The following is a 56770-nucleotide window of genomic DNA, read 5'->3' as shown; positions in this document are numbered from 1 at the left end:
GCTTGCCGTGAGTGAGTTGCGGTTCGTCCGCATGGGGTTCGGCGCGGATGCCGTCCAGTACCAGGAGGCGTGGGACGAGCAGCGCCGGGTGCACGCGGCGCGGTTCGCCGACGAGATCCCCGACACCGTTCTGCTGCTGGAGCACCCGCCCGTCTACACGGCGGGCCGGCGCACCGCGGACAGCGAACGACCGCTGGACGGCACCCCGGTCGTCGACGTGGACCGCGGCGGCAAGATCACCTGGCACGGCCCCGGCCAACTCGTCGGCTACCCGATCCAGAAGCTCCCGCGCCCGGTCGACGTGGTCGCGCACGTGCGGCGCCTGGAGGAGGCGCTGATCCGCACCTGCGCGGAGTTCGGTCTTCGGACCACCCGGATCGAGGGCCGCAGCGGGGTGTGGATCCTCGGCGACCCGGTAGAGCGGCGCCCGGCGATCGGCGGGCTCTCCCTGGACTTCGACCCGCGCCTGGACGACGAGGAGTTCGACCCGCGCCTCAACGGCCCGGAGTACGCCCCGTCCAACGCAGGCCAGCGCCGCGAGGACCGCAAGCTGGCCCAGATCGGGATCCGCGTGGCCAAGGGCGTCACGATGCACGGCTTCTCCTTCAACGTGAACCCCGACACCACCTCGTTCGACCGGATCATCCCGTGCGGCATCCGGGACGCGGGCGTCACCTCGCTCGCCACGGAACTGGGCCGTGACCTCACGGTCGAGGAGGTACTGCCGACGGTCGAACGGCAGCTGAGGGACATCCTGCAGAACGCGGAACTCAGGCCCCGGGAGATCGAACGGAAACCGGCGGCATAGGACTAGGCAGCCCTGGCCGAAGCGGGGGCTCGGGGGCGGCAGCCCCCGGCAGAGCCCAGCACCACCGCCGGGCGTTCAAATCAACGGGCGTACCCTGAAAGTCGCCGAAGAATCAATCGCTAGGGAGCCGGTCGTGTCCGCAGTCGCACCAGACGGACGCAAGATGCTGCGCCTGGAGGTCCGCAACAGCCAGACCCCCATCGAGCGCAAGCCCGAGTGGATCAAGACCCGGGCGAAAATGGGCCCCGAGTACACAAAGATGCAGCACCTGGTCAAGAGCGAGGGCCTGCACACGGTCTGCCAGGAAGCCGGCTGCCCGAACATCTACGAGTGCTGGGAGGACCGCGAGGCGACGTTCCTCATCGGCGGCGACCAGTGCACCCGGCGCTGCGACTTCTGCCAGATCGACACCGGCAAGCCCGAGGCGCTCGACCGTGACGAGCCGCGCCGGGTGGGCGAGTCCGTGGCCACCATGGACCTGAACTACGCCACCGTCACCGGCGTCGCCCGCGACGACCTGGCGGACGGCGGGGCCTGGCTGTACGCCGAGACCGTGCGCCAGATCCACCGGCAGACGGCGGACCGCGAGGGCGGCCGTACGAAGGTCGAACTGCTGGCCCCCGACTTCAACGCCGTCCCGGAGCAGTTGGCGGAGGTCTTCGCCGCCCGCCCCGAGGTCTTCGCGCACAACGTCGAGACCGTGCCCCGGATCTTCAAGCGGATCCGCCCCGGCTTCCGCTACGAGCGCTCCCTGAAGGTCATCACCGAGGCCCGCGACCACGGCCTGGTCACCAAGTCCAACCTGATCCTCGGCATGGGCGAGACCCGCGCGGAGATCGGCGAGGCGCTCCGGCAGCTGCACGAGGCGGGCTGTGAGCTGGTCACCATCACGCAGTACCTGCGTCCGTCCGTGCGCCACCACCCCGTCGAGCGCTGGGTCAAGCCGCATGAGTTCGTCGAACTGAAGGAGGAAGCCGAGCAGATCGGCTTCTCGGGCGTGATGTCGGGGCCGCTGGTACGGTCCTCCTACCGCGCCGGGCGGCTGTACCGGATGGCCGTCGAGAAGCGCGGTGCGTTCGTCGCCGCCCAGGCCGTCTGACATACCGTCACTTCCCTTGCGCGGGAAGGGGACCCGTACTCCTATGAGTTCACGCACACCCCGTTACCCGCCAGTAGAGTCCGGGTGAGCCGCGGCCCCGACCGTCCTCGCAGATGAGAGGCGCGCGTCAGGGCCGCGTCACCGTTTCAGGCCCCCGCATCAAGGCTTCATTGGTGTTTGACCGGTCGGTCACGCCCTGGTAACACCAAACAGTGACCCTGGACTCACGCCACGCGCACCCGTTCCCGGAGCCGTATCGAGGGGGGACCTCCATGCAGGCCACGCCCGTTCGCGCCACCGCTATCCCGAGCTTCACCGACGCACTCCGTGCCGTCGAGTCCCTGCTGATGAGCGGCGGTCAGCGCACCGCCCGCCGCAACGCCTGGACCTCCGTCCTGGAGGACCGCCGCCGCGCCCAGGACCGGGTCGAGGCGCAACGCGTCCTGGAACAGGCCGCCACCCGCTCCTGACGCCCGCCCCGTCCGGGCGCCGCCGTCGCGGCACCGCCGTCGAAGGCGCCTGCGGGGCCACGTAGACTTCCTGACATGGCGAGGAAGGAAACCGCAGCGGACGCTGCGAACCCCGGGCGGCTGAAACAGATCGCCCTGACGTACAAGATGACCCGCAAGGCCGACACAAAGATCGGTCTTGTACTCGCGGCTGTCGGCATCGTCACCTTCGGTGTCTTCCTCGCGATCGGCTTCCTGATCGGCCACCCGGTCTATCTCGGCATCCTGGGCCTGCTGCTCGCCTTCCTCGCGACGGCGATCGTCTTCGGCCGCCGAGCCGAGCGGGCCGCCTTCGGTCAGATGGAGGGCCAGCCGGGCGCCGCCGCGGCCGTCCTCGACAACATCGGCCGGGGCTGGACGACGACCCCCGCGGTGGCGATGAACCGCAGCCAGGACGTGGTGCACCGGGCCGTCGGCAAGGCCGGCATCGTGCTGGTGGCCGAGGGCAACCCGAACCGGGTGAAGAGCCTGCTGGCCGCCGAGAAGAAGAAGATGAACCGGATCGTGGCGGACGTGCCGGTGCACGACCTGATCGTCGGCACGGGCGAGGACCAGATCGCGCTGAAGAAGCTGCGTACGACCATGCTGAAGCTCCCGCGCGTCCTGACCGGTCCGCAGGTGACCGTCACCAACGACCGGCTGCGCGCCATGGGCGACCTGATGAGCAATATGCCACTGCCGAAGGGTCCGATGCCGAAGGGCATGCGGATGCCGAAGGGCGGCCCGAAGGCCCGCTGACCCCCTACCGCACCACGACCCACCGCACCACGACCCACCGCACCACGACCCCACCACGGCGAAGCCCCAGTACGGCAAAGGGGGCGCCCGGAATATCCTCCGGGCGCCCCCTTCGTCGTACGCACACTCCCTGTACGCAAGCTCTCTGGGCGGGCGCGGACGCTCCCTGCCTCGGCGGGCGCGGAGCGGTCTTGGCGGGCGGTCTCAGACGCGGACCTGCACCGTGCGGGCCAGCCGGTCGTGGAGGCCGCGGCCGTCGCGGTCCCAGATCAGCGCCGGGAGGGCGAGGAACAGCAGGACCGTGCGCAGCAGGACGCGCAGCGGGTTGACGCGGCCGGTGTCGAGCGCGACCACCCGGAGGCCGAAGAGCCGCTTGCCCGGCGTGAAGCCGACCGTGCCGACGGTGAGCAGGATCAGCGCGAAGAGGATGATCGGGGCCCAGACCTGGGCCGCACGGTTGTAGCTGTCCGTGATCAGACCGTATGCGATCAGCAGGCACAGCCCCCAGTCCACGGCCAGGGCGCCCAGCCGCCGTCCCGGGCGGGCGATCGAGCCCGGCCCCTGCTCCGGCAGACCGAGCTGTTCACCCCGGTATCCGAAATCGGCTCCGGCGTCCTCCATGGCCGCGCGCGGCCCGGAAAGCCACGATCCCACTGCTTGCCTGTTGTCCACCCGTCCACGGTACTGCGGCCGTGAACGACCAGAGGAGGGCGGGGTCGGCCGGGGCTACCGTGGACGCAGGGCCGGTTAACTTCTGCGAAACAAATGGGTCACGCCCGAGAAATCACCCGTGCCTAGGGTCGATCCAGCGTGTGCCGCACACCGGCCGCACGAACGAACTACCAACCCCGGCGACAGGACGGTCGGGATCAGGAGGAGCTGGATGTTCCAGAACGCCGACGAGGCCAAGAAGTTCATCGCGGACGAGGACGTCAAGTTCATCGACGTCCGCTTCTGCGACCTGCCGGGCGTGATGCAGCACTTCACGGTGCCGGCCGAGGCGTTCGACCCGGACGAGGAACTCGCCTTCGACGGGTCCTCGATCCGTGGCTTCCAGGCCATTCACGAGTCCGACATGGCGCTGCGCGCCGACCTGTCGACCGCCCGGACGGACCCGTTCCGCCGGGACAAGACCCTCAACATCAACTTCTTCATCCACGACCCGATCACCGGCGAGCAGTACTCCCGTGACCCGCGCAACGTGGCGAAGAAGGCCGAGGCGTACCTCGCCTCCACCGGGATCGCGGACACCGCGTACTTCGGTCCCGAGGCCGAGTTCTATGTCTTCGACTCCGTCCGCTTCGCGACCAGCGCGAACGAGTCCTTCTACCACATCGACTCCGAGGCCGGCGCCTGGAACACCGGCGCGCTGGAGGACAACCGGGGCTACAAGGTCCGCTACAAGGGCGGCTACTTCCCGGTCCCGCCGGTCGACCACTTCGCCGACCTGCGCGCCGAGATCTCCCTGGAGCTGGAGCGGGCCGGTCTGAAGGTCGAGCGCCAGCACCACGAGGTGGGCACCGCCGGCCAGGCCGAGATCAACTACAAGTTCAACACGCTGCTCGCCGCCGCCGACGACCTCCAGCTCTTCAAGTACATCGTGAAGAACGTCGCCTGGCGGGGCGGCAAGACCGCGACCTTCATGCCGAAGCCGATCTTCGGTGACAACGGCTCGGGCATGCACGTCCACCAGTCGCTGTGGAGCGACGGCGACCCGCTCTTCTACGACGAGCAGGGCTACGCCGGTCTGTCGGACACCGCCCGCTACTACATCGGCGGCATCCTCCGGCACGCCCCGTCGCTGCTGGCCTTCACCAACCCGACGGTGAACTCGTACCACCGTCTGGTGCCCGGCTTCGAGGCCCCGGTCAACCTCGTCTACTCGCAGCGCAACCGCTCCGCGGCCATGCGCATCCCGATCACAGGCTCCAACCCGAAGGCCAAGCGCGTCGAGTTCCGCGCCCCCGACTCCTCCGGCAACCCGTACCTCGCCTTCTCCGCGCTGCTCCTCGCGGGCCTGGACGGCATCAAGAACAAGATCGAGCCGGCCGAGCCGATCGACAAGGACCTGTACGAGCTGGCCCCCGAGGAGCACGCCGGCGTCCCGCAGGTCCCGACCTCGCTCCCGGCGGTCCTCGACTCCCTGGAGGCCGACCACGAGTTCCTGCTCGCGGGCGATGTCTTCACGCCCGACCTGATCGAGACCTGGATCGACTTCAAGCGGACGAACGAGATCGCCCCGCTCCAGCTGCGTCCGCACCCGCACGAGTTCGAGCTGTACTTCGACGTGTGATCGGCCCTCGCTGAGCCTGCGGCGCCCCCGTTCTGCTGTGCGGAGCGGGGGCGGCGCCGTTTTGCACGGCGGGGGTGGCGCCGTATGGTTTCGTGCACAGCTGTTCGACAGGGGTTTTCGACAGGGGATACGGGGAGACGCGGGGATGTCCGGACAGGACGACGGCGAGCGCGAGTTCGATCTGAAGTGGGCGCGCGACGCCGAGCACAAGGAGCCCTCCGCCCGGGCCAGGATGCTCGCCGCCCGGTGGAAGGAGAACCCGCCGGACCCGGCCCCGTTCCGCGCCGCCCCGGAGCCGGTCGTGCCGCGCCGGTCGTCCTGGGTGTCGACCGTGATCGTGCTCGGCTGTGTCGTCGCGGTGATCCTGCTGCTGGGCTGGGCGGAGACGCGGTCGGGCTACTAGCGCTCGCGGGACGGACGGGGCGGGGCGGGGGGAGGGAATCTTTGCCCGTCCCAGGGTCGGCGCCGACTCGCCAAGGGCCGTGCCAGGTGCACACTGGACAGCGGGACGAGTGCCTGACTGCGGGTGGGTGATGCAGATGCAGAGCCGCTTCCAGAGCGACCGACGGCTGACCGTGCGCATGATGGTCACGCTGTTCCTGCTCGGGCTGCTGTACGTGGCCTTCGTGGCCGTGTTGATCACGTTGTTGAAGTCCTGGGTACTGGTCGTGGTGCTCGCGGCGGGGCTGCTCCTGGCGCAGTACTGGTTCTCCGACCGCGTCGCGCTGTACGCCATGCACGGCCGGGTCGTCGAGCGTGAGGAATATCCGGACCTGCACGGGGTGATCGACCGCCTGTGCGCACAGGCGGACATGCCGAAGCCCGTGGTCGCCGTGTCGGACATCGACATGCCGAACGCGTTCGCGACCGGCCGCAACCCCGACCACGCGGTGATCTGTGTGACCACCGGCCTGCTGCGCCGGCTGGCGCCCGCGGAGCTGGAGGGCGTGCTCGCGCACGAGCTGTCGCATGTGGCGCACAAGGACGTCGCCGTGATCACGGTCGCGTCGTTCCTCGGTGTCCTCGCCGGTCTGATGGTGCGGTTCGCCTTCTACTCGCAGCTCTTCCGGGGCCGCAGGGACCAGAACACCCTCGCGGTCTTCGCCGCCGTCATGGGCGTCTCCGCGGCCGTGTACGCGATCAGCTTCCTGCTGATCCGGGCGCTGTCCCGGTATCGCGAGCTGGCCGCCGACCGGGCCGCCGCCCAGCTGACGGGGCGGCCCTCGGCACTGGCTTCCGCGCTGACCAAGGTCTCGGGTGACATCGCCCGGATCCCGACGAAGGACCTGCGTACGGCACAGGCGTTCAACGCCTTCTACTTCACCCCGGCGCTGGGTGCCGAGCCCGGCCTGTCCCGGCTCTTCTCCACCCACCCCAGCCTGGAACAGCGGCTGGAGCAGCTGGCCCGGATCTCCGCCGAGCTGGGTGAGGCGGCGATGCCGGGGAAAGCGGGCTGAGCATGGGGTTCCTGGACATCCTGCTCGGCCGTACCAAGCCCGTCGCACCCGATCTCGACCAGCTGTTCGCGCTGCCCTCGGCGGCCGTGACGCTGGAGGCCGCGGCCGGGTTCACCCCGACCGGGGGTGGCGCGGTGTGCTTCGCGTCGGTCGAGGGCGCGGCCTTCGAGCAGACCTGGCGCGAGGTCCGGGCCCTGCTGGACGCGGACGCCGAGCGCGGGGGACCGGCCCTGGGCGAGCGGGGCGCGGAACCCGGCGGCGCCTCGCCGGTGGAACTGCGGCAGGACGACTACGGCTACTCCTGGCTGGTGTCGCAACGCCCCCCGGACCAGTTGCCGGAGCTGGTGAACGACCTGCACGCGGTGAACAGCTCGATGGAGGTCAACGGCTTCGGCCCACAGCTGCTGTGCTCCCTGGCCGGGTTCGAGAACAAGGACGCGGTGGGCGGCGCCCGGCGGCTGGCGCTCGTCTACCTCTACAAGCGGGGCACCTTCTACCCCTTCGCCCCGTTGCCCGGCACCGCCCAGCGGCGCGACAACGCGCTGGAGCTACAGGTGAAGGCGGCCCTCGCGAACGATCTGCGGATAGAGCAGGACCTGAGCCGCTGGTTCCCGGTGTGGGGCGCCCCCGGCCTGTGACCGCCCCCACCCCTTGGCGCCGGGCCTTCAGCGGCGCTCGCGGAGGTAGCGGCATGGTCGCGGAGGTCGTACTCCGCCCGTGCCGCGCGGACAGGAGCGCCAAGGCGACGACGGCGAGCCACCAGCGTGGGGCGGACGGGCAGCCGGTTGCAGGGCGCCTCACACTTGACCGCAGGGCCGCGCGGCCACAGGCGGTGCCGGTTGCGCGGAGCCCCGGGATGGGCGGCCCGGCAACGCGCGTCCGGCGCGGGGAGCCGGTCACCCGACGCGCATCCCGATTCCCGACGCGCATCCCGGTTCCCGGCGGGCCGCCCACATGGCCGGTGGGTGTCCGTTCGTCAGGCCCCCGGTGCCGCCCGCACCATGCCCGCCGCGACGGCGGCGCCGAGCGCCGCGTGGTCGGTGCCGGTCTGGTCGGCGTAGCACAGCGCGAAGTCGGCGACCGCGCGGTCGAACGTGTCGGCCGTGCCCAGGTAGGAGGCGATGGCGACGCGGTCGCCGGAGCGGGCGTGGGCGCGGGCCAGGGCGGTGCCGCACAGCCGCCCGTATGCCAGGAGGCGCTTCGGGTTCATGCCCGCCACATCGGCGACGCCCTTCATGTCGCGCAACTGGCGCCAGTAGAAGGCCCGGCCCTGCGGTCCCGTCATCCAGCCCAGGAAGATGTCGCCGTCGGCCTGGAGCAGCCGCTGTCCCGCCACGACCCGGTGCCCCGGGTGCAGGTACGGCCCGCTCGGCAGATGCTCCTCCAGGATGGCCTTGCGGGCCTCCTTGATCTGCAGGAACAGCGGGTCGCCCGCGCCCCGCCCGGTGAGCAGCACGAGGAAGCAGCGGGTGCCGACGCTGCCGACGCCCGCGACCTTGCGCGCGGTGTCGGCGAAGCGGTACCGGTCGAGGAGGAGGCGGCGCTCCTCGGGCAGGGTGGAGCGGTAGTCACTGAAGATCTTGCGCAGGGAGGCCGCGTCGCCGGCCCCGGCGGGTTCGAGCAGCGGCGGGTCGTGGATGATGCGCCGCCGCCCGTCCACCACCTCCGTGAGCTTGCCGAGGGCCTGGAGGCTGGTGCGGCGGCGGGTGCGGGTGAGGCTGGACTCCAGGTGCCGGGGGTGGCGATCTGAGCGGACGAGGGGCAGCAGGCTGTCGGCGTCGACGCGCTCGTACCAGACGGCCAGTTCGCTGAGCCGGGCCAGCCGCCGTATCGCGGTGCGGTAGCCGCCCACGGTCTCCCGTACGGCCCGGTGCACCCGGGGCTCGGGGTGCCCGTTCTCGCGGGCGGCCACGGCGACGGAGGCGGCGAGCCGTTTGACGTCCCATTCGAAGGGGCCGCGGAAGGTTTCGTCGAAGTCGTTGAGGTCGAACAGCAGGGAGCGATCCGGGGAGGTGTACACGCCGAAGTTGAGCAGATGGGCGTCGCCGCACAGCTGCACGGTGAGCCCGGTGTGCGGTTGCGCGGCCAGATCGGCGGCCATGACGGCGGCGGCGCCGCGCAGGAAGGCGAACGGCGAGGCGGCCATCCGCCCGTACCGGATCGGCAGCAGCTCCGGCAGCCGGTCCCGGCCCTGTCGCTCCAGCACGGCGACCGGATCGGGCCGGTCGACGGGCGGCAACCAGCGGGCGTGGCCGGAGCGGCGGACCCGCTTGCGGGCAGCCTTGCCGTGGCTGACGCGGACGGCGGTTGTGGTCATGCGGCACGCCTCCCTGGTTCCGATCGCCTCCTCATCTGATCGAAGTGAAATACGGGAGGGCGGACCTGCGCATGCCCAGCCCGGCGAACGGGTGACGGGCCCGTCCTCATCGGACAGCCGGTCGTCGGCGCGGTGGCGTCGCTCTTCGACGGCAGTGGCCCACCATCCGGCCGTTCCATCACGCCGTCGGCCCCCCGCGCCCGGCTGGGCCCAGCGCCCCGACGGAAGCCCGTCCGGCGGACCCTGGCCGACAGGGCGGACGCGGGGGCACGGACACGGGGCACGGACACGGGGTGGCGCGCGCGGCGGAGGCGGCGATCGCGCGGGAGGCGGCGCGGCTGCGGAGTCGGCTGGGCGGGACCCGCTGACGCCGCGCTTCCGCACACCGTCGGAGCGGAAGGTGTCGGCCTGACGGGACGGCGGCGGGCACCCCGGGAACCGGGGTGCCCGGGAACCGGCACCGGCCTCAGCGGTTGTAGCGCATGAACGCCCGCACCATGTGGCACGTCGTGTCCGACGGCGGGTGGACGCCGATCCGCTCGGCCGTGCTGCGGATCGTCTCGTTGCGGGCCTGGTTGGGGACGTAGACGCCCGAGTCGAGCAGGGCTATGGCGAGCCGCATCGCCTTGAGGCGGCGGTTGTGTGTGATGTACCACTCGCGCGGGCGTCCGGGCGGCAGCGAACGCTTCGTCACGGGGGCGTAGGGCAGGTCGAGTTGGACGGGGCGCTTCGCGGTGGACTGGGTGGGCAACGGCTTCGGCTTCAGTGCGGCAGCGGGCACGGGCATCCTCCTGTCGCGTTCTCGAACACTGACTCCAGTCTACTGCCCGGCACTGACAATCGAAGGGTTCGGACGCCCCCTCAAATGGCCAGGTAGGCAACGGAATCGACGGCAGGTCACCGGGGTTCGGTGAGGGGTGCGAGAGACGGCGGAGTATTCGAACAACGGGGATACGGAGGCCCCGGTCACAACCCCGCCCCATGTGGTACAGGTCACTTCCATGACTCCGATAACCGCTGAGTAACGTCGTTCGGCATCTCGTACAGAGCGGCGTACACTCCCCTACTTCTTCAGGAGGCGCGCATGTCGCGCAGGAGAACGCTCGGCACCAGGAAGAAGATCGCGCTGCTCGTGGGGGCCGCCGCGGTGGCCGGCGGCGGGGCCTTCGCCATGGCGGCCACGTCGAACGCCGCGCAGAGCCCGCGAACCCTGTCCGCCGCGGACTCGACGGTCTGCCAGGGGCTGGCCACCGCGCTCGGCAACAACGAGCGGTTCATCGAGGGCCAACGGGCCGCTCCGGACGCCCAGTCGGCGGCGCGGATCGCCAATCGTGAGGCGGTCATCGAGCAGATCGAGGTCCAGCAGAAGGCGTCCGGTTGCGCCGTCGGGGAGTCGGCTCAGGGCTCCCATTCGGCACCGGCACCGGACCAGGACGGGCGGCAGGACGGCGGGCAGGGCGCGCAGCCCGCGCCGACCGCCTCCCCGGGAGACACAAACACGGGAAATGCGGGCGCAGGAGACGCAGGCACGGGAGACACGGGCACGGGAGACACGGGCACGGCTGCCGGGCAACAGGTGTGCAACGGCTCCACCGTCACGCTCTCCGGCGAGGACGGCGCCCCGGCGGCGTCCAGCAACCAGTTCCCGGCGGGCACCACGCTGAAGGTCACCAACCTGGACAACGACAAGTCCACGACCGTGCAGGTGACTTCCGTGTCCGGCAGCTGCGTCCTGCTGAACGACGCGGCCTTCGAACAGGTCCGGGAACCGGGCAAGTTCCTGATCCGTCGCGCCCTGATCGAGAAGGTGGGGTGAGCGACAGCCCAAGCCCGTAAGCGACAGCCCTCAGCGGATCGATGGGCGCCTTCTCGCGCCCCCCTCGCCCCCTCGCGTCGCCGCCGAAGCGTCGCGAGGGGGCCGGGGAGCCGCCGGACTGTCCGCCATGTGGAACGGCGAACGGCACAGGACAGCCGAGATCAAGCCCCTGACCTGGGGCGAACCCCTGGCAGGGGGAGGCAGGCGACGTCAACTTTGCGCCAAGGAAGCGTCCGAGCAGTGAGAGGACACTCCTGTTGCGGGCCGGTGTCTGCTTCAATGGGCGCATGGCCAGCATCCAGAAGTACACCGCGACGGGTCGCCCTGACCTTGAGCCCTTCTGGCCTTCCCGTCAGCACCATGACTTCGACCGGGTGTGTTGCCGCGCGTGGAACGCGCGGGCCCTCTAAAGCCGTACACCCCGGCCTTCGGCCAGCGCGGAACGACGAACGTCCCCGGCGCGCCCGACCACGAATCGCGCCCGTCGACCTGCCCGACGAACTTCTCGCGCGAAAGAGCTGACCTCTCATGGCGACCACTCGTCCTCTCACCACCGCCGCCCTTCCCGCCCCCACCCCCTCCCCGGCGTCCGGCGCCCGGCATCGGCTGCGCGCCGTCGCCCGGGACGAGGAATGGACCCTCCCCCGCCCCGACCCGGTCGAGAGCCTGCACAACGTCGCGGATCTGCTGCCGCCGGGCGCCACCTGGCTGCCGGCGCCGCCGCACACCGTGCCCAGCCTGCCGGGACAGCCGCCGATGGTCGGCTATCTGGTGCTGGTCCCGGCCGACCGGCGGCCGCCGTTCCTGCCGGTCGCGGTGCCGGACCGGCCGGAGACCGGACCGGCCGAAGCCGCCGACGTCCCCGACACTCCCAACACCCCCAGCACCCCCAACGCCCTCGACGCTGTCGGCGATCCGCTGGTCCGCGTCGACACCGTGCGGCGCACCGCTCAGGTGGCCGGCCGGGACCTCGATCTCACCTACCTGGAGTTCGAGCTGCTGGCCCACCTCGTGGCGCACCCCCACCGGGTACACACCCGTGACCAGTTGGTCACCACGGTCTGGGGCTACGGCCACGTGGGCGACGGACGCACCGTCGACGTCCATATCGCCCGGCTGCGCCGCAAGCTGGGCGCCGAGCACCGCCGGACGATCCAGACGGTGCGCCGCGTCGGCTACAAGTACACGCCACCGACCGGGCGTTGACCGCACCGCCCGCACCGGTCTCCCCCGTCTGACCCGTCTGCCCCGCCCCCGTCCGCCCGTCCGCCCCGTCTGCCCTCGGCAGATTCGGTTACGCTCCGCGACCGCGCCGGGCAGAGTCATCGCATGAGACTTCTGGTGCTGGGCGGAACGGAGTTCGTGGGGCGGGCCGTCGTGGAGTCGGCGCTCCGGCGTGGCTGGGAGGTGACCGTCTTCCACCGGGGACGGCATGCGCCCCCGCCGGGCGTACGGTCGTTGCACGGGGACCGCACCGCCGCCGACGGGCTCGCCGCGCTCGCCGGCGGCGGCTCCTGGGACGCCGTCGTCGACACCTGGTCGGCTGCGCCCCGCGCCGTACGGGAGGCGGCGCGGCTGCTGCGGGACCGCGCCGGCCGGTACGCGTACGTGTCCAGCCGCTCGGTGTACGCCTATCCCCCGGCGGGCGGGACCGGCGAGAACGCGCCGCTGGTCGAGGGCGCCGCGGCCGACGCCGGGCAGACCGAGTACGCGCGGGACAAGCGGGGCGGCGAACTGGCCGCCGTCGAGGCGTTCGGCGCGGACGACTCCCTGCTGGTGCGGGCCGGGCTGATCCTCGGCCCGTACGAGAACGTCGGCCGGCTGCCCTGGTGGCTGACCCGGATCGCCCGGGGCGGCCCGGTCCTGGCGCCCGGCCCGCGGGACCTGCCCCTGCAGTACATCGACGTGCGCGACCTGGCCGACTGGCTGCTCGGGGCGGTGGAGCGGGGGCTCGGCGGCCCGTACAACCTGGTGAGCCCGCCCGGGCACACCACCATGGGCGCGTTCCTGACGGCGTGCGTCGAGGCCACCGGCGCGGACGCGCGGCTGTGCTGGACCGATCCGCGGATCGTCCTGGACGCCGGGATCGAGCCGTGGGTCGAGCTGCCGGTGTGGCTGCCGCCGGGCGGCGACCTGTACGAGGCGATGCACCGCGCGGACGTCGCACGGGCGCTGGCGACGGGGCTGGTGTGCCGTCCGGTCGGCGAGACCGTCGCCGACACCTGGGCGTGGCTGCGGGAGATCGGCGGCACGGCACCGCAGCGCCCGGACCGGACACCCCTTGGCCTCGACCCACAGGTGGAGGCCAAGGTGCTCGCCGCCGCGGGATGCAGCGGGCAGGTGCAGCGGGGGGTGCAAGGGGTGTAGCTGACACCACCTCCTGACCGGGGGTTTCGCCCCGTGACCGCCGGCCCCGGTTCGGCGAGACTTACGGCATGGACACGAGGAGCAGGGATTCCAGGAACGTCGGCGGCCGGACCCGCGCCGTCGTGACCGCCGGGGCGCGGGGCCTCGCCCTCTCGGTCGTCGCGCTCACCGGCTCGATCACCCTCTTCGTGCTGTCCGTCGTGTCGATCGTGCTCATCCCGCTGGGCATCGGCATCGTCACGACGCCCTGGGTGCTGACCGGCGTGCGCGCCTTCGCCCACTGGCGGCGGCTGGTGGCCGCCCAGTGGTGCGGGGTGCGGATCCCGCCCGTGTACCGGCCGCTGCCCGAGGGGGCCAACCCGTGGGGGCGGACCTTCGGCATGCTCGGCGACCCGGCGACCTGGCGGGACCTCGGCTGGCTCATGGTGGACATGACGGCCGGGTTCGTCACCGCGCTGCTGCCCGCCGCGCTGCTGACGTATCCGGTGGAGGGCTTCGCGCTGGCGGCCGGGCTGTGGCGGGTCTTCACGGACGGCGACCGGGTCGGCTGGTGGTACGGCTTCGTGCCGATCTCGGGGCAGGGCAGCGCGCTGCTCGCCGGGCTGCTCGGCGCGGCGCTGCTCGCCGCCGGATACGTCCTCGCCCCGCCGCTGCTGCGCTTCCACTTCCTGCTGACCCGTTCGGTGCTCTCCGCCGGTCAGGGCGAACTCGCCGAGCGGGTCCGGGTGCTGACCGAGACCCGGCGGGACGCGGTGGACAGCTCCGCGGCCGAGCTGCGCCGCATCGAACGGGACCTGCATGACGGCGCGCAGGCCCGGCTCGTCGCGATGGGCATGGACCTGGGGACCGTCGAGGCGCTGCTGGACAAGAACCCGGCGAAGGCACGGGAGTTGCTCGCGCAGGCGCGCCGCAACTCCGCGGAGGCGCTCGGCGAACTGCGCGACCTGGTGCGCGGCATCCATCCGCCGGTACTGGCCGAGCGCGGACTCGGCGACGCCGTACGGGCGTTGGCGCTGCGGCTGCCGGTGGCCACCGAGGTGACCGTGGAGCTGGACGGGCGGGCGGACGCGCCGCTGGAGTCGGCCGCCTACTTCGCGATCAGCGAGGTGCTGACCAACGCGGTCAAGCACTCCGGCGGCGACCGGATCTGGGTCGATCTGCATCATGTGCCCGAGGACGGCGGCCTGCTGCGGATCGCGGTCACCGACAACGGCAGGGGCGGCGCCGTGCTCGGAGCCGGCTCCGGGCTGCCCGGGATCGAGCGGCGACTGGGTACATTCGACGGCATCCTGGCCGTCAGCAGCCCTGCCGGCGGTCCCACCATGGTGACCATGGAGATTCCGTGCGCGTTGTCCTAGCCGAAGACCTGTTCCTGCTGCGCGACGGGCTGGTCCGGCTGCTGGATGCCTACGACTTCGAGATCGCCGCGGCCGTCGAGTCGGGCCCCGAGCTGACCCGTGCGCTGGCCGAGCTGCGACCGGACGTCGCGGTGGTCGACGTACGCCTGCCGCCCACGCACACCGACGAGGGGCTGCAGTGCGCGCTCGCGGCCCGCCGGGACCGGCCCGGGCTGCCGGTGCTGGTCCTCTCGCAGCACGTGGAGCAGTTGTACGCGCGCGAACTGCTCGCCGACGGTGACGGCGGGGTCGGGTATCTGCTGAAGGACCGGGTGTTCGACGCGGAGCAGTTCGTGGACGCCGTGCGGCGGGTGGCGGCGGGCGGAACGGCGATGGACCCGCAGGTGATCCAGCAGTTGCTGTCCCGGCGGGCCGCCGCCGGCCGGCCGCTCGGCGGGCTGACCCCCAGGGAGCTGGAGGTCCTGGAACTGATGGCGCAGGGCCGGTCGAACGCGGCGATCGCCGGGCAACTCGTCGTCACGGAACGGGCGATCGCCAAGCACACCTCCAATATCTTCGCCAAACTGGGACTTGAGGTGTCGGACGATGACAATCGACGCGTCCTGGCGGTACTCGCCTACCTCGACCGGGACCGCTGACACCTCCGTCCTGCTCCGTCCTGCTCCGTCCTACTCCCTCCCGGTCCGTTCCGCGCCGTTCCGCTCTGTTGCCCTCCCCTCCGTCGTCCTCTGACGATTTCGCAACTCCCGCTGCTCAAGGGGCGATTGAGGCCCTCTGAGCCGTCAAACCTCTGATGAATTCACGGGACGGCTGAACGCCCCTGGGGCCGGGTCCGTATGAGTAGGCGCCGCTTCACTCCTGTCGGGCGCCTCGATGCTGCCCCGCAAGGAAGTCAGAGGAGTTCCATGGGACGCAACACACGAAAACGCCGTACGCCGCTGGCCACCAAGGCCATAGCCGCATCGGCGGCCCTAGCGCTCGGTGGGGGCGGGCTGATCTGGGCGAACTTCTATGCCTCGGCGCACGAGTCGAACAACTCGGCGCAGAACCAGACGAAGGCCGCCGCCGCGCAGGTGGCGACGATCTCCTGCCCGGACGTCGGCCAGAAACTGACGAACGTGCCCAACGCGGCGCGCCCCGGGGTGGCGACGGAGCTGGCGAACCTCGACAAGCAGATCACCGAGGCATACGCCCGGCTCGCCTCGACCCGCCAGGCCCAGGAGAACGACACGGGCTTCGTCCAGAACGCGATCGTCGGCCCCCTGAAGGAGAAGCGGGTCGCGACGATCGACCGGATCAGGATCGGCATCCAGCGGGTCGGCGGTTCCTTCGACAACTCGCTGGCCCAGCTCTCCGCCTGCACCACCCAGAGCGCCAACCAGACCAACGCCGGCGGCGGCCAGAACGGCGGCGGCCAGCAGCAGGGCGGCGGCCAGCAGGGCGGCGGCCAGCAGCAAGGCGGCGGCCAGCAGGGCGGCGGCCAGCAGCAAGGCGGTGGTCAACAGCAGGGCGGCGGCCAGAACGGCGGCGGCCAGCAGCAAGGCGGCGGCCAGCAGGGCGGTGGTCAACAGCAGGGTGGTGGCCAGCAGGGCGGCACCGGCGGGCAGGCGGGCAATGGCCCGGTCGCCGCCGACTTCGTCGACATCACCAAGGTGCAGCCGAACGTCAAGGCGAAGCCGCGCAAGAACGGCAACGGGTCGTCCGGCACGTTCACCACCAACTGCGGCGTGAACGCCAACAAGAACCACAACACCGACAATGTGATCGTGGCGCCCGGCGTGGCCAACGGCGCGCACCACCTGCACGACTACGTCGGCAACCAGAAGGTCAACGCGTTCTCCAGCAACGACACGTTCCTACAGGGCGGCACCAGCTGCCAGAACAAGAACGACCTGTCGTCGTACTACTGGCCGGTGGTCCGCGTCCAGGACGGCACGCAGGACTTCGACCAGAACGCCGACGGCGGCGGCAAGGAGGGCAACGTCGGCCGCATCCTGGTCCCCAAGCAGGCCGAGATCAAGTACGTCGGCAGCCCGACCTCCAAGGTCGTCGCGATGCCCCAGTTCCTGCGCATCATCACCGGTGACGCCAAGACCACCACCAACGGTCTGGCCAACGCCAACGCGCACTGGAGCTGCACCGGCTTCGAGAACAAGGTGCAACTGACCGAGCAGTACCCGATCTGCCCGCAGGGCAGCCAGATGGTCCGCACCTTCGCCTTCCAGAGCTGCTGGGACGGCCAGAACATCGACAGCGCGAACCACCGCACACATGTGGCCTTCGCCGACGCGGGCGGCAACTGCCAGAACGGGTTCAAGGCGATCCCGCAGCTGACGATGCGCCTGGTCTACGACGTTCCGCAGCCGAGCATCCAGAACGGCGTGGTGAAGAACGCGTACGCGGTGGACGGCTTCCCGGAGCAGCTGCACAAATCGGCCACCGACCACGACGACTTCATCAGCGTCACGACCGGCGGCCTGGCCAACAAGATCGCAGACTGCGTCAACCGCGGGCAGCGGTGCCAGTGATCCGCTGAGGCGGTCGCGATCCAAGGCCGCTGAGGCTGGTCGCGGTGGAAGGCCGGTGGTGGGAGGAACCCGCCACCGGCCTTCGTCGTGCCGGGGCCGCCGCGTCAGCCGGTGTGCGCGTGGTGGTCGGTACCGATCTCCAGATCACCGCCGAGCGTGCCGCGCAGCGCCTTGACCACCCCGTCGTCGCCGACGGCCACCCATTTGCGGCCCACCAGGTAGTAACCGCCGTAGTCTTTCGCGTCGTTGATCCACTCGCGCTGGCCGCGGTCGGTGGCGAAGGTGGCGAGGACGAACTTCCCGTCCCGGTTCTTGCAGAGGGCCTGGCGGATCTCGTCGGCGTCCGTCTGGATGTCGGGCGCGCACTTCACCTCGGCGGCCAGGCTCTCCAGGCTGCCCGTGGCCGTGGACGGCACCGCCCGCGCGTCGCCGCCGGATCCGCAGCCCGCCAGTGCCAGTACGGCCGCGACGCCCGTCACAGCGAGCATCGGTCGCGTCAACCTCATGTGTTCCTCCGGTCCCGGTGGGCGACAGCATGCCGCAGGAAGCCCCCGGCCGGGGACCCCGCCCTTCGATACGGGCGGCGCCCGCCTCCCGCTCAAATCCCTTGCCCCAGGCGGGCACGACTGTGCGAGGGTGAGCGGGTGAACCAGGACTGGGAAGACCGCGTGACCGCCACCTGGGCGGCCTTCGACGACTACGCGGAAGAGAACGCCGCCGCCTTCCGGGCCGTGATCGACGCCCTCGTGGTCGAACTGCCCGAGGGCAGTCCGCTGGGCCCGTTCGAGCGGGCCTGCGCCTGGGACTCGACCGGCCACTCGGACCAGGCGGTGCCGCTGTACCGGGAGGCACTGGCCCGTGGGCTCGACGGGGCCAGCCGCTACAAGGGCCGCCGAGCCCGGATCCAGCTGGCCAGCTCGCTGCGGAACATCGGCCGCGCGGACCAGGGCGTCGAGCTGCTGACGCCCGAACTGGACGCGCCCTCGGACGAGTTGGACGATGCCGTGCGCGCCTGCCTCGCGCTGTGCCTGTCCAGCCTCGACCGCGACCGCGAGGGCCTCGCGCTGACGCTCGGCGCCCTGGCCCGCCACCTACCCCGCTACCAGCGGTCGATGGCCGCATACGCGCGTGCCCTGATCGAGCCGAAAAACTGACCGGGGCGAGTGGGGCGATGCCGGGCGCGGCAGCGCCCCCGAAGGGGCGCGGGGAACTGCGCGACCAGCCACGACGGCGCCGCAGCCGAACCGGCGGCGGGCGGGTTGCCGATGGTGACCAACCGTCGTTCCGATCGTTCTCCCGGACGTGCAGCCACAGGATGTAGCCCAGCGTCACGCACCCGCCTCGACCGGAGCCGCCGACCCGGTCGTCGATGTCGAGCAGGCCGAGGCCGCGCTCGTCGAGCACTATCCGCGGCTGGTCCGGCTCGCCTATCTGGTGCTGCCGCCCGGGATCGGCCGCAGCCGGCGCGTCCTGACCGCGCACGCCCTCGTCCAGCGGGCACTGCCCCGGGGCCGGACGTCGGCTTCGGTGATCCCGTCGCAGTCGACGGGGGGCGACGGCGACCCCGGGTACGCCTTCGTGCGTCTGCGGGTGGTGCGTACGGCCCTGGAAGCGGGGCTCCCGCTCCGGCGCCGGGCGTGGCCCAAGCGGTCCCAGCTGCCGCCGCTGCTCCCCCAGGTCCGGGGCCTGCGGCTGTTCCCGCGGTCCGGCGGCGCCGACGAACTCGCCCTGGACCAGCGCCTCGCCGCCCTCAGCGGACCGGCCCGCGCCGCCTATGTGCTGCGCGGTCTGGAGAAGCTGCCGGACGCCGACGCACGCCGTGTGCTGACGGCCGCCGCGGTGGCGGACCCGGAGGCGGCGCTCGCGGAGGCGAACGGCGTCCCCGCGCAGTACGCGCTGCTCGACTCCCCCGAGTTCGACCCCTGCTCGCTGCAGGCCCGGCCCACCGATCTGATGCGGCGCAGGCAGCACACCAAGGCGGCGATCGCCGCCGCGGCCGCCATCGCGGTGTGCGGCGCCCTCATCGCACTGCCGGGCGGCGGCTGGGGTCCGGACGGCGCGGCGGCGCCAGCGTACGCGCAGAACCCGGCGGCCGAGGCCGCCCTGAACCCGGGCCGGGTGGTCCGGGCCGCCCCGACGGCGTGGAAGTCGTCGGCGCGCACCGACTTCTCCGTGTGGCCGGCCCGCGGCACCCTCGCCAGGGACACCGGGCTGCTGCGCCGCGCCCTCACCGTCTGGGCCCGCCCCGGTGAGTCGGTCCGCGTCTCGGCCACCCCGGACACTCAGACCGGCGGCCCGGCCGGACCGCCCCAACTCCTGTACGCGGGCGAGGTGGACAACGCCCGCGTGGTGATCCTCTACGACGGCCTGCGCATCGCCCGTTACGCCGAGCCGAAGGGCGGCACGGAGGGCGCCGCGCTCGACCTCGCGCGCGTGGACGGGGCGGCCGGCCCCGAGGCGAGCGCGCTCGTGCTGGGCCGCTCCGACGGCAACGTACGCTATCTGACCGCCCCTTGGGTGACGAAGGCCGCCGAGCGGGACCTGACGAAGCCGACCGGGGGCGCGATGGACCTCGACCTGACCGACGGGGTCACGGCGCCGCTGGCCAGCCCGGTGCAGCAGTCCGACGCCTGCACGTCGTGGAACGTGCTGCAACTGACCGACGCGTCCGGCACCCAACTGTCCACCGATCTCGGCGAGTTGGTCCCGGCCCGCCTCACCACCGGCCGGCCCGGCTTCGACGGTGCGGCCAAGTCGTCCGGTGCGGAGACGCTGGCCACCTGGGCGCCGTTCGCCTGCTCGCTGGCCGCGGAGCGCTCGGGGGGTGTGCGGAGCGTGAACGCCTGGGCGTACGCCGACCAGGCGCTGCCCGAGGCGGCCGGGACGGCGGACTGGGTGTGCACGCGGGCGGAGACCTGGCGGGGCGAGGGCACGGCGGTGCTGGCCCAGTTCCACACGCCGGGCGGCCAGTACGGGGCGGTCGCCGCCAAGGCCACCGATGTGACCGCGTGCGGTCCGCGCGATCCGCATGTGCTGGCCGGGGTGCTCTGGAAGTCCGAGGCCGGGTCCTGGTACCTGCTGGCCGCGGGCAGCGGGGACACCGCGTCGATCCGTACGACCGGCGGGGTCACGGCGTCCGCGCAGGGCCGTATGCTCGCCGCCCGGACCAAGCAGGGGGCGCAGGCCACACTGACGGGCACCCTGAACGACGGAACGCCGCTCGCCGCGCTGCGCTAGTCGATCTTCGCGTCCACCGTGCGTGCGCAAGGCTTCCGCTTCGATCTACCCGTCAGTACATTGACGGGATGTCTCACCAGCAGGCCCGGCGGCCGGTGGCGTCCGAGCGAATATCGCTCAAGGCCCGCAACGTGTCCTTCTCCTGGGCGGACACGCCGCTGCACTGGGTGCCAGGCGACCCGTTCGCCTCGCACACCATCAATGTGCTGCACCTGCTGCTGCCCGCCGGCGAGCGGTGGTTCGTGCACGTGTACAAGCAGGCACTGCCGCTGATCCGGGACGACCGGCTGCGCGAGGACGTCATCGGGTTCATCGGGCAGGAGGCGATGCACTCCCGGGCCCATGACGAGGTGCTGCCGCACCTGCGGGACCTGGGCCTCGACCCCACCCCGTACACCGCGCAGGTCGACTGGCTCTTCGAGAGGCTGCTCGGCGACCGCACCCTGCCGCCGGGCAGGGCGCGCAGGTGGTGGCTGCTGGAGCGGGTGGCGCTCATCGCGGCGATCGAGCACTACACCGCCTTCCTCGGCGACTGGGTGCTGAACGCCGCCGAACTGGACCGGCGCGACGCCGACGCGACCATGCTCGATCTGCTGCGCTGGCACGGGGCGGAGGAGGTCGAGCACCGGTCCGTCGCCTTCGATCTGTTCCTGCACGTCGACGGCGGCTACCGGCGCCGGGTGCGCAGCTGGGCTACGGCCCTCACCGCGCTGGTGTTCCTGTGGCGGCGCGGGGCCCGCTTCTTCATGGCGAACGACCCGACGCTCGTGGACGGCAGGGCGAGCCTCAAGGACTTCTACCTGGCGGGCCGCCGGGGCACGCTGCCTCGCACGGGCGCCCTGCTCAGGTCCGTGCCGCGCTATCTGAGCCGGACGTACCACCCCTCGCAGCTGGGCTCCACCGCACAGGCCATCGCCTATCTGGCCGGGTCGCCTGCGGCGCTGGCCGCGGATGCGCGCGGCGGGGAGCGGGTGGCATGCGGCGGCGGATGACTGCGGGTGCGGGTGCGTTGTGGCTGGACGCGCAGTTCCCCGCGCCCCTATCGGGTGCCGGCATCCCCGCCCCGGGCGCCGAGAACGGGGTGGCGTGATGGGGCAGTGGACGACTGCGGGAGCGTCGCGGCCGGTCGCGCAGTTCCCCGCGCCCCTTTGGAAGGCTGGTGCTGTACTCCTCTGCGCCGGACAGGGAACGGCCTGATGCGGCGGCGGATGACTGCGGGTGCGGGTGCGTTGTGGCTGGTTTGCGCAGTTCCCCGCGCCCCTATCGGGTGCCGGCATCCCCGCACCGGGCGCCGAGAACGGGGGGGCGTGATGGGGCAGTGGACGACTGCGGGAGCGTCGTGGCCGGTCGCGCAGTTCCCCGCGCCCCTTTGGGGGGCTGGTGCTGTACTTCTCTGCGCCGGGAAGGGGACGGCCTGATGCGGGGGGCGGGGGTGTCTCTTCGGGGGGTTGTGGTGGTGGGGGTTGGGGTGTTGGTTCGGTGGGGTGTGCGGCGGCGGGTGCGGGAGTCGCCGCTGTGGCCGTTGCCCGCGCTCGATCCGCCGGTGTCCGGGCGGTCGCGGGTGCTGCGGCTGCGGGTCGCCGCGCACCAGAGCGTGGCCGACGGGGTCGTACAACTGCGCCTGGAGGGGCGGCGGTTGCCGCCGTGGGAGCCGGGCGCGCACCTCGATGTGGTGCTGCCGTCCGGGCTGGTGCGCCAGTACTCGCTGTGCGGGGACCCGGCGGACAGCTCCTCGTACACCATCGCCACCCGGCTCGTCACGGGCGGGCGGGGCGGTTCACGCGAGGTGCACGAGCGGCTGACGCCGGGCACGGAGCTGGAGGTGCGCGGGCCGCGCAACCGGTTCCCGCTGGTCACGGCGCCCGCGTATGTGTTCGTCGCCGGGGGCATCGGCATCACGCCGATCCTGCCGATGCTGCGGGCGCTGCCGAAGGACGCCGACCGGCATGTGCTGTACTGCGGGCGGACACGGGCGTCCATGCCGTTTCTCCAGGAGGTCGGGGAGTCGGTCGGGGCGGGGGCCCGGGGGCGGGTCACCGTGGTCGCCGAGGACGAGGACGGAATGCCTGACCTGGACGGCCTGTTCGCGCAGGTGGCCGAGGGCACGGCCGTGTACTGCTGCGGTCCGGAAGGGCTGATGGCGGCGGTGGCGCAGCGGCTGCCCGCGGGGGCCGAGCTGCACCTGGAGCGGTTCGCCCCGCGTACGTCGTCGGTCGGCTCCGTTGCCTTCGAGGTCGAACTCCGGCGCAGCGGACGGACGGTGACGGTTCCCGCGGACTCCTCCGTGCTGGCCGCGGTACGGGCCGAGCTGCCGGACACCGCGTACTCCTGTGCGCAGGGTTTCTGCGGGACCTGTCAACAGCGGGTGCTGGAGGGCGAGGTGGAGCACCGGGACGAACTGCTGACCGACGCGGAGCGGGCCGACTCGATGCTGATCTGTGTGTCCCGGGCCCGTGGCGACCGGCTTGTGCTGGACATGTGACGGATGTCGGCGGACACCGGGACGGGCGCGGGCCATGGTGGGCCGGATTCGATCGGTAAGGTGTTCGTATGAGTACCGGGGTTCGCCGCAGAATGGGAGTCGAGGAGCGGCGGCAGCAGTTGATCGGCGTCGCCCTCGAACTGTTCAGCCGTCGCTCCCCCGATGAGGTCTCCATCGACGAGATAGCGTCGGCGGCGGGCATCTCGCGCCCGCTCGTCTACCACTACTTCCCCGGCAAACTCAGCCTGTACGAGGCCGCGTTGAAGCGGGCCGCGGAGGATCTGGCGGGCCGGTTCACGGAGCCGCACGAGGGTCCGCTCGGTCGGCGGCTGCTGCGGGTGATGGGCCGGTACTTCGACTTCGTGGACGAGCACGGCCGCGGTTTCTCGGCGCTGATGCGCGGTGGTCCGGCGGTCGGTTCGTCCGCGACGAACGCGCTCGTCGACTCCGTACGGCAGGCCGCGTATGACCAGATCCTTTCGCATCTGGGGGTGTTGGACGCGCCCCCGCGGCTGGAGTTGGTGGTCCGCTCGTGGATCTCGCTCGCCGAGTCGACGGCCTTGATCTGGCTGGACGGACGGCGCATCCCGCGCGCCGAGTTGGAGGCCCAGCTGGTGCACGACTTCGCCGCGCTGGCCGCGGTGAGTGCCGCCTACGACGAGGAGATGGCCGCGCTGTTGCGCGACATGGTCAAGGACGAGCCGGCCGACGGCCCGTTCGCGGAACTCATCGGCCGGCTCCTGTCCCTGGCCTCTTAGACCTCTTAGGGCGTCTTGGGCGCAGCGGCCCTAGCGATCGAACTTGCGGTAGGACGGGTCGAGGTCGCGGACCTCGGCGGAGGCGTGCAGAGTGGCCCCCTCGTCCGCGATGTGCGTCCGGAGCCGGTCCAGCACGGCCTGGGTCAGTCGCGCCTTCGTCTCGTCGCTGCGGCCGGCGAGGAGCCCGATGGTGATGTGCACGACGGCGTGCCCCTGCTCGACCGGGTCGTCGTAGCCGAACGCCGTGACCGTGCTGGGGCGGAACTGCGTCTTGCACGCCTCCGGCTTGGCCGCCGCGATCTCGACGGTCGCCTCGTGCAGCGCCCGTGCGAAGCCCGCGCGGTCGAACGCGGGCTCCAGGGCGCGGGAGTAGTCGACGGTGATCTGCGGCATCTGCGCTCCTGTTCCATGGCAACGGCCTCACCTCACCCTAGTCCGCCGCCGGGGTGAACACCGCCACGGTACGGGCCGGGACGGTGAAAGAGCCCGAGGCCACGGCGCAGGAGGAGGTCTTCGCCTTACAGCAAGAGCCGCGCAATTCACTGCAAGATATTTCAACAGGTCGGTTTCGTCCGGTGGTTCAGCAGGAGGATTTGCCCGCGTGGACCGCCAGGGCCGTGTTGGCGCCCAGGGTGGCGGTGAACTGGCCCGAGGAGTTCACGGTCACCGTCGTATCGCTCTGGACGTCGCAGTACGTGCCCGCGGGCAGCGCGGTCTGGTAGGTGTGCGTCAGGGACGAGGACTCGTGGTTGATGGCGACGTAGCCCTTGGCGCCCCGGCCGAAGCCGATCGCGTTGTTGCCGTTGTCCCACCAGTCGGTCATCGGCAGGCCCGACGTGGCATTGCGGAAGGCGACCATCGACCTGATCTCCGGCCAGGCGTGCTGGCACTTCCAGCCGTCCTGCCAGCAGGCGTCGACCGTGCCCCCGTTGGGCGGTCCCGCGTCCGCGTCGGACCACTCGTAGCCGGAGTTGATGTCGGGGGCGCCGTAGGGGAGGGCGAGCATGAAGACGTTGGCCAGGGTGTAACTGGCGCCGTCCTTGTAGGTGAGGGTGCTGCCGCCCCGTTCCGTGTCGTGGTTGTCGACGAAGACGCCGACGACGGAGCTGTTCAGATAGCCCCAGCCCTCGCCGTAGTTCTTCAGGTAGGCCAGCTTCTCGTTGGTGAAGACGCGCTTGAGGTCGTAGGCGTAACGGAACTCCTGGACGTCGCCGGTGCCCGTGTACTCGGTGGGCTGGACGGCCTCGCCCGCGCCGTAGATGACCTCCTGCTTCCAGTAGGCGGAGGGGTTGGTCAGCCGGGACTTGATGGCGGCCAGGTCCGCGGCCGGGATGTGCTTGGCGGCGTCGATGCGGAAGCCGTCCACACCGAGGCTCAGCAGGTCGTTCACATAGCCCGCGATGGTCGTACGGACGTACTCCTCGCCGGTGTCGAGATCGGCGAGGCCGACCAGCTCACAGTGCTGGACGTTCCAGCGGTCCCGGTAGTCGGAGATCTGTGTGGTGCAGTCGTCGAAGTCATGGACCGAGTACAGGCCGGGGTAGTCGTACTTCGTGTACGACGAGCCGCCGGTGCCGGTGCCCGAACCGGCCGACATGTGATTGATCACCGTGTCGACGACGACCTTGACACCGGCCGCGTGGCAGGCGTTCACCATGTCCTGGAAGGCCGTGCGGTCGCCCAGACGGCCGGCGATCCGGTAGCTGACCGGCTGGTACGACGTCCACCACTGGCCGCCCTGTATGTGCTCGGCGGGCGGAGAGACCTGGACGTAGCCGTAGCCGGCGGGCCCCAGGGTGTTGGTGCACTCGCGGGCCACCGAGGCGTACTTCCACTCGAAGAGGACGGCGGTGACGTCCTTGGTGCCGGGCGGCGACGCCGCTGCGACAGTCGGGGTCATGACAAGGACGGCGGCCGCGAGGGCGAGCGCCCCGGAGAAGGATCTGCGTGCCATGGGGGGTCCCTTCACCGTTGAAGACTCTTGCTGAAAGATTCCTGAAAACTTGCGGTGGCGCAGATGCTAGAGGCCCGCCGCCCAAAAGGGCAGCGGGCCGGACGAAGTTGCTACGAGAACTTTGACGCCCGATCGATGGCAGACCGATGGCGGACCGATGGCGGATTGGCGCCGGATCTGTGACGGACCGTCAGGCGGCTGTCCACCACACCGTGGTGTCGGCCGGTACCTTCGCCTCGCCGTCCGCCTCGGTCACCTCGCCGCTGCCGAGCAGCACCCGGCCGTAGGCCGGGATCGTCACCGGCTCCCCCGTCGTGTTCGCGACGCACACGAACTCCCCGCGCCGAAAGGCCAGTACGCCCTCGGGGGCGCGCAGCCACTCCACCGCGTCGCCCGCGCCGAGATCCGGCTGCGCACGCCGCACGGCCAGCGCCGAGCGGTACAGCTCCAGCGTCGAGCCGGGCACGCCTTCCTGCGCCTGCACGCTCAGCTCGCCCCAGGCCGACGGCTGCGGCAGCCAGCTGCCGCCCGGCCCGAAGCCGTACGAGGAGCCCTCGCGGGTCCACGGGATCGGGACCCGGCAGCCGTCGCGGAAGCCGTCCTGTCCGGCGCCGCGGAAGTACGCCGGGTCCTGGCGGACCTCGTCCGGCAGGTCGACGACGTCGGGCAGGCCCAGCTCCTCGCCCTGGTAGAGGTAGGCCGAGCCGGGCAGCGCCAGCATCAGCAGGGTGGCGGCGCGGGCCCGGCGCAGGCCCAGCTCGCGGTCGCCCGCGGTGCGGATCTGGGTGCCGAGGCCGGGCGGGTTGGCGAACCGGGTGGCGTGCCGGGTGACATCGTGGTTGGACAGCACCCAGGTGGCGGGGGCGCCGACCGGGCGCATGCACTCCAGGGTGCGGTCGATGACCCGGCGCAGCTCCTGGGCGTCCCAGTCCGTGCTCAGGTACTGGAAGTTGAACGCCTGGTGCAGTTCGTCGGGGCGGACGTAGTTCGCGGTGCGCTCGATGGTCGGGGTCCATGCCTCCGCGACAAAGACTCTCTCTGGGGGCGCCCCCGGCCGAAGGTTGGGGGAATACTCGTCGAGGACCCTGCGCCACTCGCGGTAGACGGCGTGCACACCGTCCTGGTCGAAGAACGGCATGACATCGTTGCCCAGCAGCTTGACCTGGTCGTGCGTGCCGAGGTCGGGCAGGCCCGCCGCCTTCACCAGACCGTGCGCCACGTCGATGCGGAAGCCGTCCACGCCCATGTCCAGCCAGAAACGCAGGATGGAGCGGAACTCGTCGCCGACGGCCGGGTGTTCCCAGTTGAAGTCGGGCTGCTCGGGGGCGAACAGATGGAGGTACCACTCGCCGTCCGGCAGCCGCGTCCAGGCCGGGCCGCCGAAGATGGACTCCCAGTCGTTGGGCGGGAGTTCACCGCCCGCGCCCTTGCCGGGCCGGAAGTGGTAGCGGTCCCGCAGGGGGGAGCCCGGGCCCTCCGCCAGCGCGCGTTTGAACCACTCGTGCTGGTCGGAGGAGTGGTTGGGCACCAGGTCGACGATGATCCTGAGCCCCTCCGCGTGGGCGTCGCGGATCAGCGCGTCGGCGTCCAGGAGGTTGCCGAACATGGGGTCCACGGCCCGGTAGTCGGCGACGTCGTAGCCCGCGTCGGCCTGCGGCGAGGCGTAGAAGGGGCTGAGCCACACGGCGTCCACGCCGAGGGCGCGCAGATAGGGAAGTCGGGAACGGATGCCCTCCAGGTCGCCCATGCCGTCGCCGTCGCTGTCGGCGAAGCTGCGCGGATAGACCTGGTAGATCACCGCGTCCCGCCACCAGTCGCGGTGGCCCGCGACGGTGGCGAGGGCGGTGTTCGGGGCCGGGTCGGCGGAGTGCTGGCTCATGGCGTCCTTGGTACGTGACGGAGTTCGGGTCGGGGGGAATCGGGTACGGCGTACAGCGCGGTGGGCGTCAGCCCTTTGTGCCGCCGGCGGTGAGACCGGTCACCAGGTTCTTCTGCACGAGGTAGAAGAACACGGAGACGGGTATCGCGATCAGCACCGCGGTGGCGGCCATGAGGTTGCGCTGGGCGTCGTGCTCGCTGATGAAGCTCTGGAGGCCGACGGCGAGCGTGTACTTCTGGTCGTCCAGCAGGAAGGTGGTGGCGAAGGCGACCTCGCCGAACGCGGTGATGAAGCTGTAGAAGGCGGCGACCGCGAGGCCCGGCCTCGCGAGCGGCAGGATGAGCCGCGCGAACGTGCCGAAGGGGGACAGCCCGTCGACGCGTCCCGCCTCGTCGATCTCGAACGGGATGGTGTCGAAGTAGCCCTTCAGCAGCCAGGCGCAGTACGGCACCGCCGTCGAGCAGTACACGAGGATCAGGCCGACATAGCTGTCGATGAGCTGGAGGTCGGCCAGGATCTGGTACATCGGCACCATGAGGACGGCCACCGGGAACATCTGGGTGACCAGGAGGACCCACATGAACCTGCGGTAGCCCGGAAAACGCATGCGGGAGACCGCGTATCCGGTGGTGGCGGCGACCAGCACGCCGAGCACGGTGGTGCCGAGCGAGACGATCAGGGAGCTCTTCAGCCAGGCGAAGAAGTTCGTGTGCTGGAGGACGAACGTGTAGTTGTCGAACGTCATCTTCCGCCAGATGCCGCCCGGGTGCAGATAGTCGTCCTTGTCCGGGCCGAGGGACAGGAACACCAGCCAGGCGACCGGGAAGAGCGCCACGACGCTGCCGGCGATCAGGATGCCGTGCGAGGCGAGGGACGCCGCGAGGCCGCGCTCCGACCGGGCGCGGTGCCCGCGGCCGGCCCGCACCGGGCGGTCCTCGGTCACCGTGGCGGAGGTCTCGACGGTGGTCGTACTCATGGGAACTCCTGCCTCAGATCGCGAGCTGCTGCTCGTTGCGGTTCAGCCAGCGGCGGTAGAACGAGGTGAAGACGGTCAGGATGGCCAGCAGCAGCATGCCGTAGGTGGCCGACTGCGCGAAGTCACGCGGCTGCTGTCCAAAGCCCAGGTAGTACGCCCAGGTCACCAGGATCTGCGCGTCGGGGGCGGTGGTGCCGAACAGCAGGAAGATGACGGCGAACTGGTTGAAGGTCCAGATGATGCCCAGCAGGACCACGGTGGAGCTGACGGATCTGAGACCCGGCAGGGTGACGTGGCGGAACCGCTGCCAGGCGTTCGCGCCGTCCATCTCGGCGGCCTCGTACAGGACGGTGTCGATGGACTGCAGGCCGCCGAGGAGCGAGACCATCATGAAGGGCACCCCGCACCAGGTGTTGACCATGATGGCGGCGAACCGCTGCCAGAAGGTGTCCTCCAGCCACAGCGGCGTCGGCAGGTGCAGCGTGTCGAGGACGGCGTTGACGATGCCCCCGTCGGCGAGCATGAAGCGCCAGCCGAAGACGGTGACGAAGGTGGGCACGGCCCACGGCAGGATCAGGATCAGCCGGTAGCCGGTGCGGCCGCGCAGCCGCTGGTTGAGCAGCAGGGCGAGGCCCAGGCCGATGCAGTAGTGGAGGGCGACGCACAGCGCGGTCCATACGATCGTCCACAGGAAGTGCGACCAGAAGCGGTCGTAGGCCGTCGGGCCGAACAGGACGTCCTGGTAGTTGTCCAGGCCGATGAACTCGTAGGTGGCGTCGATGTGGTTGACGCCGATCGTGCGCGCCGTGTTGAGGCTGTTCGCGTCGGTGAGGGTGAGGTAGAGGCCGTACACCAAGGGGTAGAGCACCAGGACGCCGAGCACCACGGCCACGGGGGCGATCATGGCGTAGGCATACCAGTGCTTCCGGCCGCCGTGCTTCAGGCGCTGCCCCAGCCCGGGCCGAGGCGCGCGGTCACCGTGGCGCTTGCCGGTCGCGCGGTCGATGGCGACTGTCATGGTTCGACAACCTTCTCGCAGGTCTGCGGTTCGGGGGTGGGGCGGGCGCGGGCCGGTGGCCGCCGGATCCCGCCCCTGCACCCGGGGTCCCCGGTTCGAGCGAAGTCGAGAACCCGGGGGCGGATCCGACGGCCACGCGGGGCCTCACTTGCTGAAGTCGGGGACCAGCTTCTCGATCGCGACCTCGGCGTTGCCCAGACCCTCGGCCAGCGACTCCTTGCCGCCCGCGACCTTGGGCAGTTCGGTGTCCAGCGGGCCCCACAGGGAGCCGTACTCGGGCAGCGCCGGGCGCGGCCGGGCCGCGGCGAGCACGCTCTGGAAACCGGCGATGCCGGGGTCGGCCTTCACCTGGTCCGTGTAGGCGTCGTCACGGGTCGGCAGCGTGGAGTTCTTCAGGGCGATGGTCTCCTGGGACTTCGCCGAGGTCATGAAGTTGACGAACTGCACGGCCGCTTCCTGGTGCGCCTTGTCGGAGCCGGCGTAGACCGAGAGGTTGTGGCCGCCGGTCGGGGCGCCCGCCTTGCCGGTGGAGCCGGCCGGGACGGCGGCGATGCCCAGGTTGGCCTTGTCCTTGAAGGCCGAGCCCTGGTAGAAGTTCGTGATCTCCCACGGGCCCTGGATGATCGCGGCGACCTTGCCGTTCACGAACGCGTCCTGGATATGGGCGTAGGCGTCGGCGGTGGTGTCGGCCTTGTGCAGGCCCTTGCCGGAGTACAGGCTCAGCCAGGTGCCGTAACCCTTCTGGGCGGCGGCCGAGTTCACGGTGATCTTCTTGGCGGCGGCGTCGACGGTGTCGGCGCCCTCGCCGTACAGGAAGGGCTGGGCGTAGTAGCCCTGGGTGGAGCCCCAGTAGCCGTCGGCGCCCGTCTTGTCCTTGATCCTGGCGGCGGCGGACTTCAACTCGTCCCAGGTCTTGGGGGCCTCGGTGAGGCCGGCCTGCTTGAACAGGGCCTTGTTGTAGACCAGCGCGAGGGTGTCGGTGACCAGCGGCACGCCGTAGGTCTTGCCCTCGTACTGGGCCTGGGTGATCAGGCTGGGCTGGAACTTGTCCTGGTCGGCGAGGGCGGTGGTGCCGTCCAGCGGCAGGAAGTAGCCCTTCTTGGCGAAGGCCGGGGTCCAGCCGACCTCGGAGCGCAGCACATCCGGGGCGCCCTTGGCGCCGGCGGCGGTGTCGAACTTGTTCAGCGCCTGATCGAAGGGGACGTTGACGTACTTGACCTTGATGCCCTTGTGGGCGGCCTCGAACTCCTTGACCAGGGCCTTGTACGTCGGCGCCTCATTGGTGGCGTTGGAGGTGTCCCACCAGGTGATGGTCACCGGGCCGTCAGCGTTGTCGCCGTTGTCGCTGCCGCTCCCGCCGCACGCCGTCGCCGTGAGGGCGAGGGACGCCACCAGCGCGGAGGCCGCTATGCCACGCCGCATGAGTTCTCCTTGGGGGTGAAAAGCCCGAGTGGTGCAGGGAGCGGTCCCGTCCGCCGCCCTGCGACTTGCCGACTGCGCCGTTGCGTCCGCCGGGCGACGAGAACGTAACAGCGATGCAAGCGCCGCGAAAGACCTTGCAGAAAAAAACCGCAAGACGGCCCGAGGGTTACCCTGTCGTTACCGGCCCTCGATCCGTCCGCGACCCGTCCGCGATCTGTTAGCGACCCGGTGACAGGGCCGATCAGCGCGGTCGGCGAGACTTGTGCAAGACTCTGCAAGCTCTTGCCATCCAAGGCCGTCCGAGGCCGACCAGAGGGACGAGGGATCGCGATGACGCAGCAACCCGCAACGGGCCGTTCGACCGGTCGTGCCCGGCGTCCGTCCGGTGGGCAGGGGAAGACTCGACGGGTACAGTCCGGTGGCGTGACCACACGGCTTGCGGACATCGCTGCGCAGGCGGGGGTGAGCGAAGCGACCGTCAGCCGGGTCCTCAACGGGAAGCCGGGCGTAGCCGCCACCACCCGCCAGTCCGTGCTCGCCGCGCTGGACGTGCTCGGCTACGAGCGGCCGGTGCGGCTGCGGCAGCGCAGCGCGGGCCTGGTCGGGCTGATCACCCCGGAGCTGGAGAACCCGATCTTCCCCGCCCTGGCGCAGGTCATCGGGCAGGCGCTGACCCGCCAGGGCTATACGCCGGTACTCGCCACACAGACCCCGGGCGGGTCGACGGAGGACGAGCTGACCGAGATGCTGGTGGACCGCGGGGTCGCCGGGATCATCTATGTCTCCGGGCTGCACGCGGACACCACCGCCGACACACAGCGCTATGAGCGGCTGCGCGCGCAGGGCGTGCCGTTCGTCCTCGTCGACGGCTTCTCGCCGAAGGTGCAGGCGCCGTTCATCTCGCCGGACGACCGGGCGGCGATGACGCTGGCGGTGACCCATCTGGTGTCACTGGGGCACACCCGGATCGGGCTGGCCCTGGGGCCGAAACGGTTTGTGCCGGTGCAGCGCAAGATCGAGGGTTTCGTGCGGGCGATGCAGGACCGGTTGGGGCTCACCGCGCAGGCGATCGAGGCGGAGCTGGTCCAGCACTCGCTCTACACGCTGGAGGGCGGCCAGGCGGCGGCCGCCGCGCTGATCGAGCGGGACTGCACGGCCGTCGTCTGCGCCAGCGACATGATGGCGCTCGGCGCGATACGGGCGGCACGGCAGCGCGGGCTTGACGTCCCGCGGGACGTCTCGGTGGTCGGCTTCGACGACTCCCCGCTGATCGCCTTCACCGACCCGCCGTTGACCACGATCCGCAAGCCGGTACCGGCGATGGGGCAGGCGGCGGTGCGCACGTTGCTGGAGGAGATCGGCGGAACTCCCGCTCCGCACAGTGAGTTCGTGTTCATGCCGGAGCTGGTGGTACGCGGTTCGACGGCGTCGGCGCCCGGCGACCGCATCCGCCCCTGACCCGGCGCGCGGCTCGCGTCCGCAGGGCGAAGATCCGACGGCCGCACCGTGCGCCAGAACGAGCCGACACCCGGCGGTCGCATCGCGTGCGCCAGAACGACGCCGACACCCGACCCCCGGCGACCGCGGCCGTCCCCGCCCCGGCGCACGGCTCTCCTCCGCAGGGCGGAGGACCCGGCAGCCGGACCGTACGCCGGTAGTACCCCGACGCCTCCCCACGCCGTAGCACATGTGGTGCGGACCCGACCTTGGGGTGATCTGTCGGAGATAGCTTTTCTGGCAGACTCTGTGCCTATGAGTGACTCGACCGTGACACAGCCGGAAGGTCGCGAGGAGGCCGATCCGCAGGCCGTCACGGACGAGGGCGAGCAGCGTTTCCTCGGCCGGCTGCGCACCCCGCGACGGCCCCGCCTGTGGTTCGAGATCCTGCTCATCGCGGTGAGTTACTGGACGTACTCGCTGATCCGCAACGCGGTCCCGGAGCAGCGGGGCAAGGCGCTGCGCAATGCCGACTGGATCTGGCAGACCGAGCACCGGCTGGGGATCGCCGTCGAGGAATCGGTCAACCATGCCGTGAACTCGGTGAGTTGGCTGATCGTGGGGATGAACTACTACTACGCGACACTGCACTTCGTGGTGACGCTCGGGGTGCTGGTGTGGCTGTACCGCAGCCATCCCGGGCGCTACGCGGCGACGCGCCTGGTGCTGTTCGCGACGACGGGCGTGGCGCTGGTCGGTTACTACCTGTATCCGCTCGCCCCGCCCCGGTTGATGGACGGCGCTCACTTCGTCGACACGGTGATGGTCCACCAGACATGGGGCTCGATGGCCTCGGGCGATCTGAAGCACATGTCCAACCAGTACGCCGCGATGCCCTCGATGCACATCGGCTGGTCGCTGTGGTGCGGGCTGACGATCTGCGCGCTGGCCACGGCGCCCTGGGCGCGGGTGCTGGGCCTGCTGTACCCGGCGGCCACCCTCGTGGTCATCGTCGCCACCGCCAACCACTTCTGGCTCGACGCGGTCGGCGGCATGCTGTGTCTGACGTTCGGCTACGCCCTGGCCCGGCTGTGGTACGGCTCCTTGCCGTACGCCCTGCCCCGCCTGGTGGCGGCGAAGCCGGGGGGACGCCGGGCGCCGTCGTGGGCTCAGGTGTCGTAGAAGCGCTCCTCCACGACCGTCCGGGCCCTGCGGGTGGTACGGCGGTAGGCGTCCAGCATGTCTCCGGCATGACCCGAGGTGTAGCCGAGGTAGCGGCCCACGGCGGCGAGTTCGCGGGGGTCGGTGGGGAAGGTGTCACCGGCTCGGCCGCGGACCAGCATGACCGCGTTGCGCACGCGGGTCGCCATCACCCAAGCCTCGTCCAGGGTCGCGGCGTCCTCCGCGGAGATCAGGCCAACCGCGCAGGCGGCGGTGAGGGCCTCGCGGGTGCGGGTGGTGCGCAGGCCCGGCTCGGCCCAGGCATGGCGGAGCTGGAGCAGCTGCACCGTCCACTCGACGTCGGAGAGTCCGCCGGGGCCCAGCTTGGTGTGCAGTTTGGGATCGGCGCCGCGCGGCAGGCGTTCGGACTCCATGCGGGCCTTCAGCCGGCGGATCTCGCGGACCGCGTCGTCGCCCAGGCCCTCGGCCGGATAGCGCAGCGGGTCGATCAGTTCGATGAACCGGCGGCCCAGGTCCGGGTCCCCGGCGACCGGTTCGGCCCGCAGCAGCGCCTGTGACTCCCAGACCAGCGACCACCGGCGGTAGTAGGCCGCGTACGACTTGAGGGTGCGCACCAGCGGGCCCGACTTGCCCTCGGGGCGCAGATCGGCGTCGATCAGCAGGACCGGGTCCGCGCTGGGCAGCTGGAGCAGTCGGCGCATCTCGGACACGACCTTGCCCGCCGCGGCGGCGGCCTCGTGGTCGCCCACACCGTCCCGCGGTTCGTGGACGAAGACCACGTCGGCGTCGGAACCGTAGCCCAGCTCATGGCCGCCGAAGCGGCCCATGCCGATGATCGCGAAGCGGGTCGGCAGGGTGTCGCCCCAGCCGGCCCGGACCACGGCGCGCAGCGTGCCCGCGAGGGTCGCGGCGGTCAGGTCGGAGACCGCGCCGCCCACCCGGTCCACCAGCGCGCCCTGGTCGGCCTCGACGGGATTGGCCTCGGTGCCGTAGGAGTCGACGATGTCGGCGGCGGCGGTGCGGAACAGCTCCCGGCGGCGGACGCCGCGGGCCGCGGTGACCGCCTGGTCGGCGTTCTCCGCGCGGCCCGCGGCGGCGAGGATCTCCTGCTCCAGGCCCGCGCGTCCGCGCGGTTCGAGGCCGGCCCCGTCGCCGTCGCCGAGCAGCGCCACCGCCTCGGGGGCGCGCATCAGCAGGTCGGGGGCGAGCCGGCCGGCCGACAGGACCCGGGCCAGGTTCTCGGCCGCCGCGCCCTCGTCGCGCAGCAGCCGCAGATACCAGGGGGTCTTGCCGAGCGCGTCGGACACCTTGCGGAAGTTGAGCAGGCCCGCGTCCGGGTCGGCCGAGTCCGCGAACCAGCCCAACAGGACGGGCAGCAGGGTGCGTTGGATGGCCGCCTTGCGGGTGACGCCCGCGGCCAGCGCCTCCAGGTGGCGCAGCGCGGCGGCGGGGTCGGCGTAGCCGAGGGCGACCAGGCGTTCCCGGGCCGCCTCGGGGCTCAGCCGGGCCTCGCCGGGGGCGAGTTGGGCGACCGCGTCGAGCAGCGGGCGGTAGAAGAGTTTCTCGTGCAGGCGGCTGACCACGCCGGTGTGCCGCTTCCACTCGCGGATCAGCCCGTCCACCGGGTCGGTGCGCAGCCCGAGGGAGCGGCCGAGGCGGCGCAGATCGGCCTCGTCGTCGGGGACGAGGTGGGTGCGGCGCAGCCGGTAGAGCTGGATGCGGTGTTCCAGACTGCGCAGGAAGCGGTACGCCTCGTCGAGCCGGGCGGCGTCGGCGCGGCCGACGTAGCCGCCGGCGGCCAGCGCCTGCAAGGCGTCCAGGGTGGGGCCGCCGCGCAGCGTGGGGTCGGCCCGGCCGTGCACCAACTGGAGGAGCTGGACGGCGAATTCGACGTCGCGCAGGCCACCGGGGCCCAGCTTCAGCTCGCGTTCGACCTCGGCGGCGGGGATGTTCTCGACGACGCGTCGGCGCATCTTCTGTACGTCGGGGACGAAGTTGTCGCGCTCGGCGGCCGTCCAGACCAGGGGTTCGACCGCGCTGACGTACTCCTCCCCCAGTTCGATGTCCCCGGCCACCGGGCGGGCCTTGAGCAGGGCCTGGAACTCCCAGGTCTTCGCCCAGCGCTGGTAGTAGGCGAGATGGCTGCTGAGGGTACGCACGAGCGGGCCGTTGCGGCCCTCGGGGCGCAGGTTGGCGTCCACCGGCCAGATGGAGCCCTCGACGGTGGTCTCGGAGCAGATCCGCATCATGTGCGAGGCCAGTTTCGTGGCGGCCTTGAGCGCCTTGGCCTCGTCGGCGCCGTCCACCGCATCCCCGACGAAGATCACGTCCACGTCGGAGACATAGTTCAGCTCGTGGCCGCCGCACTTGCCCATCGCGATCACCGCGAGCCGGCACAGCGCGGCGTCGTCGGGGGCGGCGGCGCGGGCGATGGCGAGGGCGGCGCGCAGGGTGGCGGTGGCGAGGTCGGCGAGTTCGGCGGCGGTCTGGGCGACATCGGTGGTGCCGCACACATCGCGGGCGGCGATGGACAGCAGACAGCGGCGGTAGGCGACGCGCAGCGACACCGGGTCGGTGGCCTCGGCCAGGCCCTGTTCGAACTCCGCCACGCCGGGGTGCAGGTCGTGCGGCTCGTAGGTGACCAGCTCCGCCCAGTCCCGGGGGTGCCGGGCCAGGTGGTCGGCGAGGGCCGCGGAGGCGCCGAGCACGCCGAGCAGGCGGTCGCGCAGCGGCTTGGCCGCTATCAGCGTGTCGAGCAGTTCGCGGTGGGCGGTGGGATCGGGCTGGGCCTCCAGCAGCCGTACCAGGCCGCCCAGCGCGAGGTCCGGGTCGGCTGTCGCGCCCAGCGCCTCCAGCAGGACCGGGTCGCTGCGGACGGGGGACAGCTCGGCGCCGTCGAGGAGCCGCTCGGCGCCGGAGGGGTCGGTGAAGCCGTGCCGCAGCAGTCGCGTGAAGGTACTGCTCCTGCGCCCCGGCGTCATCCGCGGCCTCCCCTCGGATCGGGTCGAATCATCCGGTCGAATCGTCCGGTCGAGTCATCGGGTCGAATCAAGGTCGTCCTGGCCAGAGCCTAACCGGAGAGTCCCGGCGAAGCGCCGGGGCGGACCGCGATGAGTTCCGCGCGCCCGCCCGGTCCGTACTGGCAGGGACCGTCGATCAGCGGCGAGGCATGATGCGGGAACCCGAGGGTGAGCTGGACCGCCGCTACTCCGGTGCGGGCGCGGGCGCGCCCGCCCGGTCCGAGGCGGCGCTGCTGCGCGCGGCCGAGCTGTTCCGGATCACGACCGTACGGCCGGACGGGCGTCCGCATGTGACGCCGCTGCTCACGGTCCGGGCGACCGGGGCGCTGCGCTTCTGCGCGGGAGCGCAAGGCGCGCAATCTCGACCGCAACCCCGAGGCGGTGCTGACCACCGGCACCAACACCGGGGACACCGGCTACGACCTGGTGGTGGAGGGCTCGGCGGTACGGGTCGCCGACGACGGGCGGCTGCGCGAGCCGGCCGCGGCCTGGGCGGCGAAGTACGGCGCCTTCTGGCACTTCGAGGTGCGGGACGGCTGCTTCGAGCACGGCCCGGGGCAAGCGCTGGTCTTCGCGCTGACCCCACGAACGGTCGTCGGCTTCGCCAAGGGAGAACCGTTCGGCCAGACGAGATGGCGCTTCGACTGACGGCCACGGGCGCCGCACGGGGGCAGGGGCAGGGCATGGGCGGCGAACGGAGTGGCGACACGGCGGGTACAGCAAGGTACGGCGGGGTACGGCGGGGTACGGAGGTCCCGGCCGGGCCGGCAACGCAGCAGCCCAGAAACCAAGACCGGCGTCCCCGCCCCGCGCGCCCCCTCCCCGGGGACCGGCAACCCGAGTACGCCAGGGGGTGAGCGGCGGGACCGGAAGACGGCCAGTCCCGCCGCCGACGGCCCGCAACTCCGCCACGCATGCCCGAGCGGCCCGCCGCCCACCGCCACGCCCCCGCCGGAAACCGGCCGCCCTCAACCCGCGACGATGAACGGCGGGTCCATGTCGCCAGGCCGCACTCCGGCCCGGGGCCCCGTCCACCGGGGGACCAGTCCGCCCGAACGCGCATCGAGCAGGGACGTGCTGTGGGTTGGGGCCGTTCGGGCCAGTCGCGCCTCGACCCGCTCAGCAGCTCCGCCGAGAGGCCAAGTGTCCGTCCAGAACGGACCGGCCCTGAACTTCCCGCCGACGGCAGGACAGGTTCGCACACCTGGCTGGGGACACAAGTCCGTACGCGATGGTGCACGACGGAGCCGTACGCAACTGTGTGCTTCCCCCTCCGTGGCGTCTCAGGCGCCCGTCTGCGCGAGGGCGAGGTGGAGGGCGAAGACGCCGAGGGCCTCTTTCTCGGGCGGGTAGATGTCGTGGATCGCGGCGACGAGTTCGTCGTGGGTCAGGTCCGGTCCGCCGATCGCGGTGGGGTCCTCGGCATCCAGCATCGCGGTGAAGGAGTCGTACTCCTCGACTGTGGTGATGCGGGTGGTCAGGGACTCGTCCGCGCAGGTGATCCGCAGGGTGTCCCCGGGCTTGATCTTGCGGATCTTGGGATAGCCGACCCGGACCTCGATGGTCTTGGCGCCGGTGGCCATCAGGGCGAAGTACGGCTTGCGGATGGTGAGGGAGTACTCACCGGGCTGCGGCTCGTCGGTCGTCATCGCGGTGTCCTTCATTCTCCGGAGGATGCTGTGGGCAGGGCCGGTCGGGCGGCGGCGTCGGCTGCGGCCAGACGTTCGCGCAGCCCTTCGACGGCTGCCTGGCGGGGACAGCCTCGGGTCAGGAACAAGGTGAGGACGCCGTCTCTCTCCTCGGCGGCCGATGACGTCGGGATCTGCGGGCCCGCTCAGACCCCCGCCGGGCGGGCCCGCCCTGGGGCCGGCGGTCCGGGACCGTCGGTCCCATGCGCCGGACGGCCCAGAAACGGCCCAGGGCCAGTGAGACGCCATGGTGCCGACGGTCCTCGACCGTCGGCACCATCCGCCGAGTCAGCGGGAAACCCGCCCTGACCTGCTACTACAGCACCGGCAGGTTCTTCCGCAGCTCGAACGCCGTGACCTCCGAGCGGTACTCGTGCCACTCCGCGCGCTTGTTGCGCAGGAAGAAGTCGAAGACGTGTTCGCCGAGGGTCTCGGCGACCAGGTCGCTGCGCTCCATCAGGGTCAGGGCCTCGCCGAGGTTCTGGGGCAGCGGCTCGATGCCCATGGCGCGGCGCTCGGCGTCGGAGAGGGCCCAGACGTCGTCCTCGGCGCCCGGCGGCAGCTCGTAGCCCTCCTCGATGCCCTTGAGGCCGGCGGCCAACAGGACGGCGTAGGCCAGGTACGGGTTCGCGCCCGAGTCGAGGGAGCGGACCTCCACGCGCGCGGAGCCCGTCTTGCCCGGCTTGTACATCGGCACCCGGACCAGGGCCGAGCGGTTGTTGTGGCCCCAGCAGATGTACGAGGGGGCCTCACCGCCTGCGCCCGCCGTGCGCTCGGAGCCGCCCCAGATGCGCTTGTAGGAGTTGACCCACTGATTGGTGACCGCCGAGAGTTCCGCCGCGTGCCGGAGCAGGCCCGCGATGAAGGAGCGGCCGACCTTGGAGAGCTGGTACTCCGATCCGGACTCGTAGAACGCGTTCCGGTCGCCCTCGAAGAGGGAGAGGTGGGTGTGCATACCGGAGCCGGGGTGCTCGCTGAACGGCTTCGGCATGAACGTCGCCTGCACCCCCTGTTCCAGCGCGACCTGCTTCATGACCAGCCGGAACGTCATGACGTTGTCGGCCGTGGAGAGCGCGTCGGCGTAGCGCAGGTCGATCTCCTGCTGGCCGGGGGCGCCCTCGTGGTGGGAGAACTCGACGGAGATGCCCATCGACTCCAGCATGGTGATCGCCTGGCGGCGGAAGTCCATGCCGACGTTGGTCGGGGTGTGGTCGAAGTAGCCGGAGTTGTCGGCGGGGGTGGGGCGGGTTCCATCCAGCGGGCGGTCCTTCAGCAGGAAGAACTCGATCTCCGGGTGGGTGTAGAAGGTGAAGCCCAGGTCGGAGGTGCGGGCCAGGGCGCGCTTGAGCACATACCGGGGGTCGGCGAAGGACGGGGAGCCGTCCGGCATGAGGATGTCGCAGAACATCCGGGCCGTGCCGGGGGTCTCGGCCCGCCAGGGCAGCACCTGGAAGGTGGACGGGTCCGGCTTGGCGATCATGTCGGACTCGTAGACCCGGGCGAAGCCCTCGATGGCGGAGCCGTCGAAGCCGATGCCCTCGTCGAATGCCTGCTCCAGTTCGGCGGGGGCCACGGCGACGGACTTGAGGAAGCCCAGCACGTCCGTGAACCACAGGCGTACGAACCGGATGTCGCGCTCCTCCAAGGTCCGGAGCACGAACTCCTGCTGCTTGTCCATCTTCCGCTTCCCCATCCTTGCTGGTCAGGCCGCCTTTCCCCGGTGCCACCGGAGGCGGTCGGGCACCTGAGCATCCCACCACAACACCGTTTCATGCGCGTTGCGGACCTTGATCGCCCGGCCGACCTCGCAGGGAACGCGCCGGGGCCGGCAGATGTACTGCTCTGTCGCCCATCTTGCCCGTCCGGACCGCCATCCGTAATGGCAGATCCCTGGCCGATCCCTGCTCGATCCCGATCGTTCCCGCCCGTTTTGGTGTGCGTCTTGGTGCGCGTCGCCGAGGCGGCGGGTGCGCGCGCTTCGATTCCCCGGCGTCCCCCTCGATTCCGGCGCCCCTCCCTACGACTCGATTCCCGTGCCCTCCCTACGGCGCGCGACCCCCGCCCATTACGATCAGCGAGCGCCACCTCCGCACCACGCCCCCGCCCCTTTCCCCCAGAAGGACACGCCTCATGGGTTCCGCCAAGAACAGAAGCAGCGTGGCACGCAAGGCCCGCATAGCGGAGATGCAGCGGGCCGAGCAGGCCCGCGAGCGCCGCAACCGGCTGCTCGTCGTCGCCGCGAGCGTGGTGGTCGTCGCCGGTCTGGTCGTCGGCGGTGTCGTCCTCGTGAACGCGCGGTCCGACTCCAAGGACAGCGCGTCGGACGATTCCAAGGGCGCCGGCGACTCGGGGCACTTCGTCACCGGCGCGGACGGCGTGCGCACCTGGAAGGGCAAGCTGGCGCGCAACCACGTCCAGACGAGCGTGACGTACCCGATGCAACCGCCCGTGGGCGGCAACCACAACCCGGTGTGGCTCAACTGCAACGGCGACGTCTACACCTCGGCCGTGAAGAACGAGAACGCGGTGCACTCGCTGGAGCACGGCGCCGTCTGGGTGACGTACACCGCCGCGGCGAAGAAGGCGGACGTGGACGCGCTCGCGGCCAAGGTGAAGCAGACCCCGTACTCGCTGATGAGCCCGTACGAGGACCAGGCGGCCCCGCTGATGCTGTCGGCCTGGGGCCACCAGGTGACCGTGAAGAGCGCGGACGACCCGATGGTGAACAAGTTCTTCTCGACGTATGTGCAGGGCGAGCAGACGCCCGAGCCGGGTGCCTCGTGCACCGGCGGGACGATGAAGTGAGGGCGGTGCGGTGAAGCGGCACATCGGCTGGGTCGCCGGGGCGGCCGCGGCGGCGCTGGTCGCGGCCGGCGCGATCACCTACGCGGTGGCCGAGGACGGCGGCTCCGGCGCGAGCGCGGCGGCGCCGGGCGCCGAGTCCGCGGACGCCGGGTTCGCGCGGGACATGGCGGTCCACCACCAGCAGGCCGTCGAGATGTCGTACATCGTGCGCGACCGCACGAACGACGAGGAGGTCCGGCGGCTCGCCTACGACATCGCGCAGACGCAGGCCAACCAGCGGGGCATGCTGCTCGGCTGGCTGGACCTGTGGGGGCTGCCGAAGGTGTCGGCGAAGCAGCCGATGACCTGGATGGGCATGGGCGGCATGCCCGCCGGCCAGGACGGCGCGCTGATGCCGGGCATGGCGACCAACACCGAGCTGAACAAGCTGGACACGCTGTCGGGCAAGCGGGCGGAGGTCTTCTACCTCCAGCTCATGACGGACCATCACAAGGGCGGTGTGCACATGGCCGAGGGGTGTGTCGCCCGGTGCACCGTAGGGGTGGAGAAGCGGCTCGCGAAGGGCATGGTCGAGGCGCAGCGGTCCGAGATCACGCTGATGGCCGACATGCTCAAGAAGCGCGGAGCGGCGCCCCGTTCCTGACCGCTCGGGCCTGTCGCCGGATTCCCGTCGTCGTCCGAAGGGCGGCAGGGAATGTAGGGAATGTGACGACAGGCCCCGGTGGACGAAAACCCCAATTCGCCCTGAATGAAGGGTCCTTGGCCTTCTCTTGACCGCCACATTTCCCTGACATGAACAGTTCATCCGGAAGATGACCCCCATCGTGTGATCCATTCGCGGGCCCCTGACCGCCGCGGGCCCCGGTGCGGATCGGCGACGACCGCGACCACTACATGCATGCGAACCGCATCGCAGGGGGTTCTATGAGATCCAACCGCGCCAAGGCGCGCGCCGGTGTGAGCATGGCGGCGACACTGCCGATGCTCGTCGGCGCACTGGCGCTCGGCATACCCGCGGCGCACGCCGCGGACGGCCCGGCCCGGGACACGCTCGCGGGCACCAGGCCCGCGTGGGCCACGGCCACGGCGGACCGGGGCGCCACCCCGGACAGCGCCCGGGTCACGGCCCGGGTGTATCTGGCCGGCCGGGACGCGTCCGGCCTCGCCGCGTACGCGAAGACGGTCTCCGACCCGTCCTCGCCCCGCTACGGCGACTACCTGAGCGCCGCACAGGCACAGGCCCGCTTCGGCGCGACCGCGGCCCAGGTGAAGGCCGTGACCTCGTGGCTGACCTCGGCCGGTCTGAAGGTCACCGACACCACCCGACGCTACATCGCCGTCCGTGGTGATGTGACGGCCGCCGAGAAGGCGTTCGGCACCCGGTTCCACGACTATGCCAAGGGCTCGAAGACCTACCGCGCGCCCGCCCGTGCGGCCTCCGTGCCGCGGGCTCTCGGGGGCGCCGTGCTGACCGTCACGGGCCTGGACAACGCGCCGCACAAGGTCCGTCACCAGGACCAACTGCCGCCGCCGGACGCCGTGTTCAAGAACGCCGGGCCGTTCTCCTCGTACTACGGCTCGAACACCGCGACCACCCTGCCGAGCGCGTACGGCAAGAAGATCCCGTACGCCGTCAAGGGCTACACCGGCAAGCAGCTGCGGGCCGCCTACGGCGCCGGCCGGTACACCGGCAAGGGCGTCCGCGTCGCCATCACCGACGCCTACGCCTCGCCGACCATCGCCCTCGACGCCGCCGCCTACGCGAAGAAGAACGGCGACGCGGCCTGGAAGACCGGCACACTGCGCCAGGTACTGCCGGAGAACTACACGAAGACCGAGGAGTGCGGGGCGGCCGGCTGGTACGGCGAGGAGACCCTGGACGTCGAGGCCGTACACGCGGTCGCGCCGGACGCCTCCCTCACCTATGTGGGCGCCGCGTCCTGCTACGACGACGATCTGCTCGACTCGCTCGGCAAGATCGTCGACAACCACCTGGCCGACATCGTCTCCAACTCCTGGGGCGACATCGAGGCCAACCAGACGCCGGACCTCCAGGCCGCCTACGACCAGGTCTTCCAGCTCGGCGCGGTCCAGGGCATCGGCTTCTACTTCTCCTCCGGCGACGACGGCGACGAGGTCGCGAACACCGGCACCAAGCAGGTCGACACCCCCGCCAACTCGGCGTGGGTGACCGCGGTCGGCGGTACCTCGCTGGCGGTCGGCAAGGGCGAGAAGTACCTGTGGGAGACCGGCTGGGGCACCGAGAAGGCGAACCTGTCCGCGGACGGCGGGAGCTGGACCGACTTCCCCGGCGCGTTCACCTCGGGCGCGGGCGGCGGCACCAGCCGGACCGTGCCCCAGCCCTACTACCAGAAGGGCGTCGTCCCAAACGCGCTCGCCCAGGCCAACAGCGCGGCTCGTAACCGCGTCGTCCCCGACATCGCGGCGGTCGCCGACCCGAACACCGGCTTCCTCGTCGGCCAGACGCAGACCTTCCCGGACGGGTCCGAGCAGTACGCCGAGTACCGCATCGGCGGCACCTCGCTGGCCGCGCCGGTGATCGCGGCCGTGCAGGCGCTGGCCCAGGAGGCGCGCGGCGGCAGGGCGATCGGCTTCGCCAACCCGGCGATCTACGCCACGTACGGCTCGACGGCGTACCACGACGTCACGGACGACCCGACGGGCACCGGTCTGGCGGTCGCCCGCGTCGACTTCGCCAACGGCTACGACGCCGCCGACGGCCTGCTCACCTCGGTCCGCGGCCTCGGCAAGGACAGTTCGCTGAGGGCCGTGCGGGGCTACGACGACGTGACCGGCGTGGGCACGCCCGCGCCCGGCTACGTCCAGTCGTACCGCCGTCACTGATCCCGCGGCCCGGACGGGGGTGGCGTGGGGTGCACCACACTCCGCGCCACCCCCATCGCGTCGCTCTGACGATTACACTGGGCGCGTGCCTCAACTTCGTCTCGCCCTCAACCAGATCGACTCGCGCGTCGGTGACCTCGCCGGAAACACCGAGACGATCCTCCGCTGGACCCGGCACTCCGCCGAGCAGGGAGCGCATCTCGTGGCGTTCCCCGAGATGGCGCTGACCGGATACCCCGTCGAGGACCTGGCTCTCAGATCGTCGTTCGTGGCGGCGTCCCGGGCCGCGCTGCGCTCGCTCGCCGCCCGGCTCGCCGAGGAGGGCTTCGGGGAGCTGCCGGTGATCGTCGGCTACCTGGACCGCAGCGAGAGCGCCCAGCCGAGGTACGGCCAGCCGGCCGGCGCCCCGCAGAACGCGGCGGCGGTGCTGCACCGCGGCGCGGTCGCCCTGACCTTCGCCAAGCACCACCTGCCGAACTACGGCGTCTTCGACGAGTTCCGCTACTTCGTACCCGGCGACACCATGCCGGTGGTACGCGTGCACGGCGTCGATGTCGCCCTGGCCATCTGCGAGGACCTGTGGCAGGACGGCGGCCGGGTGCCCGCCGCGCGCTCGGCGGGCGCGGGCCTGCTGCTGTCCGTCAACGCCTCTCCGTACGAGCGCGACAAGGACGACACCCGCCTTGAGCTGGTCCGCAAGCGTGCCCAGGAGGCGGGTTGCACAACCGCCTACCTGGCCATGATCGGCGGCCAGGACGAGCTGGTCTTCGACGGCGACTCGATCGTCGTCGGCGCCGACGGCGAAGTGATCGCGCGGGCGCCGCAGTTCGCCGAGACCTGTGTGCTGCTGGACCTGGACCTGCCCGCGGCCTCGGCACGGCCGCCGGCCGGCGTGGTGGACGACGGGCTGCGCATCGACCGGGTGATCCTCTCCGAGGACCCGCTGCCCGCCTATCCTCCGGAGCGGACCGGCGACCACGCGGACCGCCTCGGCGACGACGAGGAGGTCTACCAGGCACTGGTGACCGGCCTGCGCGCCTATGTGCGCAAGAACGGCTTCCGGTCCGTGCTGATCGGGCTGTCGGGCGGCATCGACTCGGCGCTGGTCGCGGCGATCGCCTGCGACGCGGTGGGCGCGGAGCATGTGTACGGCGTGTCCATGCCGTCGAAATACTCCTCGGACCACTCCAAGGACGACGCGGCCGAGCTGGCGCGGCGCACCGGGCTCAATTTCCGGACGGTCCCGATCGCCCCCATGTTCGACGCGTACATGGCGTCGGCCGAGCTGACCGGGCTGGCCGAGGAGAACCTTCAGGCGCGGCTGCGCGGCACGCTGCTGATGGCGATCTCCAACCAGGAGGGCCACATCGTGCTGGCGCCCGGCAACAAGTCGGAGCTGGCGGTCGGCTACTCGACGCTGTACGGCGACTCGGTGGGCGCCTACGGCCCCATCAAGGACGTGTACAAGACGTCGGTGTTCCGGCTGGCCGAGTGGCGCAACCGGGCGGCGGCCGAGCGCGGCCGGACGCCGCCGATCCCGGAGAACTCCATCGCCAAGCCGCCGAGCGCCGAGCTGCGCCCCGGCCAGATCGACACCGACTCGCTGCCGGACTACTCGGTCCTGGACGCGATCCTCGATCTGTACGTCGACCACGACCGGGGCGCGGACACGATCGTCGCCGCCGGCTTCGACCCGGAGCTGGTCTCCAGGACGCTGCGGATGGTGGACACGGCGGAGTACAAGCGCCGCCAGTACCCGCCGGGCACGAAGATCTCCGCCAAGGGCTTCGGCAAGGACCGCCGCCTCCCGATCACCAACGGCTGGCGAGAGTAGCCCCGACAGCACCAACGCAGACGGCACCAACGCAGCAGAGGCCGCGCCCCAAAGGGGCGCGGGGAACTGCGCGACCAGCTACAGCGAAGCTGTACCCAACCACGAATGTGCCGCCCCCCAGGGGCGCGGGGAACTGCGCACTCAGCCCCAACGAATCCGCACCCAACCACGAACATGCTGCCCCCTAGGGGCGCGGGGAACTGCGCGACCAGCCACAACGCCCCCCGGCCGACAGCCACGGAGTCAGGGACGTACCGCCTCCTGGTGCTCCGGCACATGGGCCGCGACCAGCCGCTGCCGAGCCGCCGGCAGGCCCCGGCGGCGGTCCACCGCGTATGCCACCGCGGCCACGCCGAGGCCGAGCACCGCAAGCGCCGCCCCGGCGATGGCGGGGGACGTCACGCCGAAGCCCGCGGCCAGGGCCAGGCCGCCGATCCACGCTCCGCCGGCGTTCGCCAGGTTGAAGGCCGCCTGGTTGGCCGAGGACGCCAGGGAGGGGGCCGAGGCCGCCTTCTCCATGACCATCAGCTGCAGCGGGGAGCCCGTGGCGAACGCGGCCGTGCCGAGCAGGACCACCGCAAGCGCCGCGCTCCACTGCGTCCGCATCAGCACCGGGAACAGGGCCAGGACCAGGACCAGCGAGGCGAGTCCGGCGAAGAGCGTGCCGCGCATGGCATGGTCGGCCAGCCGTCCGCCGAGCAGATTGCCCACCGTCGCGCCCACGCCGAACAGCGCCAGCAGCAGCGTCACTTCGGACTCGGCGAACCCGGCGGCGTCCGTGAGCATCGGCGTGACATAGCTGTACGCGGCGAACAGCGCGCCGAAGCCCGCCACGGTCGTACCGAGGGCCAGCCACACCGGCGCCGGACGCAGGGCGGCCAGTTCGCCGCGCAGGCCGGTGGCGGGGGCGTGGGTGTGGTCGTGCGGGATCAGCAGGGCGAGGGAGGCGATCGCCGCCAGGCCGATCACGCTCACCCCGAGGAAGGTCACCCGCCAGCCGAAGTGCTGGCCGGCCAGAGTCGCCGCCGGGACGCCCGCGACATTGGCGACGGTCAGGCCGAGGAACATCAGCGAGACCGAGCGGGCCCGGCGCTCGGGGGCGGCCATGGTCGTCGCGACCACGGCGCCGACGCCGAAGAACGCGCCATGCGGCAGGCCGCTGAGGAACCGGGCGGCCAGCAGGGACTCATGGCCGGGGGCGAGGGCGGACAGCGCGTTGCCCACCACGAACAGGGCCATGAGACCGATGAGGACGGTGCGGCGGGACATCCGCGCGGTGACGGCGGCGAGCAGCGGGGCGCCGATGACGACGCCCAGCGCGTACGCGGAGACCAGATGCCCGGCGGTGGGCAGGGAGACGTGCAGATCGTCCGCGACGTCGGGCAGCAGGCCCATCATCACGAACTCGGTGGTACCGATGCCGAAGGCGCCCACGGCGAGGGCGAGCAGGGCCAGGGGCATGAAAGAGCCTGTGCCTTTCGGGGAAGGGAGTGGAGCAGCTTATGTTCGATCTCGGAACAAAGCGTGACAGGCTCAGTATTCCTGCGGGTTAAGCGGACGTGTCGAGCGTTACACGGGCCGCCACCGGGAGGTGGTCGCTGCCCGTCCTCGGCAGCGTCCACGAACTGTCCGGTTCGACCCCCTTCACCATGATCTGGTCGATCCGCGCCATCGGGAACGACGCCGGCCAGCTGAACCCGAACCCGCTGCCCGCCGCGCCCTGCGTGGAGCGCAGCTGGGAGGTGACGGCGTTGAGCGAGCGGTCGTTCATCGTGCCGTTCAGGTCGCCGAGCAGCACGACCCGTCGCAGCGTCTCGTCGGCGATCGCCTCACCCAGCGCGTCGGCGCTCTTGTCCCGCTGCCGGGCGGTGAACCCGGACGCCATCTTCACCCGCACCGAGGGCAGATGGGCGACGTACACCGCGACCTGTCCGTCGGGCGCCGCGATCGTGGCGCGCATGGCGCGCTGCCAGCCCAGCTTGATGTCGACGGCACGGACCGCGGTCATCGGGTACTTGCTCCACAGCCCGACGGTGCCGACGACCGAGTGGTACTTGTACGTCGGGGCCAGCGCCTTCTCGTAGACCGGGACGGCGGACGCCTTCAGTTCCTCCAGCGCCAGCACGTCCGCGCCGGAGGCGGCCACCTCGCGGGCGGTGCCGGACGGGTCCGGGTTGTCGGCGTTGACATTGTGTGTCGCGACCACCAGGTCGCCGCCGGCGGCCGACCGCTCGGTGAGCAGCCCACCGAAGAGGTTCAGCCACACCACCAACGGCAGCACCAGCATGATCAGCGCGGTCGCCGACCGGCGGACCAGGCCGAGGACCAGCAGGACCGGGATGAGCAGGCCCAGCCAGGGCAGGAAGGTCTCGGTGAGGCTGCCGAGGTTGCCCACGGTGTTGGGGATGCGCGAGTGCAGCAGCATCACCAGGGCGAGGAGCAGGGCGAGCACGGCGAGGACGATGCCACGGCGCCAGATGCCCCGGTCCCGCCAGCCGTCGCGCAGCCGGAGCAGCAGGCGCCGGAACCGGGAGCCCCGCTGCTCGGGTCCCGAGCCGCCGTTGTCCGTTTCCGTCATGTATGCCTGCTGCGCCATACCGTCGCCTCACCACTTGCTGTGCACACCGTCGTCCCCCTGGGTTACGACCCTAGGGGATGATCGGCCCCGTTCCCGCCGTCCCATGACGGCCGTACGGAAGTCGAGGACGAACGGGCGGGCGCCCGGAGTTCCGGCGGTTCCGGGGGCGGGTGTGGACTGTGACGAAACGCGCACATTCGGGCCGTGCACCGGGCGTTTCGGGCTAGGCGCCCGGCGTGCCGACGGACGTACTGACGGGCCGTAGGCCGGCCAGCGCGGTGTCGACGATCTGCTCCGCGAGACCGTCCGGGAGCTCCATGTCGGGGCGCATCACGGAGCGGACGAGCATGGGGCCGACGAACATGTCATTGGCCAGTTCGAGGTCGATGTCCGGGCGGAGTTCGCCGTTGCGCTGCCCGCGGCGCAGGATCTCCAGGCCCTGCTCGCGCCGGGGTCTTATCACGCAGGCGTGGTAGGCGGCCCAGATCTTGGGGCTGCTCTTCATCTGCACGTGCACGTTGTGCAGGATCGCCGAGGAGCGGCTGGCCAGGCTGCGCAGGCGCAGCGCTTCGAGCAGCACGACCAGGTCGTCGCGCATGGAGGTGCCGGGGAGTTCGGGGTCGGGGGGCTCGGCGGCGCGCATGACGTCGACGAACAGTTCCTCCTTGCCGCTCCAGCGGCGGTAGATGGTGGCCTTGCCCACGCCGGCCGTGCGGGCGATCCGCTCGATGGACAGCTCGGCAAGGGGCACGCCGTCCTCCAGGAGCTTCATCACGCCCTCCAGGATGGCGCGTTCCACTGCTTCGCTGCGCGGCCGACCCCGGGCGGGACCGTACGACTGCGGGCGACTGTCGGCAAGGCTCACGTCACTCCGTCCTTTCGCTGTGCTGCGGGAATTGTCCCGCAGCGGCCTCCTCCCCCCGTGCTGCCTCTCCGGACGCGCGCTCGGACCGTTCAGTCCGCGGCGGCGACCAACTCCTTGTCCCGCTCGCCCTCCTGACCGGCCGGCGGCCGACCCGGCAGGAAGAGCGCCACCACCACCGCGCCGAGCAGCGCGACACCGGTTCCGCACAGCGCGGTGACGTGCATGGCATGCAGGAACGCGTCGTTGGCGGGGCCGATCAGCGCCTTGCCCTGCGGGCCGAGCCGGGCGGCGACGCCGAGGGTGGACTCGATGGACTCGGCCGCGGTGTCCCGCAGCCCGGCCGGCACCGGCCCCAGCTTGCCCTCGATGCCGTCGCGGTACGCGGCGGACAGCACCGAGCCGAGTACGGCGATGCCGAGGGCGCCGCCGACCTGCCGGAAGGTGTTGCTCAGCGCGGAGGCGGAGCCGGCCTTCTCGCGCGGCAGGGCCTGCATGATGACGACGGAGGTCGGCGTCATGATGTGCGCCATACCGGTGCCCATCAGGAAGAAGACCAGTTCCAGCAGCCAGATCGGGGTGTCCGCCTCGAAGGTGGCGAAGACGGCCAGGGTCGCGGCGATCAGGAGCAGCCCGGCCGTGGTGGTGGCCCGGTTGCCGAACCGCTCGACGACCAGCCGGGCGCGCGGCGCGAAGATCATCTGCGCGGCGGCCAGCGGCAGCATCAGCACGCCGGACTCCAGCGGCGAGTAGCCGCGCACGCTCTGGGTGTAGAAGACGCCGAAGAACGTCACGCCCATCAGCGCGAAGAAGACCAGCGCGATGGCGCTCATGGCGGCCGAGAAGACCTTGTTCTTGAAGTACGTGACGTCGAGGGACGGGTGGTCGCTGCGCTTCTCGAAGAGGACGAAGGCGACCAGGACGGCGAGCCCGGCGGCGATGGTGGCCAGCACGCTCGGGTCGGTGAAGTCGGCGAGTTCACCGCCCTTGATGATGCCGTAGACGAGCAGGACCAGGCCGACGACGGAGAGCACGACGCCGACGGGGTCGACGCGGCCGGGCTTCGGGTCGCGCGAGTCGGGCACGAGCCAGACCATCAGCACGACCGCGAGGATCACGATCGGCACGTTGACGAAGAAGACGGAGCCCCACCAGAAGTGGTCGAGCAGCGCGCCGCCGGTGATCGGGCCGATGGCGATGGCGAGTCCGACGCCGCCCGCCCAGACACCGATGGCCTTGGGCTGCTCCTCGCGCTCGAAGACGTTCATCAGCACGGCGAGGGTGGCGGGCATGACGAAGGCGGCGCCGAGCGCCATGAGCGCGCGGTAGGCGATGAGTTCGCCCGGGGAGCCGGACTCGGCGGCCAGGGCCGAGCCGATGCCGAACACGACGAGGCCGCCGAGCAGGACCTTCTTGCGGCCGATCCGGTCGCCGAGCAGGCCCGCGGTGAACAGCAGGCCGGCGAAGACGAGGGTGTAGGAGTTGATGGCCCACTCGATCTCGCCCTGGGTGGCGCCCAGCCCGGTGGGCGCGGGCATGGAGATCGTCTTGACCGCGACGTTCAGGATCGAGTTGTCCAGCACCACGATCAGCAGGCTCAGCATGAGGACGCCGAGGATGGCCCAACGGCGCCGGTGCACCTCTTCGGGTATCCGGGAGGCGGGTACGGCAGGAGTTGTCATGGCAACGAGCCTAGGACCATTCCGATACGGAACCGTCTCGTATCTTAATATCTTTACCCAGACCTTACCCGGCAGGCCGTGACGGGACGTCGGCCCCCGGATGCCGGACGGATCACCCGGGTCCCCTGGCCGTCCCTGGCACGAGGTGCCACCATGGAGACGATCCGGAGACGCCGTCAGGGCGCTTCGAGATGACCTGAAGGAGCCGTTGCAATGACGCAGCTTTCGGCTGCCCGAACCAAGCCCTCCGACGGCAGCAAGGCGCTGTACGGGGGCAAGGGCACGCGCCGCATCACCGTCCGCGACATCACCCTCGCCAAGGAGCGGGGTGAGAAGTGGCCCATGCTCACCGCCTACGACGCCATGACCGCGTCCGTCTTCGACGAGGCCGGCATCCCGGTGATGCTGGTCGGCGACTCGGCGGGCAACTGCCACCTCGGGTACGAGACGACCGTACCCGTCACCCTCGACGAGATGACCATGCTGTCGGCCGCGGTCGTGCGCGGCACCCAGCGCGCCCTGATCGTGGGCGACCTGCCCTTCGGCTCCTACCAGGAGGGCCCGGTGCAGGCGTTGCGCTCGGCGACCCGGCTGGTGAAGGAGGCCGGGGTCGGCGCCGTCAAGCTGGAGGGCGGCGAACGCTCGCACGAACAGATCCGGCTGCTGGTGGAGTCCGGCATCCCGGTCATGGCCCACATCGGCCTGACCCCGCAGTCCGTGCACTCCATGGGCTACCGGGTGCAGGGGCGCGGCGAGGAGGCGGCCCAGCAACTGCTGCGCGACGCGAAGGCCGTGCAGGACGCGGGCGCGTTCGCGGTGGTGCTGGAGCTGGTACCGGCGGAGCTGGCGGCCGAGGTGACCCGGGTGCTGCACATCCCGACCGTCGGCATCGGCGCCGGACCCGAGACGGACGCACAGGTGCTGGTGTGGACCGACATGCTGGGCCTGACCGGCGGCCGGGTCCCGAAGTTCGTGAAGCAGTACGCCGATCTGCGTGCGGTCATGGGCGACGCGGCCAGGGCCTTCGCCGAGGATGTCATCGGCGGAACGTTCCCCCAGGAGGAGCACTCCGTCCATTAGGCGTGGGCGTCCGGTCGTAGGCGTCTGGGCCGTTGGGATTCTGGTCGTAGGCGTCTGGCCGTAGGCGGCCGGTCATAGGCATACAGCCCCGCGCCCCTTCGGGGGCGGGGCCCTTGGACCATTTCGGCAACACCCAGGACAGGCCCGCCGATCCTCCCCCGTCGGCGGGTCTGTCCTTTGCGCCTGAACCGGCGCCGCTCTCGCGGGTGTGGTTGCTGCGGTTTCGTCGGCGGCTGTATGGGGGCGGGCCGCCGGGTTGTCGGTCGCCTGTAGGTCGTTTGTCGGTGGGGGGTGGCACTGTCGACGGCATGACACGAAACGACAACAAGCCCAGCGGCCGTGGCGACGCCGTGACCGTGCGGGGGCTGGTCAAGCACTACGGCGAGACCAAGGCGCTGGACGGCGTGGACCTGGATGTGCGTGAGGGCACCGTGATGGGTGTGCTCGGGCCGAACGGGGCCGGCAAGACCACCCTCGTTCGGATCCTGTCCACCCTGCTGGCCCCCGACGCCGGCCAGGCGACCGTCGCCGGCTACGACGTCGTACGCCAGCCCCGGCAGCTGCGCCGGGTGATCGGGCTGACCGGGCAGTACGCCTCGGTGGACGAGAAGCTGCCGGGCTGGGAGAACCTGTACATGATCGGGCGGCTGCTCGATCTGCCCCGCAAGGAGGCCCGCGCCCGCGCCGACGAACTGCTGGAGCGGTTCTCGCTGACGGACGCCGCCAAGCGGCCCGCGGCCACCTACTCCGGCGGCATGCGGCGCCGGCTCGACCTGGCCGCCTCGATGATCGGCCGGCCCGAGGTGCTCTACCTGGACGAGCCGACGACCGGTCTCGACCCCCGGACCCGCAACGAGGTGTGGGACGAGGTCAAGGCCATGGTCGGGGACGGCGTCACCGTCCTGCTGACCACCCAGTACATGGAGGAGGCCGAACAGCTCGCCTCCGAGCTGACCGTCGTGGACCGCGGGAAGGTCATCGCGAACGGCGGCATCGAGGAACTGAAGGCGAAGGTCGGCGGACGCACACTGCGGGTACGGCCCGCGGACCCGCTGGAGCTGCGCCCACTCGCCGGGATGCTCGACGAACTGGGCATCACCGGGCTCGCCGCGTCGACCGTGGACAGCGAGGCCAACAGCCTGCTGGTGCCGATCCTCAGCGACGAGCAGCTGACCGCCGTGGTCGGCGCGGTCACCGCGCGCGGCATCACCATCTCCTCGATCACCACCGAACTGCCCAGCCTGGACGAGGTGTTCCTGTCGCTCACCGGCCACCGCGCCAGTGCCCCGCAGGACCCCGCGCCCGCCGACACCCGCCAGGAGGTCGCCGTATGAGCGCCACCACCGCCACCGCCACGGCTTCCGCCGACGCCCGTATCCCGCTGCGCGGCCATCTGCGCCACACCGGGGCCCTGATCCGCCGCAATCTGCTGTGGATCCGGCAGGACCCGGAGTCGATGTTCGACGCGCTGCTGATGCCGATCGTCTTCACCCTGCTGTTCGTCTACGTCTTCGGCGGCTCGATCGGACAGGCCCTGGGCGGCGGCCAGGACGGGTATGTGCAGTATGTGATCCCCGGCATGATCGCGATGATGAGCATGACGCTGTCCCAGGGCGTCGGCACCGGCTTCAGCCAGGACTTCAACTCCGGTGTCATGGACCGCTTCCGGTCGCTGCCCATCGGGCGCGGCTCGGTGCTGTTCGCGAAGATCTCGGTGGAGCTGGCGCGGATGCTGTTCGCGACGGCCGTGCTGATGGTCGTGGCCGTCCTGGTCGGTTTCCACATCGACCACTGGGGCGGGCTGTTCGCGGCGGTGGGACTGTCCGCGGCGTTCGCCTCGTCCATCATGTGGGTGTTCCTCACCCTGGGCGTGGTCCTGAAGAACGCGCAGTCCGTGCAGGCGATGGGCTTCCTGGTGCTGTTCCCGTTGCAGTTCGGCTCGTCGATCTTCGCGCCGACCCAGTCGATGCCGGGCTGGCTCCAGGCGTTCACCGACTACAACCCGCTGTCCACGCTCGCGGACGCGGCCCGTGGACTGATGGTGGGCGGTCCGGTCGCCCACGACCTGTGGATCACGCTGGCCTGGTCGGCGGCCATCACGGCGGTGATGGCCCCGGTCGCGATCCACAAGTTCCGCACCAAGAGCTGACGCGCCGGGCTCCGGTCCGGGGCACGGGTCAGACCAGGGCGGTGGCCTCCACGAGGGAGAGGCCGCCGCCCTCCGCGTACGCGGCCTCGTAGGCCGCCGCGTCGAGCACCGCCCGGATCGCGTCCAGGGCTCGCCCGCGCCCCGCGCGCTCCATGCCGGGCGCGAAATGACCGGCGGGCAGCAGCGCGTCGGCGGCCCCCAGACAGCGGGCGGCGTCCACGGCACGGCTGCCGCCGTCGACACGGGCCAGGGACAGCGCGGCGATGGTCAGATAACTGGACGGCAGCTGCGGGATGACGGCCTGGGCGAGCGGTTCGGCGCACTGCCGCAGCGATGCGCGGATCTTGTCCAGGGCCTCCTCGTGCCGGTCGTCGACGGCGTCCACCCATGCCTCCTGGCCCAGGATCATGGTGTCGAAGACGATAAAGCTCGCGACCTTGTACTCCGCACGCAGTAACCGGAGTTGCTCGCGCGCCTCGACGGTGCGGCCGTCCACGGCGAGCCAGCCCGCGAGGAAGAGCCGGGCGGCGGGCAGCGCCTCGTTGGTGACGCCGTCCTTGCGGGCGAGCACCTCCCGCAGCAGCCGCTCGCCGCGTTCCGGCTCGCCCGCTTCGAGGAACACGCCGCCGAGCCGGGCCGAGAGCACCGCCACCTGGGCGCGGGCGCCGAGGAGTTCGGCGTGCTCGATGGCCGCCGTGTAGTCGGCCGCGGCGGCGCCGAACTCGCCCTTGCGTTCATGGGCCTCACCGCGCGCGGACAGTGCCTCGGCGGTGCCCCAGTCGTCCCCGAGGCGCCGGTAGATCTCCAGGGCCTCGTCGGCGTCACGCGCCGCGTCGCCCGCCCAGGCGGTGCGGTTGGCGCGCATGTTGGCGCGGAGCTGGAGGGTGCTGGCGAGGTTCCAGTCGTAGCCCGGCGTCTGTCGGCAGGTGCGTACACAGGCGTCGAGGATCGTGTGCAGCCGCTCGATGTCGCCGGTCAGGACCACGGCGTAGAACCAGATCATCCCGGGCGCGTGGCAGGTCTGCGGGAGGCCCGGCTCGTAGGTCCGGGCGATGGCGCGCAGCTTCGCCTGGGCCTCGGGGGTCTTCAGGGCGTCCGCCTCGGTCTCCAGGCCGGCCAGATGGGCGAGGTGGACACCGCGGCGGGCCTCGGCGAGGAGTTCGCCGGTCAGCGGGGGCGGGGTGTCGGTGCAGCGCTGCCAGACCGGCTGGGCCCGGCGGACGGGTTCGCCGAACGGGTCGGGGCCGAGGGCCATGACCTCGCTGCACCAGTGCCGGGCCTCCCCGCGCAGATCGCGCATCTGCCAGTACCAGACCAGGGAGAGGACCAGGCTGAGGCCCTCCTGTTCATCGCGCGCGGCGACCGCGTGGCGCAGGGCGGTGCGCAGGTTCTCGTACTCCAGCTCCAGCCGTTGGATGGCCGCGCGCTGGCCGGGGCCGCGCAGCAACGGGTCGGTGGTGCGGGCGAGTTCGCGGTAGTACGTCAGATGGTCGCGTTCGGCCTGCGCGCGCTGTCCGGCCTGTTCCAGCCGTTCGGTCGCGTACTCGGCGACGGTCTCCAGCAGCCGGTAGCGCATGGCGCCGTCGGAGGCCGGGGCCGCCACCACGAGGGACTTGTCGACGAGGGAGCCGAGCGCGTCGAGGGCGACCGGGCCGCAGACGGCCTCGGCGGCGGCGAGGTCGCAGCCGCCCGCGAAGACCGACAGGCGGCGCAGCACATCCCGCTCGTCCTCGTCCAGCAGGTCCCAGGACCAGTCGACCACGGCCCGCAGGGTCTGCTGGCGGGGCCGTACGGTGCGGCTGCCGGAGGTGAGCAGCCGGAAGCGGTCGTCCAGCCGGTGCACGATCTGACGAGGCGTCATCAGACGTAGCCGGGCGGCGGCCAGCTCGATGGCGAGGGGCAGTCCGTCGAGACGCCGGCAGATCTCGGCGCAGGCCGCCGCGGTCTCCTCGTCGGCCTCGACACGGAAGCCGGGCCGGGCCGCGGCGCCCCGGTCGGCGAGCAGCCGCAGCGCGGCCGGTTCCGGCAGCGGCTGCACGGGGCGCACCAACTCGCCCGGCACGCCGAGGGGTTCGCGGCTGGTGGCCAGCACGGTCAGCTCGGGGCAGCGCTCCAGGAGCCGGGCCGCCAGTTGGGCCGCCGCGTCCACGACGTGCTCGCAGTTGTCGAGGACGATCAGCATGCGGCGCCCGCCGCAGTGCTCGACCAGCCGGTCGACGGGGTCGGCGTGCCGGTCGCCGACGGCCCGCATGCTCTCGGCGCCGGCGCCGTGCAGCACGGTCTCACGGGCGCCGATCGCGGTGAGCACGGCCTCCGGTACAGCGTCCGGGTCGTCCACGGGCGCCAGCTCGGCCAGCCACACCCCGTCCGGGGTGGTGTGCCGCGTGCTCTCGGCGGCCTCCAGCGACAGCCGGGTCTTGCCGGCCCCGCCGGGCCCGAGCAGGGTGACGAGCCGGGCCGCCGCGAGGTCCCCGCGGATCGTCGCGATGTCGCCTTCCCGCCCGACGAAGGAGGTGAGCCGGGCGGGCAGGTTCCCGGGGGCCGGCGGGCCGCCGCGCCCGTCGGACGGGCC

47 protein-coding genes and 1 pseudogene are annotated in these 56770 nt (G+C 71.4%); 29 read left to right on the top strand and 19 right to left on the bottom strand.

All coding sequences use genetic code 11. The features are described from left to right. Positions 1-7 precede the first annotated feature (7 nt). From lipB to ACWEKM_RS11310, 4 genes are all read left to right on the top strand, one after another. Positions 8-808 carry a lipoyl(octanoyl) transferase LipB gene (gene lipB / locus ACWEKM_RS11325; protein ID WP_451620921.1) on the top strand — a complete coding sequence of 267 codons (801 nt, stop codon included), beginning with the start codon at positions 8-10 and terminating at the stop codon, positions 806-808. A 133-nt stretch (positions 809-941) separates the two neighbouring features. Then, positions 942-1907: a lipoyl synthase gene (lipA, locus tag ACWEKM_RS11320; RefSeq protein ID WP_451620920.1), complete on the top strand. Its 966-nt coding sequence runs from the start codon at positions 942-944 to the stop codon at positions 1905-1907. Between the two features lie 272 nt (positions 1908-2179). Beyond that, complete coding sequence (locus ACWEKM_RS11315; RefSeq protein ID WP_451620919.1) at positions 2180-2377, top strand: SCO2195 family GlnR-regulated protein; 198 nt, start codon at positions 2180-2182, stop codon at positions 2375-2377. Between the two features lie 75 nt (positions 2378-2452). After that, positions 2453-3154 (top strand): DUF4191 domain-containing protein, encoded by a 702-nt coding sequence (locus tag ACWEKM_RS11310; RefSeq protein WP_451620918.1) that lies wholly within the window; start codon positions 2453-2455, stop codon positions 3152-3154. A gap of 204 nt (positions 3155-3358) precedes the next feature. On the opposite strand, the gene ACWEKM_RS11305 is transcribed toward ACWEKM_RS11310, so the two are convergent. Beyond that, complete coding sequence (locus ACWEKM_RS11305; protein WP_451620917.1) at positions 3359-3826, bottom strand: RDD family protein; 468 nt, start codon at positions 3824-3826, stop codon at positions 3359-3361. Positions 3827-4037: 211 nt separating this feature from the next. Here ACWEKM_RS11305 and glnA point away from each other — a divergent pair, with 211 nt between their 5' ends. The 4 genes from glnA to pspAB all read left to right on the top strand — a co-directional run bounded on the left by glnA (position 4038) and on the right by pspAB (position 7542). Continuing rightward, positions 4038-5447: a type I glutamate--ammonia ligase gene (glnA, locus tag ACWEKM_RS11300; RefSeq protein WP_451620916.1), complete on the top strand. Its 1410-nt coding sequence runs from the start codon at positions 4038-4040 to the stop codon at positions 5445-5447. A gap of 145 nt (positions 5448-5592) precedes the next feature. Then, on the top strand, positions 5593-5850 hold the full coding sequence (locus tag ACWEKM_RS11295; RefSeq protein WP_451620915.1) for an SCO2583/SCO2584 N-terminal domain-containing protein: 258 nt from the start codon (positions 5593-5595) through the stop codon (positions 5848-5850). A 136-nt stretch (positions 5851-5986) separates the two neighbouring features. Beyond that, complete coding sequence (gene htpX / locus ACWEKM_RS11290) at positions 5987-6904, top strand: zinc metalloprotease HtpX (RefSeq protein WP_451620950.1); 918 nt, start codon at positions 5987-5989, stop codon at positions 6902-6904. Positions 6905-6906: 2 nt separating this feature from the next. Next, complete coding sequence (pspAB, locus tag ACWEKM_RS11285) at positions 6907-7542, top strand: PspA-associated protein PspAB (RefSeq protein WP_451620914.1); 636 nt, start codon at positions 6907-6909, stop codon at positions 7540-7542. A gap of 338 nt (positions 7543-7880) precedes the next feature. Here the strand turns inward: pspAB and ACWEKM_RS11280 are convergent, their stop codons facing one another. Both ACWEKM_RS11280 and ACWEKM_RS11275 read right to left on the bottom strand, forming a co-directional pair. Beyond that, on the bottom strand, positions 7881-9221 hold the full coding sequence (locus ACWEKM_RS11280; RefSeq protein WP_451620913.1) for a DUF2252 domain-containing protein: 1341 nt from the start codon (positions 9219-9221) through the stop codon (positions 7881-7883). A gap of 466 nt (positions 9222-9687) precedes the next feature. After that, positions 9688-10002 (bottom strand): hypothetical protein, encoded by a 315-nt coding sequence (locus ACWEKM_RS11275; RefSeq protein ID WP_451620912.1) that lies wholly within the window; start codon positions 10000-10002, stop codon positions 9688-9690. 303 nt (positions 10003-10305) lie between these two features. On the opposite strand from ACWEKM_RS11275, the gene ACWEKM_RS11270 reads away from it, so the two are divergent. The 6 genes from ACWEKM_RS11270 to ACWEKM_RS11245 all read left to right on the top strand — a co-directional run bounded on the left by ACWEKM_RS11270 (position 10306) and on the right by ACWEKM_RS11245 (position 17290). Next, on the top strand, positions 10306-11037 hold the full coding sequence (locus tag ACWEKM_RS11270; protein ID WP_451620911.1) for a hypothetical protein: 732 nt from the start codon (positions 10306-10308) through the stop codon (positions 11035-11037). A gap of 528 nt (positions 11038-11565) precedes the next feature. Continuing rightward, positions 11566-12243, top strand: a complete 678-nt coding sequence (locus tag ACWEKM_RS11265; protein WP_451620910.1) for a winged helix-turn-helix domain-containing protein — start codon at positions 11566-11568, stop codon at positions 12241-12243. A 123-nt stretch (positions 12244-12366) separates the two neighbouring features. Next, the gene (locus ACWEKM_RS11260) at positions 12367-13404 is read left to right on the top strand and encodes an NAD-dependent epimerase/dehydratase family protein (RefSeq protein WP_451620909.1); all 1038 of its coding nucleotides are present in this window, start codon (positions 12367-12369) and stop codon (positions 13402-13404) included. A 68-nt stretch (positions 13405-13472) separates the two neighbouring features. Next, positions 13473-14762 (top strand): sensor histidine kinase, encoded by a 1290-nt coding sequence (locus ACWEKM_RS11255; RefSeq protein WP_451620908.1) that lies wholly within the window; start codon positions 13473-13475, stop codon positions 14760-14762. Continuing rightward, on the top strand, positions 14747-15400 hold the full coding sequence (locus ACWEKM_RS11250) for a response regulator transcription factor (protein ID WP_451620907.1): 654 nt from the start codon (positions 14747-14749) through the stop codon (positions 15398-15400). The genes ACWEKM_RS11255 and ACWEKM_RS11250 overlap by 16 nt, the downstream gene beginning before the upstream one ends. A 267-nt stretch (positions 15401-15667) precedes the next feature. Then, positions 15668-17290 carry a DUF1996 domain-containing protein gene (locus ACWEKM_RS11245; RefSeq protein ID WP_451620906.1) on the top strand — a complete coding sequence of 541 codons (1623 nt, stop codon included), beginning with the start codon at positions 15668-15670 and terminating at the stop codon, positions 17288-17290. Between the two features lie 104 nt (positions 17291-17394). On the opposite strand, the gene ACWEKM_RS11240 is transcribed toward ACWEKM_RS11245, so the two are convergent. Next, complete coding sequence (locus ACWEKM_RS11240; protein ID WP_451620905.1) at positions 17395-17796, bottom strand: hypothetical protein; 402 nt, start codon at positions 17794-17796, stop codon at positions 17395-17397. A gap of 120 nt (positions 17797-17916) precedes the next feature. On the opposite strand from ACWEKM_RS11240, the gene ACWEKM_RS11235 reads away from it, so the two are divergent. From ACWEKM_RS11235 to ACWEKM_RS11215, 5 genes are all read left to right on the top strand, one after another. Next, positions 17917-18444 carry a tetratricopeptide repeat protein gene (locus ACWEKM_RS11235; RefSeq protein WP_451620949.1) on the top strand — a complete coding sequence of 176 codons (528 nt, stop codon included), beginning with the start codon at positions 17917-17919 and terminating at the stop codon, positions 18442-18444. A gap of 148 nt (positions 18445-18592) precedes the next feature. Then, positions 18593-20527, top strand: coding sequence for a hypothetical protein (locus tag ACWEKM_RS11230; RefSeq protein WP_451620904.1), 1935 nt, complete (start codon positions 18593-18595; stop codon positions 20525-20527). Between the two features lie 68 nt (positions 20528-20595). Further along, entirely contained in the window at positions 20596-21519 is a 924-nt protein-coding gene (locus ACWEKM_RS11225) for a metal-dependent hydrolase (protein WP_451620903.1), read from the top strand. 425 nt (positions 21520-21944) lie between these two features. Further along, the gene (locus ACWEKM_RS11220) at positions 21945-23009 is read left to right on the top strand and encodes a PDR/VanB family oxidoreductase (protein ID WP_451620902.1); all 1065 of its coding nucleotides are present in this window, start codon (positions 21945-21947) and stop codon (positions 23007-23009) included. Positions 23010-23077: 68 nt separating this feature from the next. After that, positions 23078-23767 (top strand): TetR/AcrR family transcriptional regulator, encoded by a 690-nt coding sequence (locus ACWEKM_RS11215; RefSeq protein WP_451620901.1) that lies wholly within the window; start codon positions 23078-23080, stop codon positions 23765-23767. A 30-nt stretch (positions 23768-23797) separates the two neighbouring features. Here ACWEKM_RS11215 and ACWEKM_RS11210 read toward each other — a convergent pair whose 3' ends face one another. From ACWEKM_RS11210 to ACWEKM_RS11185, 6 genes are all read right to left on the bottom strand, one after another. Next, a complete protein-coding gene (locus ACWEKM_RS11210; RefSeq protein WP_451620900.1) occupies positions 23798-24160 on the bottom strand; it encodes a 5-carboxymethyl-2-hydroxymuconate Delta-isomerase in 363 nt (120 codons plus the stop codon). 187 nt (positions 24161-24347) lie between these two features. After that, positions 24348-25721, bottom strand: a complete 1374-nt coding sequence (locus tag ACWEKM_RS11205) for an alpha-amylase (protein WP_451620899.1) — start codon at positions 25719-25721, stop codon at positions 24348-24350. Positions 25722-25911: 190 nt separating this feature from the next. Continuing rightward, positions 25912-27600: a glycoside hydrolase family 13 protein gene (locus ACWEKM_RS11200; RefSeq protein WP_451620898.1), complete on the bottom strand. Its 1689-nt coding sequence runs from the start codon at positions 27598-27600 to the stop codon at positions 25912-25914. Positions 27601-27667: 67 nt separating this feature from the next. After that, positions 27668-28576 carry a sugar ABC transporter permease gene (locus tag ACWEKM_RS11195; RefSeq protein ID WP_451620897.1) on the bottom strand — a complete coding sequence of 303 codons (909 nt, stop codon included), beginning with the start codon at positions 28574-28576 and terminating at the stop codon, positions 27668-27670. Positions 28577-28589: 13 nt separating this feature from the next. Further along, entirely contained in the window at positions 28590-29594 is a 1005-nt protein-coding gene (locus ACWEKM_RS11190) for a carbohydrate ABC transporter permease (protein WP_451620896.1), read from the bottom strand. 144 nt (positions 29595-29738) lie between these two features. After that, entirely contained in the window at positions 29739-31016 is a 1278-nt protein-coding gene (locus ACWEKM_RS11185) for an extracellular solute-binding protein (RefSeq protein WP_451620895.1), read from the bottom strand. A 423-nt stretch (positions 31017-31439) separates the two neighbouring features. Between ACWEKM_RS11185 and ACWEKM_RS11180 the strand changes: the two genes are divergently transcribed. Continuing rightward, entirely contained in the window at positions 31440-32474 is a 1035-nt protein-coding gene (locus ACWEKM_RS11180; RefSeq protein WP_451620894.1) for a LacI family DNA-binding transcriptional regulator, read from the top strand. Positions 32475-32768: 294 nt separating this feature from the next. After that, positions 32769-33635 (top strand): phosphatase PAP2 family protein, encoded by an 867-nt coding sequence (locus ACWEKM_RS11175; protein ID WP_451620893.1) that lies wholly within the window; start codon positions 32769-32771, stop codon positions 33633-33635. Here the strand turns inward: ACWEKM_RS11175 and ACWEKM_RS11170 are convergent. Then, on the bottom strand, positions 33623-36616 hold the full coding sequence (locus ACWEKM_RS11170) for a bifunctional [glutamine synthetase] adenylyltransferase/[glutamine synthetase]-adenylyl-L-tyrosine phosphorylase (protein ID WP_451620892.1): 2994 nt from the start codon (positions 36614-36616) through the stop codon (positions 33623-33625). The two genes, ACWEKM_RS11175 and ACWEKM_RS11170, sit on opposite strands and share 13 nt — an antisense overlap. An 89-nt stretch (positions 36617-36705) precedes the next feature. Continuing rightward, positions 36706-36945: a hypothetical protein gene (locus tag ACWEKM_RS11165; RefSeq protein WP_451620953.1), complete on the bottom strand. Its 240-nt coding sequence runs from the start codon at positions 36943-36945 to the stop codon at positions 36706-36708. Between ACWEKM_RS11165 and ACWEKM_RS11160 the strand changes: the two are divergent. Further along, positions 36829-37303: pseudogene (locus ACWEKM_RS11160) on the top strand (pyridoxamine 5'-phosphate oxidase family protein). The gene ACWEKM_RS11165 and the pseudogene ACWEKM_RS11160 sit on opposite strands and share 117 nt — an antisense overlap. Before the next feature lie 635 nt (positions 37304-37938). Here the strand turns inward: ACWEKM_RS11160 and ACWEKM_RS11155 are convergent. Together ACWEKM_RS11155 and ACWEKM_RS11150 are read right to left on the bottom strand one after the other, a co-directional pair. Continuing rightward, positions 37939-38319, bottom strand: a complete 381-nt coding sequence (locus tag ACWEKM_RS11155) for an ASCH domain-containing protein (RefSeq protein ID WP_451620891.1) — start codon at positions 38317-38319, stop codon at positions 37939-37941. A gap of 340 nt (positions 38320-38659) precedes the next feature. Continuing rightward, positions 38660-40021 (bottom strand): glutamine synthetase family protein, encoded by a 1362-nt coding sequence (locus ACWEKM_RS11150; protein ID WP_451620890.1) that lies wholly within the window; start codon positions 40019-40021, stop codon positions 38660-38662. A 452-nt stretch (positions 40022-40473) separates the two neighbouring features. On the opposite strand from ACWEKM_RS11150, the gene ACWEKM_RS11145 reads away from it, so the two are divergent. The 4 genes from ACWEKM_RS11145 (at position 40474) to ACWEKM_RS11130 (ending at position 45847) form a co-directional block, all read left to right on the top strand. Next, the gene (locus tag ACWEKM_RS11145; RefSeq protein WP_451620889.1) at positions 40474-41148 is read left to right on the top strand and encodes a DUF3105 domain-containing protein; all 675 of its coding nucleotides are present in this window, start codon (positions 40474-40476) and stop codon (positions 41146-41148) included. Positions 41149-41158: 10 nt separating this feature from the next. Then, positions 41159-41791 carry a DUF305 domain-containing protein gene (locus tag ACWEKM_RS11140; protein ID WP_451620888.1) on the top strand — a complete coding sequence of 211 codons (633 nt, stop codon included), beginning with the start codon at positions 41159-41161 and terminating at the stop codon, positions 41789-41791. 281 nt (positions 41792-42072) lie between these two features. Next, positions 42073-44013, top strand: coding sequence for a S53 family peptidase (locus tag ACWEKM_RS11135; protein ID WP_451620887.1), 1941 nt, complete (start codon positions 42073-42075; stop codon positions 44011-44013). An 85-nt stretch (positions 44014-44098) separates the two neighbouring features. Then, positions 44099-45847 carry an NAD+ synthase gene (locus ACWEKM_RS11130; RefSeq protein ID WP_451620886.1) on the top strand — a complete coding sequence of 583 codons (1749 nt, stop codon included), beginning with the start codon at positions 44099-44101 and terminating at the stop codon, positions 45845-45847. A 243-nt stretch (positions 45848-46090) separates the two neighbouring features. Here ACWEKM_RS11130 and ACWEKM_RS11125 read toward each other — a convergent pair whose 3' ends face one another. From ACWEKM_RS11125 to ACWEKM_RS11110, 4 genes are all read right to left on the bottom strand, one after another. Then, entirely contained in the window at positions 46091-47308 is a 1218-nt protein-coding gene (locus tag ACWEKM_RS11125) for an MFS transporter (RefSeq protein ID WP_451620885.1), read from the bottom strand. Between the two features lie 88 nt (positions 47309-47396). After that, the gene (locus tag ACWEKM_RS11120) at positions 47397-48443 is read right to left on the bottom strand and encodes an endonuclease/exonuclease/phosphatase family protein (protein WP_451620884.1); all 1047 of its coding nucleotides are present in this window, start codon (positions 48441-48443) and stop codon (positions 47397-47399) included. A 205-nt stretch (positions 48444-48648) separates the two neighbouring features. Beyond that, complete coding sequence (locus ACWEKM_RS11115) at positions 48649-49290, bottom strand: TetR/AcrR family transcriptional regulator (protein ID WP_451620883.1); 642 nt, start codon at positions 49288-49290, stop codon at positions 48649-48651. A gap of 89 nt (positions 49291-49379) precedes the next feature. Further along, on the bottom strand, positions 49380-50969 hold the full coding sequence (locus tag ACWEKM_RS11110) for an MFS transporter (RefSeq protein ID WP_451620882.1): 1590 nt from the start codon (positions 50967-50969) through the stop codon (positions 49380-49382). A gap of 213 nt (positions 50970-51182) precedes the next feature. On the opposite strand from ACWEKM_RS11110, the gene panB reads away from it, so the two are divergent. The 3 genes from panB to ACWEKM_RS11095 all read left to right on the top strand — a co-directional run bounded on the left by panB (position 51183) and on the right by ACWEKM_RS11095 (position 54198). Continuing rightward, positions 51183-52049, top strand: coding sequence for a 3-methyl-2-oxobutanoate hydroxymethyltransferase (panB, locus tag ACWEKM_RS11105; protein ID WP_451620881.1), 867 nt, complete (start codon positions 51183-51185; stop codon positions 52047-52049). 308 nt (positions 52050-52357) lie between these two features. Continuing rightward, the gene (locus ACWEKM_RS11100; RefSeq protein ID WP_451620880.1) at positions 52358-53383 is read left to right on the top strand and encodes an ATP-binding cassette domain-containing protein; all 1026 of its coding nucleotides are present in this window, start codon (positions 52358-52360) and stop codon (positions 53381-53383) included. After that, positions 53380-54198 (top strand): ABC transporter permease, encoded by an 819-nt coding sequence (locus ACWEKM_RS11095; protein ID WP_451620879.1) that lies wholly within the window; start codon positions 53380-53382, stop codon positions 54196-54198. The genes ACWEKM_RS11100 and ACWEKM_RS11095 overlap by 4 nt, the downstream gene beginning before the upstream one ends. A 28-nt stretch (positions 54199-54226) precedes the next feature. Here the strand turns inward: ACWEKM_RS11095 and ACWEKM_RS11090 are convergent. Continuing rightward, the coding region (locus ACWEKM_RS11090) for an ATP-binding protein (protein WP_451620878.1) at positions 54227-56770 on the bottom strand (2544 nt) is incomplete at its 5' end.

The organism is Streptomyces sp. NPDC004752, assembly GCF_053601275.1.
The sequence above is the reverse complement of the archived record's forward strand: the minus strand, read 5'-3'. Positions and strand labels throughout refer to the sequence as shown.

What these genes read in the sequence shown, in the direction of transcription:
- ACWEKM_RS11315 (WP_451620919.1), top strand. Translation starts at nt 2,180, where the DNA reads ATGCAGGCCACGCCCGTTCGCGCCACCGCTATCCCGAGCTTCACCGAC.
- ACWEKM_RS11310 (WP_451620918.1), top strand. Translation starts at nt 2,453, where the DNA reads ATGGCGAGGAAGGAAACCGCAGCGGACGCTGCGAACCCCGGGCGGCTG.
- glnA (WP_451620916.1), top strand. Translation starts at nt 4,038, where the DNA reads ATGTTCCAGAACGCCGACGAGGCCAAGAAGTTCATCGCGGACGAGGAC.
- ACWEKM_RS11295 (WP_451620915.1), top strand. Translation starts at nt 5,593, where the DNA reads ATGTCCGGACAGGACGACGGCGAGCGCGAGTTCGATCTGAAGTGGGCG.
- htpX (WP_451620950.1), top strand. Translation starts at nt 5,987, where the DNA reads ATGCAGAGCCGCTTCCAGAGCGACCGACGGCTGACCGTGCGCATGATG.
- pspAB (WP_451620914.1), top strand. Translation starts at nt 6,907, where the DNA reads ATGGGGTTCCTGGACATCCTGCTCGGCCGTACCAAGCCCGTCGCACCC.
- ACWEKM_RS11280 (WP_451620913.1), bottom strand. Translation starts at nt 9,221, where the DNA reads ATGACCACAACCGCCGTCCGCGTCAGCCACGGCAAGGCTGCCCGCAAG.
- ACWEKM_RS11270 (WP_451620911.1), top strand. Translation starts at nt 10,306, where the DNA reads ATGTCGCGCAGGAGAACGCTCGGCACCAGGAAGAAGATCGCGCTGCTC.
- ACWEKM_RS11265 (WP_451620910.1), top strand. Translation starts at nt 11,566, where the DNA reads ATGGCGACCACTCGTCCTCTCACCACCGCCGCCCTTCCCGCCCCCACC.
- ACWEKM_RS11260 (WP_451620909.1), top strand. Translation starts at nt 12,367, where the DNA reads ATGAGACTTCTGGTGCTGGGCGGAACGGAGTTCGTGGGGCGGGCCGTC.
- ACWEKM_RS11255 (WP_451620908.1), top strand. Translation starts at nt 13,473, where the DNA reads ATGGACACGAGGAGCAGGGATTCCAGGAACGTCGGCGGCCGGACCCGC.
- ACWEKM_RS11245 (WP_451620906.1), top strand. Translation starts at nt 15,668, where the DNA reads ATGGGACGCAACACACGAAAACGCCGTACGCCGCTGGCCACCAAGGCC.
- ACWEKM_RS11240 (WP_451620905.1), bottom strand. Translation starts at nt 17,796, where the DNA reads ATGAGGTTGACGCGACCGATGCTCGCTGTGACGGGCGTCGCGGCCGTA.
- ACWEKM_RS11225 (WP_451620903.1), top strand. Translation starts at nt 20,596, where the DNA reads ATGTCTCACCAGCAGGCCCGGCGGCCGGTGGCGTCCGAGCGAATATCG.
- ACWEKM_RS11220 (WP_451620902.1), top strand. Translation starts at nt 21,945, where the DNA reads ATGCGGGGGGCGGGGGTGTCTCTTCGGGGGGTTGTGGTGGTGGGGGTT.
- ACWEKM_RS11215 (WP_451620901.1), top strand. Translation starts at nt 23,078, where the DNA reads ATGAGTACCGGGGTTCGCCGCAGAATGGGAGTCGAGGAGCGGCGGCAG.
- ACWEKM_RS11210 (WP_451620900.1), bottom strand. Translation starts at nt 24,160, where the DNA reads ATGCCGCAGATCACCGTCGACTACTCCCGCGCCCTGGAGCCCGCGTTC.
- ACWEKM_RS11205 (WP_451620899.1), bottom strand. Translation starts at nt 25,721, where the DNA reads ATGGCACGCAGATCCTTCTCCGGGGCGCTCGCCCTCGCGGCCGCCGTC.
- ACWEKM_RS11200 (WP_451620898.1), bottom strand. Translation starts at nt 27,600, where the DNA reads ATGAGCCAGCACTCCGCCGACCCGGCCCCGAACACCGCCCTCGCCACC.
- ACWEKM_RS11195 (WP_451620897.1), bottom strand. Translation starts at nt 28,576, where the DNA reads ATGAGTACGACCACCGTCGAGACCTCCGCCACGGTGACCGAGGACCGC.
- ACWEKM_RS11190 (WP_451620896.1), bottom strand. Translation starts at nt 29,594, where the DNA reads ATGACAGTCGCCATCGACCGCGCGACCGGCAAGCGCCACGGTGACCGC.
- ACWEKM_RS11185 (WP_451620895.1), bottom strand. Translation starts at nt 31,016, where the DNA reads ATGCGGCGTGGCATAGCGGCCTCCGCGCTGGTGGCGTCCCTCGCCCTC.
- ACWEKM_RS11175 (WP_451620893.1), top strand. Translation starts at nt 32,769, where the DNA reads ATGAGTGACTCGACCGTGACACAGCCGGAAGGTCGCGAGGAGGCCGAT.
- ACWEKM_RS11170 (WP_451620892.1), bottom strand. Translation starts at nt 36,616, where the DNA reads ATGACGCCGGGGCGCAGGAGCAGTACCTTCACGCGACTGCTGCGGCAC.
- ACWEKM_RS11165 (WP_451620953.1), bottom strand. Translation starts at nt 36,945, where the DNA reads ATGCGGACGCCCGTCCGGCCGTACGGTCGTGATCCGGAACAGCTCGGC.
- ACWEKM_RS11155 (WP_451620891.1), bottom strand. Translation starts at nt 38,319, where the DNA reads ATGAAGGACACCGCGATGACGACCGACGAGCCGCAGCCCGGTGAGTAC.
- ACWEKM_RS11150 (WP_451620890.1), bottom strand. Translation starts at nt 40,021, where the DNA reads ATGGACAAGCAGCAGGAGTTCGTGCTCCGGACCTTGGAGGAGCGCGAC.
- ACWEKM_RS11145 (WP_451620889.1), top strand. Translation starts at nt 40,474, where the DNA reads ATGGGTTCCGCCAAGAACAGAAGCAGCGTGGCACGCAAGGCCCGCATA.
- ACWEKM_RS11135 (WP_451620887.1), top strand. Translation starts at nt 42,073, where the DNA reads ATGAGATCCAACCGCGCCAAGGCGCGCGCCGGTGTGAGCATGGCGGCG.
- ACWEKM_RS11125 (WP_451620885.1), bottom strand. Translation starts at nt 47,308, where the DNA reads ATGCCCCTGGCCCTGCTCGCCCTCGCCGTGGGCGCCTTCGGCATCGGT.
- ACWEKM_RS11120 (WP_451620884.1), bottom strand. Translation starts at nt 48,443, where the DNA reads ATGGCGCAGCAGGCATACATGACGGAAACGGACAACGGCGGCTCGGGA.
- ACWEKM_RS11110 (WP_451620882.1), bottom strand. Translation starts at nt 50,969, where the DNA reads ATGACAACTCCTGCCGTACCCGCCTCCCGGATACCCGAAGAGGTGCAC.
- panB (WP_451620881.1), top strand. Translation starts at nt 51,183, where the DNA reads ATGACGCAGCTTTCGGCTGCCCGAACCAAGCCCTCCGACGGCAGCAAG.
- ACWEKM_RS11100 (WP_451620880.1), top strand. Translation starts at nt 52,358, where the DNA reads ATGACACGAAACGACAACAAGCCCAGCGGCCGTGGCGACGCCGTGACC.
- ACWEKM_RS11095 (WP_451620879.1), top strand. Translation starts at nt 53,380, where the DNA reads ATGAGCGCCACCACCGCCACCGCCACGGCTTCCGCCGACGCCCGTATC.